Annotated in this window: 45 protein-coding genes; 20 read left to right on the forward strand and 25 right to left on the reverse strand. The window is 71.1% G+C overall.

The genetic code is table 11. The features are described 5' to 3' along the window. Positions 1-474, forward strand: a 474-nt coding sequence (locus tag KF737_RS19375; RefSeq protein WP_296458984.1) for an RcnB family protein, incomplete at its 5' end; no start/stop codon positions are given. 4 nt (positions 475-478) lie between these two features. Here KF737_RS19375 and KF737_RS19380 read toward each other — a convergent pair. Further along, the gene (locus KF737_RS19380) at positions 479-964 is read right to left on the reverse strand and encodes a Fur family transcriptional regulator (RefSeq protein WP_296458987.1); all 486 of its coding nucleotides are present in this window, start codon (positions 962-964) and stop codon (positions 479-481) included. 119 nt (positions 965-1,083) lie between these two features. Here KF737_RS19380 and KF737_RS19385 point away from each other — a divergent pair, with 119 nt between their 5' ends. After that, complete coding sequence (locus KF737_RS19385; RefSeq protein ID WP_296458990.1) at positions 1,084-3,081, forward strand: TonB-dependent receptor; 1,998 nt, start codon at positions 1,084-1,086, stop codon at positions 3,079-3,081. A 90-nt stretch (positions 3,082-3,171) separates the two neighbouring features. On the opposite strand, the gene KF737_RS19390 is transcribed toward KF737_RS19385, so the two are convergent. The 3 genes from KF737_RS19390 to KF737_RS19400 form a co-directional block, all read right to left on the reverse strand. After that, entirely contained in the window at positions 3,172-4,185 is a 1,014-nt protein-coding gene (locus KF737_RS19390) for a DUF4167 domain-containing protein (protein ID WP_296458993.1), read from the reverse strand. A 250-nt stretch (positions 4,186-4,435) separates the two neighbouring features. Then, positions 4,436-5,305: a peptide chain release factor N(5)-glutamine methyltransferase gene (prmC, locus tag KF737_RS19395; RefSeq protein WP_296458996.1), complete on the reverse strand. Its 870-nt coding sequence runs from the start codon at positions 5,303-5,305 to the stop codon at positions 4,436-4,438. After that, complete coding sequence (locus KF737_RS19400) at positions 5,302-6,129, reverse strand: MOSC N-terminal beta barrel domain-containing protein (protein WP_296458999.1); 828 nt, start codon at positions 6,127-6,129, stop codon at positions 5,302-5,304. The genes prmC and KF737_RS19400 overlap by 4 nt, the downstream gene beginning before the upstream one ends. Before the next feature lie 89 nt (positions 6,130-6,218). Here KF737_RS19400 and KF737_RS19405 point away from each other — a divergent pair, with 89 nt between their 5' ends. After that, positions 6,219-7,313: a YihY/virulence factor BrkB family protein gene (locus tag KF737_RS19405; protein ID WP_296459002.1), complete on the forward strand. Its 1,095-nt coding sequence runs from the start codon at positions 6,219-6,221 to the stop codon at positions 7,311-7,313. Between the two features lie 66 nt (positions 7,314-7,379). Here KF737_RS19405 and prfA read toward each other — a convergent pair whose 3' ends face one another. Next, positions 7,380-8,456, reverse strand: a complete 1,077-nt coding sequence (gene prfA / locus KF737_RS19410) for a peptide chain release factor 1 (RefSeq protein WP_296459005.1) — start codon at positions 8,454-8,456, stop codon at positions 7,380-7,382. A 74-nt stretch (positions 8,457-8,530) separates the two neighbouring features. On the opposite strand from prfA, the gene KF737_RS19415 reads away from it, so the two are divergent. Next, the gene (locus KF737_RS19415; RefSeq protein WP_296459008.1) at positions 8,531-9,115 is read left to right on the forward strand and encodes a pyridoxamine 5'-phosphate oxidase family protein; all 585 of its coding nucleotides are present in this window, start codon (positions 8,531-8,533) and stop codon (positions 9,113-9,115) included. 211 nt (positions 9,116-9,326) lie between these two features. Here the strand turns inward: KF737_RS19415 and KF737_RS19420 are convergent, their stop codons facing one another. The 6 genes from KF737_RS19420 to KF737_RS19445 all read right to left on the reverse strand — a co-directional run bounded on the left by KF737_RS19420 (position 9,327) and on the right by KF737_RS19445 (position 16,484). Continuing rightward, the gene (locus tag KF737_RS19420) at positions 9,327-9,620 is read right to left on the reverse strand and encodes a hypothetical protein (RefSeq protein ID WP_296459010.1); all 294 of its coding nucleotides are present in this window, start codon (positions 9,618-9,620) and stop codon (positions 9,327-9,329) included. Between the two features lie 96 nt (positions 9,621-9,716). Next, complete coding sequence (locus KF737_RS19425) at positions 9,717-10,313, reverse strand: PEPxxWA-CTERM sorting domain-containing protein (protein ID WP_296459013.1); 597 nt, start codon at positions 10,311-10,313, stop codon at positions 9,717-9,719. A 144-nt stretch (positions 10,314-10,457) separates the two neighbouring features. Next, positions 10,458-11,600 (reverse strand): flavodoxin-dependent (E)-4-hydroxy-3-methylbut-2-enyl-diphosphate synthase, encoded by a 1,143-nt coding sequence (ispG, locus tag KF737_RS19430; RefSeq protein ID WP_296459016.1) that lies wholly within the window; start codon positions 11,598-11,600, stop codon positions 10,458-10,460. 46 nt (positions 11,601-11,646) lie between these two features. Further along, a complete protein-coding gene (locus tag KF737_RS19435; protein ID WP_296459018.1) occupies positions 11,647-12,798 on the reverse strand; it encodes a helix-turn-helix domain-containing protein in 1,152 nt (383 codons plus the stop codon). 56 nt (positions 12,799-12,854) lie between these two features. Further along, complete coding sequence (gene ptsP / locus KF737_RS19440; protein WP_296459021.1) at positions 12,855-15,116, reverse strand: phosphoenolpyruvate--protein phosphotransferase; 2,262 nt, start codon at positions 15,114-15,116, stop codon at positions 12,855-12,857. Between the two features lie 699 nt (positions 15,117-15,815). Continuing rightward, a complete protein-coding gene (locus KF737_RS19445; protein WP_296459024.1) occupies positions 15,816-16,484 on the reverse strand; it encodes a PEPxxWA-CTERM sorting domain-containing protein in 669 nt (222 codons plus the stop codon). A gap of 520 nt (positions 16,485-17,004) precedes the next feature. Between KF737_RS19445 and KF737_RS19450 the strand changes: the two genes are divergently transcribed. After that, positions 17,005-18,372: a cytochrome P450 gene (locus KF737_RS19450; protein WP_296459028.1), complete on the forward strand. Its 1,368-nt coding sequence runs from the start codon at positions 17,005-17,007 to the stop codon at positions 18,370-18,372. An 11-nt stretch (positions 18,373-18,383) separates the two neighbouring features. Here KF737_RS19450 and KF737_RS19455 read toward each other — a convergent pair whose 3' ends face one another. The 4 genes from KF737_RS19455 to KF737_RS19470 are packed head-to-tail and all read right to left on the reverse strand — an operon-like array spanning position 18,384 to position 20,961. Then, a complete protein-coding gene (locus KF737_RS19455) occupies positions 18,384-18,785 on the reverse strand; it encodes a type II toxin-antitoxin system VapC family toxin (protein WP_296459031.1) in 402 nt (133 codons plus the stop codon). Further along, entirely contained in the window at positions 18,782-19,009 is a 228-nt protein-coding gene (locus KF737_RS19460) for a hypothetical protein (protein ID WP_296459034.1), read from the reverse strand. Before KF737_RS19460 ends, KF737_RS19455 begins: the two co-directional genes overlap by 4 nt. Positions 19,010-19,045: 36 nt before the next feature. Next, complete coding sequence (locus KF737_RS19465; protein ID WP_296459037.1) at positions 19,046-19,732, reverse strand: M24 family metallopeptidase; 687 nt, start codon at positions 19,730-19,732, stop codon at positions 19,046-19,048. 53 nt (positions 19,733-19,785) lie between these two features. Then, positions 19,786-20,961, reverse strand: a complete 1,176-nt coding sequence (locus tag KF737_RS19470) for an amidohydrolase family protein (protein ID WP_296459040.1) — start codon at positions 20,959-20,961, stop codon at positions 19,786-19,788. A 134-nt stretch (positions 20,962-21,095) separates the two neighbouring features. On the opposite strand from KF737_RS19470, the gene KF737_RS19475 reads away from it, so the two are divergent. The 4 genes from KF737_RS19475 to KF737_RS19490 all read left to right on the forward strand — a co-directional run bounded on the left by KF737_RS19475 (position 21,096) and on the right by KF737_RS19490 (position 25,795). Next, the gene (locus KF737_RS19475; protein ID WP_296459043.1) at positions 21,096-22,823 is read left to right on the forward strand and encodes an alpha/beta fold hydrolase; all 1,728 of its coding nucleotides are present in this window, start codon (positions 21,096-21,098) and stop codon (positions 22,821-22,823) included. Between the two features lie 46 nt (positions 22,824-22,869). Next, positions 22,870-23,247, forward strand: coding sequence for a cupin domain-containing protein (locus tag KF737_RS19480; protein ID WP_296459046.1), 378 nt, complete (start codon positions 22,870-22,872; stop codon positions 23,245-23,247). A gap of 164 nt (positions 23,248-23,411) precedes the next feature. Beyond that, a complete protein-coding gene (locus KF737_RS19485; protein WP_296459048.1) occupies positions 23,412-24,830 on the forward strand; it encodes an MFS transporter in 1,419 nt (472 codons plus the stop codon). 56 nt (positions 24,831-24,886) lie between these two features. Continuing rightward, positions 24,887-25,795: a hypothetical protein gene (locus KF737_RS19490; RefSeq protein WP_296459051.1), complete on the forward strand. Its 909-nt coding sequence runs from the start codon at positions 24,887-24,889 to the stop codon at positions 25,793-25,795. Here the strand turns inward: KF737_RS19490 and KF737_RS19495 are convergent. Beyond that, complete coding sequence (locus KF737_RS19495; protein ID WP_296459055.1) at positions 25,792-27,039, reverse strand: aspartate kinase; 1,248 nt, start codon at positions 27,037-27,039, stop codon at positions 25,792-25,794. The two genes, KF737_RS19490 and KF737_RS19495, sit on opposite strands and share 4 nt — an antisense overlap. Positions 27,040-27,204: 165 nt before the next feature. On the opposite strand from KF737_RS19495, the gene KF737_RS19500 reads away from it, so the two are divergent. From KF737_RS19500 to KF737_RS19525, 6 genes are all read left to right on the forward strand, one after another. After that, positions 27,205-27,672: an AbrB/MazE/SpoVT family DNA-binding domain-containing protein gene (locus KF737_RS19500; RefSeq protein WP_296459058.1), complete on the forward strand. Its 468-nt coding sequence runs from the start codon at positions 27,205-27,207 to the stop codon at positions 27,670-27,672. Next, positions 27,665-28,048 carry a type II toxin-antitoxin system VapC family toxin gene (locus KF737_RS19505; RefSeq protein WP_296459061.1) on the forward strand — a complete coding sequence of 128 codons (384 nt, stop codon included), beginning with the start codon at positions 27,665-27,667 and terminating at the stop codon, positions 28,046-28,048. The genes KF737_RS19500 and KF737_RS19505 overlap by 8 nt, the downstream gene beginning before the upstream one ends. 4 nt (positions 28,049-28,052) lie before the next feature. Beyond that, positions 28,053-28,802: a bifunctional 2-polyprenyl-6-hydroxyphenol methylase/3-demethylubiquinol 3-O-methyltransferase UbiG gene (ubiG, locus tag KF737_RS19510; RefSeq protein ID WP_296459064.1), complete on the forward strand. Its 750-nt coding sequence runs from the start codon at positions 28,053-28,055 to the stop codon at positions 28,800-28,802. 42 nt (positions 28,803-28,844) lie between these two features. Next, positions 28,845-29,648: an FkbM family methyltransferase gene (locus tag KF737_RS19515; RefSeq protein WP_296459066.1), complete on the forward strand. Its 804-nt coding sequence runs from the start codon at positions 28,845-28,847 to the stop codon at positions 29,646-29,648. A gap of 82 nt (positions 29,649-29,730) precedes the next feature. Then, positions 29,731-31,602 (forward strand): FG-GAP-like repeat-containing protein, encoded by a 1,872-nt coding sequence (locus KF737_RS19520; protein WP_296459069.1) that lies wholly within the window; start codon positions 29,731-29,733, stop codon positions 31,600-31,602. Positions 31,603-31,711: 109 nt separating this feature from the next. Next, positions 31,712-32,398 (forward strand): nitroreductase, encoded by a 687-nt coding sequence (locus KF737_RS19525; protein WP_296459072.1) that lies wholly within the window; start codon positions 31,712-31,714, stop codon positions 32,396-32,398. 183 nt (positions 32,399-32,581) lie between these two features. On the opposite strand, the gene KF737_RS19530 is transcribed toward KF737_RS19525, so the two are convergent. Continuing rightward, positions 32,582-34,396 (reverse strand): NAD(P)/FAD-dependent oxidoreductase, encoded by a 1,815-nt coding sequence (locus tag KF737_RS19530; protein ID WP_296459075.1) that lies wholly within the window; start codon positions 34,394-34,396, stop codon positions 32,582-32,584. A gap of 305 nt (positions 34,397-34,701) precedes the next feature. Here KF737_RS19530 and KF737_RS19535 point away from each other — a divergent pair, with 305 nt between their 5' ends. Together KF737_RS19535 and KF737_RS19540 are read left to right on the forward strand one after the other, a co-directional pair. Next, positions 34,702-36,321 (forward strand): long-chain fatty acid--CoA ligase, encoded by a 1,620-nt coding sequence (locus KF737_RS19535; RefSeq protein ID WP_296459077.1) that lies wholly within the window; start codon positions 34,702-34,704, stop codon positions 36,319-36,321. 78 nt (positions 36,322-36,399) lie between these two features. Continuing rightward, positions 36,400-37,317 (forward strand): alpha/beta hydrolase, encoded by a 918-nt coding sequence (locus tag KF737_RS19540; protein WP_296459082.1) that lies wholly within the window; start codon positions 36,400-36,402, stop codon positions 37,315-37,317. A gap of 127 nt (positions 37,318-37,444) precedes the next feature. Here KF737_RS19540 and chrA read toward each other — a convergent pair whose 3' ends face one another. After that, positions 37,445-38,629: a chromate efflux transporter gene (gene chrA, locus KF737_RS19545; RefSeq protein WP_296459085.1), complete on the reverse strand. Its 1,185-nt coding sequence runs from the start codon at positions 38,627-38,629 to the stop codon at positions 37,445-37,447. A 145-nt stretch (positions 38,630-38,774) separates the two neighbouring features. Between chrA and KF737_RS19550 the strand changes: the two genes are divergently transcribed. Further along, entirely contained in the window at positions 38,775-39,857 is a 1,083-nt protein-coding gene (locus KF737_RS19550; protein WP_296459087.1) for a Zn-dependent alcohol dehydrogenase, read from the forward strand. Positions 39,858-39,914: 57 nt separating this feature from the next. On the opposite strand, the gene KF737_RS19555 is transcribed toward KF737_RS19550, so the two are convergent. Next, positions 39,915-40,574: a PEPxxWA-CTERM sorting domain-containing protein gene (locus tag KF737_RS19555; RefSeq protein WP_296459090.1), complete on the reverse strand. Its 660-nt coding sequence runs from the start codon at positions 40,572-40,574 to the stop codon at positions 39,915-39,917. A 158-nt stretch (positions 40,575-40,732) separates the two neighbouring features. On the opposite strand from KF737_RS19555, the gene KF737_RS19560 reads away from it, so the two are divergent. Continuing rightward, positions 40,733-41,020: a helix-turn-helix domain-containing protein gene (locus KF737_RS19560; RefSeq protein ID WP_296459093.1), complete on the forward strand. Its 288-nt coding sequence runs from the start codon at positions 40,733-40,735 to the stop codon at positions 41,018-41,020. A gap of 6 nt (positions 41,021-41,026) precedes the next feature. Here KF737_RS19560 and KF737_RS19565 read toward each other — a convergent pair whose 3' ends face one another. From KF737_RS19565 to ctrA, 6 genes are all read right to left on the reverse strand, one after another. Then, complete coding sequence (locus KF737_RS19565; RefSeq protein ID WP_296459097.1) at positions 41,027-41,212, reverse strand: hypothetical protein; 186 nt, start codon at positions 41,210-41,212, stop codon at positions 41,027-41,029. 209 nt (positions 41,213-41,421) lie between these two features. Continuing rightward, positions 41,422-42,234: a hypothetical protein gene (locus tag KF737_RS19570; protein WP_296459100.1), complete on the reverse strand. Its 813-nt coding sequence runs from the start codon at positions 42,232-42,234 to the stop codon at positions 41,422-41,424. 61 nt (positions 42,235-42,295) lie between these two features. After that, complete coding sequence (locus KF737_RS19575) at positions 42,296-43,639, reverse strand: M23 family metallopeptidase (protein WP_296459104.1); 1,344 nt, start codon at positions 43,637-43,639, stop codon at positions 42,296-42,298. A gap of 130 nt (positions 43,640-43,769) precedes the next feature. After that, on the reverse strand, positions 43,770-44,120 hold the full coding sequence (arsC, locus tag KF737_RS19580; protein ID WP_296459107.1) for an arsenate reductase (glutaredoxin): 351 nt from the start codon (positions 44,118-44,120) through the stop codon (positions 43,770-43,772). Between the two features lie 23 nt (positions 44,121-44,143). Further along, positions 44,144-46,534 (reverse strand): M20/M25/M40 family metallo-hydrolase, encoded by a 2,391-nt coding sequence (locus KF737_RS19585; protein ID WP_296459113.1) that lies wholly within the window; start codon positions 46,532-46,534, stop codon positions 44,144-44,146. A 119-nt stretch (positions 46,535-46,653) separates the two neighbouring features. After that, positions 46,654-47,349, reverse strand: a complete 696-nt coding sequence (gene ctrA / locus KF737_RS19590) for a response regulator transcription factor CtrA (protein ID WP_293478482.1) — start codon at positions 47,347-47,349, stop codon at positions 46,654-46,656. Positions 47,350-47,632: 283 nt separating this feature from the next. Between ctrA and KF737_RS19595 the strand changes: the two genes are divergently transcribed. After that, a partial coding sequence (locus KF737_RS19595; RefSeq protein WP_296459118.1) for a hypothetical protein occupies positions 47,633-47,994 on the forward strand: 362 nt, incomplete at its 3' end.

The raw sequence follows: 47,994 nt of genomic DNA on the forward strand, positions 1-47,994 counted from the left end.
CAGGCCGGGGGCGACCGCCGCGACTGGACCGGCGCCCGCGCGGGCGGCCAGCCCCGCGTGCAGGACCGCAACGGCGGCGGCCGTCCGGACGCCCGCCGCGACTGGAACGACCGTCGCGACAACGACCGTCGCGACTGGGACCGTCGGGGCGGAGATCGCCGCGACTGGGATCGCCGCGACGATCGGCAGCGCTGGGAATACGGCCGCTATCCGCGCGCCTACGTCAGCGCGCAGCGCTATCGCTACATCCACACCTGGCGTCCGCCCTCGGGCTTCTACGTCCGCGTCTGGAACTACGGCGACTTCCTGCCGCGCGGCTGGTTCGGCCCGGGTTACTGGCTGATCGACCCGTGGGAATACGACCTGCCGCTGCCGCCGCCCGGCTTCGACTGGGTGCGGGTCGGCGACGACGCCCTGCTGGTCGACCAGTACACCGGCCGCATCGTCCAGGTGGTCCGCAACGTCTTCTGGTAGGGCGCTAGGGCTGGCGACAGCCGGCGCAGAGGCCGCGCGCTTCCAGCGTGACCGCGCGGACCTCGTAGCCGGCGCCGGCCGATGCGGCGGCGAGCTGCGGCGAGAGGTCGGGCTGGAACTCGGCCGCCTCGCCGCAGCAGTCGCAGATCAGGAACGCCGCCACGTGCGCCCCTTCGATGCGGCAGGGGACGTAGGCGTTCAGGCTCTCGATCCGGTGCGCGAAGCCCAGGCGCTCCAGGAACTCCAGCGCACGGTAGACCGTGGGGGGCTTGGCCGGCTCGCCGTGCGCCCCGAAGGCCGCGATCAGGTCGTAGGCCTTCTGCGGCGCGTCCGAGGCCAGCAGCAGTTGCAGCACGCGCCGCCTGGGCGCGGTCAGCCGTTCCTGCGTGACCTCGCAGCGCGCCTCCGCCGCCGACAGGGCCCTGTCCAGCGCCGCGCCCGAAAGGCCGTGGTGCTGATGCTCGTCGTGATGCTCGCAGGCGTGCGCCATGCCTCAGGAATAACCCGCTTCCCGCCCGTGCGCCAACGATCGGCGGAAGGCGCTTGACGACTCGTTATGTTATTTCATAACGCTTCACTCGTTCTTCAAGTCCTTCCAGGCCGTCGCCAATGTCCCGTGTTTCCCTCTTCGCCGCTGTCGGCGCGCTCGCGCTCCTCTCCTCCACCGCCTGCGCGGCCGATGGCGGCGATACCGAGACCAAGGACCTCTCCGAGGTCGTGGTCACCGCCGCGCCCTATGTGGTCTCGCTCGACTCCACGACCACCAGCGTCAACGTGGTGAAGCGCGAGGCGCTCGACCTCGCGCCCTCGGCCGGCCTCGGCGACGTGCTCGCCAACCTGCCGGGCGTCCGCTCATCGTTCTTCGGCCCCGGCGCCAGCCGGCCGGTGATCCGCGGCCTTTCGGGCCCGCGGGTGCAGGTGCTGACCAACGGCATCGGCATGATCGACGCCTCGGGCCTGTCGCCCGACCACCAGGTGGCCAGCGACCCGCAGGAGGCCGAGCGCATCGAGGTGCTGCGCGGCCCCTCGGCGCTGGCCTACGGCGGCTCGGCCATCGGCGGCATCGTCAACATCATCGACGAGCGCATCCCATCGACCTACCGGGACGGCGCCCACGGCCGCGCGCAGGCGGCCTATTCCACGGTGGACCAGGGCCGGCAGGGCTCGGCGGCGCTGACCGCGGGCCTCGGCGGCGGCTGGTCGCTGACGGCCGATGCGCTGCGCCGCGAGACCGACGACTACCACGTGCCGGTCGATCCGCTGTCGCGCCGCCTGGCCGACTCCCTTGGGCTTCCCGCGCCGTCTCGCGACGGCCAGGACGTGCCCAACACCTATTCCAGCCTGAAGGCCTTCGGCCTCGGCGGCTCCTACGTCGGCGACGGCGGCTGGGGCGGCCTGGCCATCAAGCGCACCGAGAGCGACTACGGCAGCGCCGCCGAGGAGGACGTCCACATCGAGCTGAAGCAGACCCGGCTCGATGCGCGCGGCTCGCTCGACATCGACCTGGGGCCGTTCGACAAGGTCCGCTTCTCCGCCGGCTACGCCGACTACAAGCACACCGAGTTCGAGGGGCCCGATCCGGGCACCACCTTCCTCTCCAAGGGCGAGGAGGGGCGTGTCGAGCTGGTCCAGCGCGAGATCGGCGGCTGGCAGGGCGCGCTGGGCTTCCAGGGGCTGCACCGCACCTTCGACGCCATCGGCGACGAGGCGCTGATCCCGGCCACCAAGATCGACGAGTTCGGCGTCTTCACCCTCCAGCGCCTGGACAAGGACGCCTGGGGCCTGGAGGGCGGCCTGCGCCTCGACGGCAAGTCGGTGAAGAACGTCCGCGCCGACCGCGACTTCACCAACGTCTCGGCCTCCGTCGGCGCCTTCGTGCGGCCGGCGGACGGCTGGTTCCTGGGCCTGTCGCTGTCGCGCACCAGCCGCGGCCTGACCGAGGAGGAACTGTCGTCCCTCGGCGCCCACCCGGCCACGGGGGCCTACGAGGTGGGCGATCCCACGCTCTCCAAGGAGGTCTCGTACTCGGCCGACGCCAGCGTCCACTACGGCAAGGACCCGTGGACGATCGACCTCCACGGCTTCTACGTGGACTACGACAACTTCATCGACCTGATCCCGACCGGCGCCGTCGACGCCGACTCCGGCTTCCCGGAGTTCGCCTTCGTGGAGAGCGGGGCGAAGTTCTACGGCTTCGAGAGCGAGGTGGCGTTCAAGGTCTGGCAGGACGGCGAGCGCACGTTCCGCCTGGAGGGCGCCGCGGACTACGTCCATGGGAGCACGGACTTCGGCCCCGCCGCCCGCATTCCGCCGTGGTCGGTCACCGGCCGCGCCGCGTACGCCGCCGCCCGCTGGACGGCGACGGTCGAGGTCCACAAGGTGGGCGGTCAGGACCGTACGGCGAACTTCGAGCTCCCCACCGACGGCTACACGATGCTGAACGCCTCGCTGGTGGTGCGGCCCGTCGCGAGCCAGCCCGACCTGAAGGTCTTCCTCGACGGCCACAACCTGACCAACGTCGAGGCCCGCGAGCACGCCTCGTTCCTCAAGGATGTCGCCCCGCTGCCGGGCCGCAGCTTCCGCCTGGGGGTAGGCTACCGGTTCTGACCGCAGTCCCCCTGAGGGAACGCGTCGCGCACCCGGGATTCGCTCACCGATCCCCGGAGATCACCGCCCGACGCCCGGGCGGCGCGAGCCTCACGCCTCTTCGTTCTCGCTGGGGGGCGCGCCTTCGCCGGCTTCGAAGCTGCGCGGGGCGCGGCGGCGGCGTGTGCGGGGTTTCTCCTCGGCCTCGGCGGCCGCCGCCTTGGGGGCCGGCGCCGGGCGGGCGGCCTGCAGGAAGGCCGGCGCGTGGCTCGCGCCGCCCTCGGCGTCGCGCAGCATCGGACCTTCCGGACGGCTCTCGCCCTGCGGCTCGACGACCGGCAGAGGGTCGCGCTCGGGCCGGTCGCGGTCCCGTTCGAAGCGCGCGGGACGGTCGTCGTCGCTGCGGGGGCGGTCGTCGCGGCGGTCACGGTCGCGGTTGCGGTCCCGGCCGCCGTCGCGGTCGCGCGGCCGGTCGTCGTCGTTCCGCGGGCGTTCGTCCCTCGGGCGTTCGTCTCTCGGGCGGTCGTCGCGGGGGCGGTCGTCGCGGGGACGATCCCGGTCGCGATCCCGATCGCGCGGCTGCCAGTCGCCCCGGTCGCGATCCCGGTCGCGGTTGCGGTCGCGATCCCGGTCGCGGGACTGCCACTCGCCGCGGTCGCGCCCGTCGCGGTCGCGGTTCCGATCCCGGTTCTGGTCGCCGCGGTCGCGGTTCTCGCCGTTGTCCTCGCGGACCTCGGGGGCTTCGGCGGCGGCCTCGTCGGCGGCGGCCGCGGCGGCCTGGCCGCTCTCGTCCTCGAAGTCGATGTCGTAGCCGCTGGCGAACTGGTCGCGGCCGATGATCTCGCTGGCCGGCCGGTTCGGCTGGATGGCGCGGATCAGGCGGAAATAGTGCTCGGCGTGCTGGAGGTAGTTCTCGGCCAGCACCCGGTCGCCCGATGACGTCGCGTCGCGCGCGAGCTGCTGGTACTTCTCGAAGACGTGCTGGGCGTTGCCCCGCACCTTCACCCCGTCGGGACCGTTCGAATCGAACGCCCGGTTGGCGTTCTGCTGGGGCTTGCCGCCACCGCCGCCGCCACCGCCCCGGTTGCGCCCACGCTGGCGCTTCATACCCTTGAAATCTCTCATAATCCTAAGAAACCGTTCGTTCCTTGAGCGCCCCTGCGGCGTCTTGGCCCTCAGCTTGGTCCGACCTCGGCCTGATCAGCGATGTTGAAGGCGTGTGTGTTCCCCGTCTTCCGCCCGGAAGCTCGTCAGCGAGAGGCCTTTCCTTGGAGAGAAGCGTCGCGCCTGTCGGGTCGGGCGGGCGTCCTGCTTGGGGACGCATCTACCGGCAACACCGACGAATTTGGGTGGAGACGTGACCTGATGTAGCGAGTCAGCCGACCGTTTCCAAGGTCTTTTTCTCACCGGCGACCACGCGGTCGCGATCGGCCAGGTCCCTGATCGTCTGCACGAAGACGGCGCCGGCCTCGCGGAACAGGGCTTCGACCGCGTCCTTCTGGTCGTAGCCGATCTCGACGGCGAAGCGGCCGCCGGGCTTCAGCACGCGCAGGATCTCGGGCGCGAGGACGCGGTAGTGGTCCAGGCCGTCGGCCCCGCCTTCCAGCGCGATCCGCGGTTCGTGGTCGCGCACTTCGGGCTCCAGGGTCGCGATGACCTCGGTGGCGATGTAGGGCGGGTTGGCGACGACGAGGTCGAACGCGTCGCCTTCCAGGCCCGCGGTCCAGTCGCCGCGCAGCAGCGCCAGGCGGCCCGCGAGCCCGAGCGAAGCGGCGTTGTCGCGCGCCACGGCGAGCGCCTCCTCGGAGATCTCGATCCCGAGGCCGTTGGCCGCCGGCCGCTCGGCCAGGAGCGCCAGCAGGATCGCGCCCGAGCCCACGCCCAGGTCGAGGATCCGCCAGGGCGCATTCTCGGGGAAGTCGCGCAATGCATATTCGACCACCGTCTCGGTGTCGGGCCTGGGCGTCAGCACGTCGGGCGTGACGTGCAGCATGATCTTCCAGAAGCCTTTGCGCCCCAGGATGTGGCTGACCGGCTCGCGGGCGACGCGGCGGGCCAGGAAGCCGTCGAGCCTGGCCTCCTGGTCGGGCGTCAGCTCGCGATGCGGATCGGTGACGATGTCGGCGCGGGTGGCGTCGGCCGCCGCCTCGACCAGCAGGCGCGCGTCGATCACCGGCCCGGCCAGCCCCGCCGCCTCCAGCCGGGACTTCGCCCGGGTCCAGGCCTGCACCAGCGTCAAGGTCATCCTCCCTCGCTCCCTTCGGGGCTGCGCAGCACTTCGCGCCGGCCGGCGTCCGGGCGAAGCAGGGGTGCGGTGATCGCGTCGCCCAGGGACACGCGGCCCGCCGTCGTCATCCGGATGTAGATTCCGCAGTCCATGTGCCCGTAGTGGTCGAATAGCGCCTTCGGCACTTCGAGGTCGCGCACGGCCGTCGTCGGGTCGACCTCGGTCGCGGCGCAGCGGCGGATGCGGGAGAAGACGCTCGCCTTGGCCCAGCCCAGCATCAGCTCGCGGTCCAGCCAGTCGTTCTCGGCCCAGGGCTCCCAGCCCTCGACGTAGAGGTTGCCGCGGAAGCGCAGCGGATCGAGCTCGACACCCATCTTCCGGGAGAGGTCGCGGACGCTGGCGAGGTTGATCACCGAGACCTGGCCCAGCGGATGGTCGGTGAAGCGGAAGCCGCCGCGGGCGTCCACGACCTTCAGCGGCCCGCGGATGTCGTCGGGATCGAGGAAGTCGGTGAGCCAGGCGGCGAAGCCGTCGCGGGCCTCGGGCTCGGCGAGGCGCCCGGCGAAGGCGGGCCGGCCCTCGGCCGTCGCGGTGAGGAGGCCCGAGGCGTCGTCGTAGCGGGTCCGGGCCGCGGCCACCTTCGGGATGGCGGCCAGCACGGTGAACATCTTCTTCGGCGTCCACTGCGGCGCCTCGGGATCGAAGCCCGACGGGCCGTTCTCCACCGCCCACAGGCGGTCGCCCGGGAAGCCCTCGCCCGGCGCGAGATCGACGTGGCCCAGCGGCTCGGGCGTGAAGCCCTTCACCGGGTGCCGGAAGATCGCTGCGACGTGGCCGCTCATGCCGCCTTCTCGCGCAAGCGCCGCGCGGGCTCAACCCGGAACGCCGCGCCCCCGGCCGAGTTTGATCATGCGCGAAGGGAGGCATCGGCTTGGCGGACGTCGCGGGCAATCCGATCGGCGGGAACCCGGAGAAGCCGGGGATGAGCCGTCGCACGGTGGCCGCGCCGTCGACCTTCGAGGACCAGGAGCCCGGCCGCGGCCGCATCGCCGTGTCACCGCGGCAGATCCCGTGGACGGGTTGGCGCGACATCGTCTGGCGCACCCTCCGGGAGACCAGCGAGGATCGCCTGACCGTCGTGGCCGGCAGCGTCACCTATTACACGCTGCTGGCGATCTTCCCGGGCGTCGGCGTCTTCGTCTCGCTCTACGGCCTCTTCGCCGACGTGGCCGAAGTGGAAAAGCAGCTCGTCGCGCTGTCCTCGGTCTTCCCGCCCGACGTGACGCGCCTGGTCGGCGAACAGATGCTGCGGCTGGCCGGCGCGGGCGGCGGCGGGCTCTCGCTCGCCTTCATCGCCAGCCTCCTGCTGTCGGTCTGGAGCGCCAGCGCGGGCATGCGCTCGCTCTTCGACGGCCTCAACATCGCCTACGACGAGGCCGAGCGGCGGAACTACGTGCTGCGCGCGGCGCTCACCTACGGCTTCACCCTGGCGCTGGTGGTGTTCCTGATCCTCGTCAGCCTGATCCTGGTGGCCGCCCCGATCGCGCTTGCACGGATGGGCCTCGCCGAGGACTGGCTGATCGCCATCCGCTGGCCGCTGATGTTCCTGGTGGCCACGGCGGCCTTCACCATCGCCTATCGCTATGGGCCCAGCCGGGCGCGGGCGCGCTGGCCGTGGCTGACCCCGGGCGCGGCCTTCGCCGCGGCGTTCTGGATCGGCGGCTCGGCCGGCTTCTCCTGGTACCTGAACAACGTCGCGGGACTCGACCGCATCTACGGGTCGCTGGGGGCGATGATCGGCTTCATGCTGTGGATCTGGTTCTCGGTGATGATCGTGCTGATCGGCGCCGAGCTGAACGCCGAGATCGAGCACCAGACCGCCGAGGACTCCACCACCGGTCCGCCGCAGCCGATGGGCGAGCGCGGCGCGGCGATGGCCGACACCGTGGGCGTGCGCTTCGACGGCGTGAAGAACCTCGTGAAGGGCGGCAAGGACAGGGTCCGCAAGGTCCTGAAGCGCCCCTGAGGGCCGCCGCGCGGCGGCGTATTCCGCGGTTCCAAAAGTCTCCGCTGCCGCGGAGGCTCATGAGGATCAGCCGAACTCGTCTTCCAGGGCGGCGAGGCGGGCGGCCTGGTCTTCGGCGATCAGGGGGTCGATGACGTCGTCGAGGGCTTCGCCTTCGATGACCTTGGGCAGGTTGTAGAGCGTCAGGTTGATGCGGTGGTCGGTGACCCGGCCTTGCGGGAAGTTGTAGGTGCGGATGCGTTCCGAGCGGTCGCCGGAGCCGACCTGGCTCTTGCGGGCCTCGGAGCGGGCGTCGTCGAGGGCCTGGCGCTGCTGGTCGTAGAGCTTGACCTTGAGCGCCTTCATGGCGCGGGCGCGGTTCTGGTGCTGCGACTTCTCGGAGCTGGTCACCACGATGCCGCTGGGCAGGTGGGTGATGCGGACGGCGGAGTCGGTCTTGTTCACGTGCTGGCCGCCGGCGCCGCTCGAGCGGTAGGTGTCGATGCGGATGTCCTGGTCGCGGATCTCGATCTCGACGTCCTCGGCCTCGGGCAGCACGGCGACGGTCGCGGCCGAGGTGTGGATGCGCCCCTGCGCCTCGGTGGCCGGCACGCGCTGCACGCGGTGGACGCCGCTCTCGAACTTCAGCCGCCCGAACACGCCGTCGCCGGTGATGGAGGCCACGATCTCCTTGAAGCCGCCGGCGTCGCCCTCGGAGATGGAGTCGACCTCGACGCGCCAGCCGCGGCCCTGGGCGTAGCGCTGGTACATGCGGAAGAGGTCGCCGGCGAAGAGGGCCGCTTCGTCGCCTCCCGTGCCGGCGCGCACTTCGAGGATCGCCGAGGCGTTCTCGTCCTTGTCCTTGGGCGCGAGCAGCAGGGCGACCTCGCGCTCCAGCTCGGGCAGGCGCTCCTTCAGCGCCTCCAGCTCGCCGCGGGCCAGCTCGGCCATCTCGGCGTCGCCGCTGTCGGCCATCTCGCGCAGCTCGGGCTCTTCGGCGCGCGCCTTCTCCAGCGTGGTGACCGCGTCGGCCACCGGCTTCAGCTCGGCGTGCTCCTTGGAGAGCCGGACGATCTCGGCCCCGTCCGTGGCCGCGCCCATGCGCGCCTCGATCTCGCGGAAGCGGTCGAGCACCTGGTCGAGCCTGGCCTGGGGAAGTCTCATGAGGGCGGTGTCTGTAGCGGAGACCGCCGCAGGCGACAATTCCGAGCTATGATCGCGGGCGGGAGGAGCGATCCATGGCGATGTTCCACGACGGCAACCGGGCCTTGCAGGACGCGTTCGGCAGCCGGGCGCTGGCCGACCGGCTGGAAGAGCGGTTGGCGCACGACCGGTTCACCGAGGGCGACGCGGCCTTCATCCAGGCGCAGAGCTTCTTCTTCCTCGCGACGGCCGATGCGGACGGGCGGCCGGACTGCTCGTTCAAGGGCGGGCCGCCGGGGTTCGCGCATGTGGCCGCGCCGGACCTGCTGGTGTTCCCCGACTACGACGGCAACGGCATGTTCAAGAGCCTGGGGAACATCCGCGCCAACCCGCACGTGGGCCTGCTGTTCATCGCCATGGGCGAGAAGGCGGGGCGGCTGCGGGTGAACGGGCGCGCCGAGGTGGTGGGCGACGACCCGCTGATGGCCGGGATCGCGGGCGCGCAGCTCCTGGTGAAGGTGACGCCCACCGACATCTTCCCGAACTGCCCGCGCTACATCCCGCGCATGAGCATCGAGGCGTATTCGGAATACGCGCCGGCGGCCGGCGAGCCGCCGGTCGAGCCCAAGTGGAAGACCTTCCCCGACTTCGCCGACGTGGTGCCGCCGCGGCGGGCGTGAACCATCCCCTTCAAGCTCGTCATCCCGCGGCTTGTCCGCGGGACCCATGCACGCGACCGGCGCCGGAAGAGGCGCGGCGGTGGCCGACAGCGCCGCGGAAGCCGTGACGCCGAAGTAGCGTTCATCCCTCCCCTTCAGGGGAGGGATGCGTCGCGAAAAGGCCCGCCCCATCGCTGGGGCGGGCCTTCGCTTGTCTTGGGGGCCGGTCGGCCTAGGCGCGTTCGCCCGTGAGCGAGGCGTTGCCGAACATGCCGAGCTTCACGTTGCCGCTCATCTTGTCGCCCTCGACCTTGGCCGAGAACTCGAGCTTCATCGGCATCGGGTTCGTGATGTCGGTGTTCCAGGTCAGGGTGTCGCCGTCGACCTTGCCGGTCACTTCCTGCGCGCCCATCTCCGAGTCCACCTTGCCGGTGAAGGTGTCGCCCGACGTGGCGATGGCCACGTCCATGGTGCGCGCGCCCATCGGCGTGTTGATGGTGATCTTCCAGTTGCCGTCCGCAGACATGCATTCCTCCCGAGAATTGGAGCGCCACCTAACCGTAGGCGGAGGGCGGAAGCAAGAGTGACGCTGGCGTCACTTTTGCCTTTTCCCGCCGGTCGTTCAGCCCGCGAGGGCCTGGACGCGCCGCATGCGCCGCGCCGAGACGCCGAGCGCGCCGAATCCGATGAGCATCATCGCCCAGGTCGCGGGCTCCGGAACGCTGGCCTGGACGGCGGAGCCGGTCACGACCACGCTGTTGAGGCCCCAGCCCTCGTCGCCGAGACCCTGGGAGCCGCCGGAGTAGGCGAAACGGAGCGTGTTGGAGCCGTTCACGAAAGTCAGGGGCGCGGTGATCGTCACGGTTCCGCCGACGCCGTTCACCACGTTGACCGTCGATCCCGCGGGCGAGAAGTAGAGCGCGTCGCCGCCGCCCCCGCCCAGGCCCCACGAGCCGCTCAGCAGAGCCACGCTGTTGAGGCTGAGCGTGAAGGTGTCGGTGCAGCAGTTCTCGCCGTCGAGCGTCGCGTAGCCCTGGATCTGGAAGCTGACCGAGCCGGCGCCGGGGCCGGCCAGGAAGACCGCGTCGATGAACCCGGGCGTCGCGAGCGCCCCGGTGGGCGCGGCGAGCGTGTAGAGCGTGTCGGCCTGCGCCGCGCCGCCTGCGAGAACGACGCCGAACGCCAGCGCGGCGCCGGCGGTCATGGCTGAGAACTTCATGATTTACCCCAATTTTCCAACGTCGACGCCGGCCTCGCGGGCCGCGCCAGAAACCGCGCAACGGCGAGTCTATCGGCCGGGGTCAGCCGGCGGCAAACCCACTCTCCCGTTGGGCGAGTCCGGCTCTCCGGCGCGGCGGTCCCGCTATTCCGCGGCCTGCAACGCGGCTTGCGTGGCCGCCTCGATTTCGCGCGCGCGCGCCTCGACCAGTTCGACGATGTGGTCGATCATGCCTTCGTTGTCCTGCTTGTGGTCGGGCTTGCCGGCCACATAGACCATGCCCGCGCCCTTGCCGCCGCCGGTGAAGCCGAGGTCCGTCATCAGGGCCTCGCCGGGGCCGTTCACGACGCAGCCGATGATCGACAGGCTCATGGGCGTGGCGATGTGGGCCAGGCGCTGCTCCAGCGCCTCGACGGTCTGGATCACGTTGAAGCCCTGCCGAGCGCAGGACGGGCAGGCGATGATGTTCACGCCCCGGTGGCGCAGGCCCAGCGACTTCAGGATGTCGAAGCCGACCTTCACCTCCTCGACCGGGTCGGCGGCGAGGGAGACGCGGATGGTGTCGCCGATGCCGGCCCAGAGCAGCGAGCCGATGCCGATGGCGGATTTCACGGTGCCGGTGCGCGTGGCGCCGGCCTCGGTGACGCCCAGGTGCAACGGGCAGTCGATCGCCTCGGCGAGCTGCTGGTAGGCGGCGACGGTCATGAAGGGGTCGGACGCCTTCACGCTGATCTTGAACTCGTGGAAGTCGTGGTCCTGCAGGATGCGGGCGTGGCGCAGCGCGCTGTCGACCATGGCCGCCGGGCACGGCTCGCCGTACTGCTCCAAGAGGTCGCGCTCCAGCGAGCCGGCGTTGACGCCGATGCGCATCGAGCAGCCGTGGTCGCGGGCCGCCTGGATGACCTCCTTCACGCGCGCGGCGTTGCCGATGTTGCCGGGGTTGATGCGCAGGCAGGCGGCGCCCGCCTCGGCCGCCTCGACGCCGCGGCGGTAGTGGAAGTGGATGTCGGCGACGAGCGGGACCTTCGCCGCCCTGGCGATCTGCCGGAAGGCCGCGGTGGAGTCCTCGTCGGGGCAGGAGACGCGGACGATGTCGGCGCCGGCCTCTTCGAGCTGGCGGATCTGCTCGATGGTGGCGGCCGCGTCGGCGGTGACCGTGTTGGTCATCGACTGGACGGTGATGGGCGCGTCGCCGCCCACCTCGACGGCGCCCACGCGGATCTTGCGGCTCTTGCGGCGGTCGATGGCGCGCCAGGGGCGGACGGACGTGTGGGCTTCGGTGCTCATCGCGCGCGGAAAATAGGCCGTCCGGCTTGGAAACCCAAGCCGGGGCTCAGTTCGCCTTGGGCGGCGGGATCTTCAGGACCGGAGCGGCCGGGGCGGGGGCAGGGGCGGCCGGCGCGCTCGGGATCGGCTTGGCGGGCGGGGCGGCGGCGGTCGCGGGCGGGGCGGCGAGCTTGGAGGCCAGCACCTGCTGCGAGGGCAGCACGCCCTTCGACTGGCCCGAGGCGAAGACCTGGAAGTCCTCGGCCTTGGAGACCTCCAGGCTCAGGCCCGGCGTCTGCGGCACCTTGAAGGCCTCGCCCTTGGAGAGCTGGCGGGCGAAATAGACCGAGCCGTCGGCGCCGCGCATGATCAGCGAGCCGGGCTTCAGCGCCTGCAGCACCACCGTCGAGTCCGCGCCCGGCATGCCGGGGTCGTAGATCCGGCCCTGCGGCACGAAGTAGGGCGGCAGCGACGCCAGGTCGACGTGCGGGCCCTCGCTGGCCGGCTTCGGCGCGGTCGAGCCCGGCGCGACCTCGAGGCCCAGCGCCTTGGCGAGGCCGGGCGTCTCGTAGGGCGGCGGGGTGGTCGATTCGACGGGCGCGGGCAGGGGCGCGCCCAGCTCCATCGGCCCGGCCTTCAGTTGCGCCAGCGCCTTCTCGCTCACCGCCTCGGGGGCGAGCGGCGGCGGGGGCGCGTTGGCGGTCATGGCCCGCTGGGCGATGTTCCACAGGACGATGGCGGCGATGATGACCAGCGCGCCCACCAGGAAGGCGGCGACGCGCGGGTCCCTGTCGTCCAGCACGCCGACCGGCGCGCGCAGCGGCTCGTCCAGCACCGGCTCGTCGGCCTTGAAGCGCTCGGTCGCGAGCTCGGGATCGAGGCCCAGCGCCGTGGCGTAGGCGCGGATGTAGCCGATGGTGAAGGGGCGCGAGGGGAGCGCGTCGAGCTGCATCTCCTCGATCGCTTCGAGGTAGGCGCGGCGGACGCGGGTCCTTTCGGCGAGCTCGGGCAGGGTCAGGCCCTGGTCGAGGCGGGCGGCCTTCAGCGCCTCGCCGATGGTCGCCTGCTGGTGGATCGGGTCGACGGGCGGCGGCGGGACGGCCTCGGCCGGTTCGTGCGCGGCGGCGGGCGGGCGGTCGACCTCGGCCACGGCGGCGGCCAGGGCGGCGCGCGCGCGCTCCCGGTCGGTCGGCTTCTTCGTGGCTCGTCTGCGTAGCACGCGGGGTCGGTGGCTCCTGCCGTCCGCCTCACAGTGTCGACGGATTCGGGCGAGGATCAGACGGCGAGGTAGAGTTTGCGCGCGAGGGTTTCAATCTCGTTCCGCACCGAGCCCGCCGACGACTTCAGCAGCGCCGAGACGCCGCGCCGCGCCGCCTCGCGGTCGCAGCTCAGCACCATCTGCTTCACGGGGCCGACGCCGGTGGCCGGCATCGACAGCCGCTCGAAGCCCAGCGCCACCAGGGCGAACGCCTCCAGCGGCCGCCCCGCCATCTCGCCGCACACGGAGACGGGCGTGCCGGTTTCGGCGCAGGCCCGCTGGATCGCCTCCATGGCCCTGAGCGCCGGGGGCGAGAGGAAGTCGTAGCGGTCGGCCACCAGCGGGTTCCCGCGGTCGGCGGCGAACAGGTACTGCATCAGGTCGTTGGTCCCGACGCTGACGAAGTCGGTCATCGGCAGGAGCGCGTCCAGGTGCCAGACCAGCGACGGCGCCTCGATCATGGCGCCCACGTCCAGGCGCGACGGCGCCGGGCGGCCGCGCCGCTGGGCCCAGGCCACCTCGGTCTCGACGAAGGCGCGGGCCGAGCGGAACTCGTCCACGCTGGCCACGAGCGGGAACATGACCCTGAGCGGCCGGCCCTTGGCCGCGGCGATCAGGGCGCGGAGCTGCATGCGCAGCAGGGCCGGGCGGTCGAGGCCCATGCGCACCGCGCGCCAGCCCAGCGCCGGGTTCTCCTCGCGCTCGGCCTCCATGTAGGGCAGCACCTTGTCGCCGCCGAGGTCGAGGGTGCGGAAGGTCACCGGCCGGTCGCCGGCGGCGTCCATGACCCGCGAATAGAGCTGGGTCTGGCCGCCGAGCCTGGGCAGTTCCTCCGAGACCATGAACTGGAACTCGGTGCGGAAGAGGCCGATGCCCTCGGCGCCCGTGTCGGCCAGGCTCTCCAGGTCGACGTCCAGGCCGGCGTTCATCAGCAGCGAGATCTTCACGCCGTCGCGGGTGAAGGCCGGGGTGTCGCGCAGCTTGGCGAACTCGGCCCGCCGCTGGCGGCGCACCTCGATGCGCGCCTGGATCGCCTTGATGACGTCGGCGCGGGGCCGCAGGAACGCCTCGCCGGTCTCGCCGTCGACGATGACCGGGTCGCCTTCGGACACCCGGTCGCGCAGGCCGGTCAGGCGGCCGACGCAGGGGATGTCCAGCGCGCGGGCCACGATGGCGGCGTGGCTGGCCGACGAGCCTTCCTCCAGCAGCAGGCCGCGCAGCTTGGTGCGGTCGTATTCCAGCAGGTCGGCGGGGCCGAGGTTGCGGGCGATCAGGATCGCGTTGTCGGGCAGGTCGCGCGCCACGCTGCCGTCGCCCGCAAGATGGCGCAGCAGGCGGTCGTTGAGGTCTTCGAGGTCGTGCAGCCGCTCGCGCAGGTAGGGGTCGCGGGCCTGGCCCAGGCGGGCGCGGTGCTCGGAGCGCACGCGCTCGACCGCGGCCTCGGCGGTCAGGCCGTTCTTCACCGCGTCCTCGAGGCTGCGGTTCCAGCCCCGGTCGTGGGCGAACATGCGGTAGGTCTCGAGCACGTCGTACGAGGCGTCGACCAGGCCGTGCTGGCCCTCCAGCATCCGGTCGATCTGGTCCTTCAGGCCCGAGAGCGCCGCGGCCAGGCGTTCCTGCTCGGCGGTCACGTCCTCGGACAGGAGCTGCGAGGAGGCGACCGGCGGCTCGTGCAACACGGCCGCGCCATAGGCCAGGCCCTCCGCGAACTTCGAGCCCTTGATCCGCTCGGGCCGGCGCGGCGCCAGCTCGACGCCCTCCAGCTCGCCCACCGTCATCAGCTCGCCGGACGCGACCATCTCGGCCAGGACCATGGCGATGATCTGCAGGTCCTCGACCTCGTCCTCGGAATAGGTCCGCTCGGTGCGGTTCTGGACGACCAGCACGCCGATGGTCCGCCCGCCGCGCAGCAGCGGCACGCCCAGGAACGCGTGGTAGGGGTCCTCGCCCGTCTCCGGGCGGTACGAGAAGGCGGGGTGCTCGGGCGCGTCGGCCAGGTTCAGCGGCCGCCCCAGGCGCATGATCTCGCCCACCAGGCCCTCGCCGGGCTTCATGCGCGTGACGTGGACCGCCTTGGTGTCGAGGCCCTCGGTGGCGAACAGCTCCATCTCGCCGTTGGCGCGCCGCAGGTAGATCGAGCACACCTCGGCGACCATGGAGAGCGCGATGATGCGCACCACCATGTCGAGGCGCTGCTGCGCGGGGCCGCCCCCGGCGAGCGCCTCGCGGATCTGCCGCAGCAGGCTCCGCTGTCCGCGTATGGCGACCGGTGCGGCCATCCCTCGCGCAAACGCCTCCCTGTCCTTGCCCGCGCTTCCTTGCCCGCGCTAGCTAGCAGTTTTGTCTTTCAAATCCGAGAACCAAAGCCGCCCCGCGCCCGTCCCGGCCCCGGCGCCCGATCCGCGGGCGCCATGTTCTCCACGACACGAAACCCGCCGGGGCGGGCGGCCTCGAAGGCAACGGCCGACCGCCCGGCGCGCCTGAAGGTTCGCGCCGACACCGGCCCTTCCCCAAACCGCTCATCCCCGCGCATGCGGGGACCCAGGCTTGCTTCGGGCCACTACCAGCGCGCCGGGCGGTTCCAAAGGAAGTCTGGGTCCCCGCATGCGCGGGGATGAGCGGAGGGGGGGATGGCGTCCCCGAAAGTGCGCCGGCACCGAGGGCGACGGCCGACCGCCCGGCGCGCCGCGGGCGTCCTGCTTTTCGAACCACGAACGAACACGAACCACACGAACGCCTCCGGGATGGACCCGCCGCCGGACGCACCCACGACCCGTTCGTGTGGTTCGTGGTTGAATCCATGCGGCGCCGACGCCCCCGCGCGAGCCTGAAGGTTCGCCCTGACACCGACCCTTCCCCCCCCCCCTCCGCTCATCCCCGCGCATGCGGGGACCCAGGCTTGCTTCTGGCCAGCGCGCCGGGCGGTTCCAAGGGAAGTCTGGGTCCCCGCGTGCGCGGGGATGAGCGGGGGGGGGGCGTCAGGCCCTGGCGGGGCGGCGGCGGAGCATCGCGCCGGCGGCGCCGAAGCCCAGGATCATCAGCGCCCAGGTCGAGGGCTCGGGGACGCCCTGGTTGGGGAGGAATGCGCCGTCGAAGCTGATGCTCGTGATCGAGCCGCGGAAATCAACGTAGCCGCCGCTCGGGCCGCTCAGAGAGCTCGATGAGACCCTCGCTCCGGCGTCCTGCGTCCGTGCGGCGAAGTAGTCGGCGGGATCTGTAGAGGGCGAGCGCGGCCCACCCGTCGGGAGCCGCAGGAAATTTGTGGACAGGTACAAGAGCTCATCGCCCGGGAGCGAAGGCGCGAAGTCCCCCCGCAGGGCTATAAAGTAGCTCGTCTGGATGGAGATGTTGTAGACATTGGCGGAGGAGGCCGTGGTGGTGGTGCTGTCGAACGACAGGTCGCCCAGGGTGAAGGCCCAGGCCGAGGCGTCCCAAATGCCCTGCTGGCCGGGGTCCTCGAAGGTCATGCTCAGCGTCCACGCCATCGGCACGTCGTGAGCGAAGTCGGCGTCCACTTGGGACCCGAGCGCGCCGTCGACGACCTTGGTGTCCAAGGTGCCGCTCATCTGCACGGTGACCGCCGCTGCGGCCGGCCCGGTCATCGTGAGCGCGGCCGCCGCGGCCGCCGCCATCGTGAACCTGCGCATCGAAGCCTCCCCGTGAAGACGATCCGCTAACGAACGCTCCGTTCGCATGCGGGTCAAGTGGGTACACGCGACGGGCGAGTCCGTGCGCCTATAACTGTCGCGTAGGTAGAGATGTGGATCAGGCCTCGTGTCCCCGAATCCTGGACTCCGAGGCCTGGATCCGGATATCTGCCGCGCTGGCGGATGTGCGGGGTCTGGACTTGTATTTGACCTGGAACCCGCCCATTTCGGGCGCGCCGGGACACGCCAGCGCCGCATGGATTCAACCACGAGCCACACGAAAGACGCGAACGGGCCAGGCGGTCGGCCGTTGTTCTCGATGTCGCGCATCGCGGGGGATGGGCCGTGGAGAGGAAGGAAGTCTGGGTCCCCGCATGCGCGGGGATGAGCGGAAGCTGCGGGTCATTGCCGACGTCTGGGTTCACGCTCCGCGCTGCCCCACCCTGGCCGCTTCGCGGCCTGTCCCTCCCGGGGAGGGAAGGGCGTGGCGTGTGTCGCGGGTTTTCCCTACCTTCGGGGGGTGGCGCTGGACGACATCCCCAGGACCCGGCCGACACCGCCCGGCGTGACGCCGCCGGCGCAGCCGCTGCCGTATTTCCACGCGCTGTGGAAGCTGATCGACAACCCCATCGAGGCCTGGCCGAAGGCCGTCTACGAGGAGCCGTTCTTCGAGCGGGGCCGGTTCCTGTATGCGGCCGACCCGGCCATGCTGAAGGACATCCTGCTCGACCGGATGGGCGCCTTCCCGAAGGACTGGATGTTCGACCGGGTGACCAAGCCCGCGCTGGGCGAGGGGCTGCTGACGGCGCAGGGCGAGCACTGGCGCTGGCAGCGGCGGGCCGCCGCGCCCGGCTTCCGGCCCGACAACGTCGCGGCGATGACGCCCGCGATGGTCGCGGCCGCCGAGGCGGCGCTGGGGCGCTGGCGCGAGATGGGCGAGGGCGCGCGGCTCGATATCGCCACGGAGATGACCGCCATCACCTTCGAGGTGATCCTCGACACCATGCTGTCGGGCGGCGAGGGCATCGACGTGCCGCAGGCGGCGCGGAAGATCACCGACTACCTGGAGACGCTGGGCGGCATCAACGTCGCCGACCTGCTGCAATGGCCGACCTGGACCCGCGTGGCGATGGCGCCCCGCGGCCACCGGGCGATGGTCTACCTGAAGGCGATGGTCGACCGGATGGTGGCGCGCCGCCGCAACCAGCCGCCGCGCGGCGACCTCGTGGACCTCCTGATGCAGGCGCAGGACCCGGAGACCGGCCAGCGGATGGATGACGCCCTGCTGCGCGACAACCTGCTGACCTTCATCGGGGCCGGGCACGAGACGACGGCGCTCGCGCTCACCTGGGCGCTCTACCTGCTGTCGGTCGACCCGGGGACGGCGGAGCGGGTGCGCGCCGAGATCGCGGCCGTCGCCGGCGACGAGACGATCGGGAACGGCCACGTCGAGCGCCTGGCCTTCACCCGCCAGGTGGTGCAGGAGGCGATGCGGCTCTACCCCTCGCTGCCGCTGATGAGCCGGATGTGCGCGGAGGACACCGAGGCCGGCGGTCATCCGGTGAAGGCGGGGACCTTCGTCTTCATCCCGATCTACGCGCTGCACCGGCACCGCCGCCTGTGGCGCGACCCGGACGTGTTCGACCCGGACCGCTGGGGGCCGGAGGAGAGCGCCGGCCGCCACCGCTTCGCCTACCTGCCGTTCGGCGGGGGCCCGCGCGTGTGCATCGGCCAGACCTTCGCGATGATCGAGGCGGTGGCGGTCCTGGCGACCCTGGTCCGCGGCGCCCGCCTCGACCACGACCCCGGCCACAGGATCCGGCCGGTGATGCGCGTCTCCATGCGGCCCCAGGGCGGCATGCCGATGACGCTGCGGCTGCGCGAGTGATCCGTTGAGGCCTATTCGAGCCCGATGGTCTCGATCTTGGCGCGATGGCCGTGCGAGCGGGCGAGTCGCGCGTCTGTCGTCAGAAGCGTGGCGTCAAGCGCTTCGGCCAGGGCCACGTAGGCGGCGTCATACGCGGTGATGGAGTCGCGAAGTTCCCAGATGCGCGGCAGCAAGAGGTCATGCACATGGCGCGCAACGGGAAACACGACCCAAGCTTCGAGCGATTGCCGAGCTCTTTCCGAGCTCATCTGGCCTGCCTTCACATGTCTCCGCAGCGCCTGGACGACTTCCAGATCGATCAGGTGCGGGGCATGCAGTTCTTCGCCGACGGCGAATACGCGGAGTTCCAGCGCCTTCGCCGTCGGCTTCTGAAGCAGCAGGTCGAGCGCCGCCGACGCGTCGACGACGATCAACGCGAGTCGCGCTCGGCCCGCACCGCTTCAGCGGACGTTTCGGATATGACGACAGGGGGCAACGCAGCCAATCGCGCCCGCATCTCCTCAAGCGTCGGCCGGTCGGCCACGGCTTTCATTTCTCTGAGCAGCATGTCCGAGAGCGAAAGGCCCACCATGGCTGCCCGCGCCTTCAGGCGTCGATGCAACTCTTCGGGCACGTTGCGAACTTGGATCATCGTCATGTGCTGCACATTATCACATGTGCGGCACATGCGCCACTAAGCCGCCGCCACGCTCTCGCGGATCAGGAGGTCTTCGTAGAAGGCGCCGATGGGGCGGGTGGGGTGCGCGATCTGGATCTCCAGGATCCAGAGGCCTGTGGTGGGCGGGGCGTCGAAGTCGCCCAGGGCGCCGGCCTTGTAGATGGCGTGCGGGAAGTCCGAGACCCGGTGGCCCTTGACCTCCCAGTTGAGCCGCCAGCCCATCGCCTCGGCGCGCTTCACGGCGAAGTCGTAGAGCGCCGCGCCCGACAGGCCCTCGTCGCGCCAGCGGGCCGCGACCTCATGCCAGAGCGTGCGGGCGGCTTCCGCGCAGGCGGCCATCTCCGCGTCGTTCCCGACCGTGAAGGTGTCGCCGGCGTCGCCCTCGTGGCCGTCCCAGACCGCGCCCAGGTCGACGTAGAAGATGTCGTCCGCCTGCAGCACGTAGTCGGGCTGGAACGCGCCGAAGAAGGTCTCCAGCGTGCCGGGGCCGAAGCGCACGACGTTCCTGTGCCACAGGCGCTCCATGCCCATGGCCTCCAGCACCTCCTGGGCGATCTCGCCGCCGCGGCCCTCGGTCATGCCGGGGCGGATGGCGGCGCCGATCCGCCGCACCGCCTCGAACGTCAGGTCGCGCGCCTTCAGCATCTTCTCCACGGAGAAGGCCTCGCCCACGGCTTCGTCCTGGGCGTTCGGATCGGACATGGCGGGGCCTTCTGCGGACGCGGTTCGGATCATACGGTGTCGCGCCGGCCCGCTCAGGCCGCCTCGGGGAAGATGCGCAGGAAGTTCCCGGCGTAGAACTTGTCGCGCACCGCCGCCGGCCGCTCGCCCAGCGCCGCCTCGAACCGTCCGATCGGGTTCCGGCCGCCCTCGATGTGCGGATAGTCCGACGAGAAGAGGTAGAGGTCCGGGTTCGACTGGTCGATGAAGGCGCCCACCTCCTCGAAGACGAAGGGCGTGAAGGCCATCTGCTGGGTGAGCTGTTCGCTGGGCGTGCGGCGCAGCGCCTGCAGGTTGGCGTCGTTGCGGCTCCAGTGCTTCACCACCCAGTCGAGGCGGCGCAGCAGCTCGGGCACCCAGCCGGCGCCCAGCTCGACCGAGGCCCCGCGGAGCGTCGGGTGCCGCTCCAGCACCCCGTCCAGCACCATCATGGTCAGGAACTGCTCGGGGCCTTCGTGCAGCAGGGCGACGTCCTTGGTGCGCAGGTTCTCGCCGCCGCCCAGCCAGTCCTTGGTCGGCGGGCGGCCGTTGTTCATCCAGGCCTTGGCGAGCTGCAGCGGCGCGCCGCCGACGTGCAGCAGGAAGGGCGTGCCGGTCTCGGCCAGCCGCGCCCAGAAGGGGTCGAGGTCCACGTGGCCCGGCGAGCGCTCGCCGCAGGGCCGGTGCGGCACCCAGGCGGCCTTCAGCCCGGCCGAGAGCGCGAACTCCAGCTCGGCCATGGCGAGTTCGGGATCGTCCAGCGGGACGACGGCGACGCCCATCAGCCGCGGGTCGGCCTTGCAGAACTCGGCCATGTGGCGGTTGTGCGCGCGGGCCGCGCCGTAGCGCAGGCGGTGCTCCAGCTTCGACGAGGGCGAGAACGGCATCGCCACGCTGTGGGTGGCGAACACGAGCTGCTTCCTGAAGCCCAGCAGGTCCATGGCCGTCGAGCGGTCGGCGGCGTCGAACGCGCCCAGCGCCTGGATCTCCTTCGACTTCTCGATCAGCCGGTCGCCCAGCGCGATCTGCTCGGCCACGTGCTCGGGGCTGTGCCGGTTGCCCTGGCCCACGATCACCGCCACCTCCTCGTCGGTGACGATGGAGGCCGAGTAGCTGACCTCCGGGATCTCGTCGCGCAGGCCGGGGTCGGCATAGGCCTTCAGGAAGTCGGGCAACTCCATGATGTGGCTGTCGGCATCGTAGAACGCGCGGTCCGCGGGCGCATAAGGCATCGGTATCCTCCCCTCGTCGTTTTCCCGACTATGCGCCCGAGGCGCCGCGGAGTCACACACGCAGCGCGGCTTGAGCTTCACCGCGCAGGCGCGCATCGTCCGCGTCGACGGGAAGAGACGGACGGGGGACGGGCATGCGGAAGTGGCTGGCGTTTGCGCTCGCCTGGCTGGTCGTGCTGGGCGGGGCGTTCCTGGCGGGCCGGGTGCAGACCGACGGCGGGCGGGTCGCGGTGAGCGAGGTGCGCATCCCCGCCGAGGACGGCGTCACGGTCTCGGGCCTGCTCTACCGGCCGCGGGGGGCGACGGCGGCGACGCCGGCGCCGGGCGTGCTGGTCAGCCACGGCTACATCAACACCCGCGAGATGCAGTCGCCGTTCGCCATCGAGCTGTCGCGGCGCGGCTACGTCGTGCTGGCCATGGACATGACCGGCCACGGCTATTCCGGCGGCATCGTGGGCACGGCCGGCTTCGGCGGGCCGGCGGCGCTGCGCTACCTGAAGGGCCTGCCGTTCGTGGACAGGGCCGCCATCGGGCTCGAGGGCCACTCCATGGGCGGCGGGCCGGTGATGGCCGCGGCGCTCTCCGATCCCGACGGCTACCGCGCCATCGTGCTGGAGGGCTCGACGCCGGGCCTGCTGGGCGCGCCGGCGCCCGAGACGCCGAGGAACCTCGCCGTCGTCTTCGGCCAGTACGACGAGTTCGCGGGCCTGATGTGGGGCGTGCCGAAGGGCAGCGACGTCGCCAGGAGCCCCAAGCTCGCCAAGGTGTTCGGCGTGGCCGGGCCGGTCGAGGAGGGGAAGCTCTACGGCTCGATCGCCGACGGCACGGCGCGCATCCTGGCCAACCCGCCGATCACCCACCCGTGGGAGCACTTCTCCAACGCCGGCGTGGGCGACGCGGTCGACTGGTTCCAGCGCACCATCCCGCCGCCGAACGCGATGAGCCCCGCCGATCAGGTGTGGCTGCTGAAGGAGGTTGGGACGCTGATCGCCTTCGTCGGGCTCGTGGGGCTGATCGTGACCACCTTCGACGTGCTGCTGGGCCTGCCGGTCTTCGCGGCGCTGAACCAGCCCGCCCGGCCGGCGACCGGGCGGCGGAACGGGCGGTGGTGGCTGTCGCTCGTGATCACCGCGGCGCTGCCGGCGCTCACCTACTTCCCGCTGATGAAGGTGGGCCAGCTCTTCTTCCCGATGGCTCCGTTCCCGCAGTGGGTGCAGAACCAGCTCCTGGTCTGGGCGCTGGGGACGGCGCTGATCTCGCTCCTGATCGGGCTCGTCCTGCGCAGCCGGCCGGCCTTCACGAACCGCTGGGGGCTGTCGATGCTGGCGGCGCTGGCGACCATGGCGGTCGCCTACGCCTCGATCCTGGTGATCGATGCGGCGTTCAAGGTGGACTACCGCTTCTGGGTGCTGGGCCTGAAGCCGCTCGACGCGGCGCGGTCGCTGCAACTGCCGGGCTACCTGATCCTCTGGAGCCTGTTCTTCCTGGTGGCGATCCGCGGGCTGGCCGCCAACATCGCCGTCGAGGGCGAGGGGATGCTCGCCGCCATCTCCTGGGGCAAGGTCGCCATGGCGGCGGGCTTCGGCGTGCTGGTGATCTGGGAGTACGCGACCCTCTTCTCGACCGGCCTGCTGGGCACGCCGACCGAGCCGCTGAACACGGTGATCGCGATCCAGTTCGTCCCGCTGCTGGGCGTCATCGGGATCATCGGGGCGTGGACCTACCGGCGCACCAACTCCTACGTGCCGGGCGCCCTGATCTGCGCGCTGCTGATAAGCTGGTACGTCACCTCCGGCACCGCCAACCACTGGCAGCCGGGCTTCGAGCCGGCGCTGCCCGGCGCGCCGGCCGCGAAACGCTGATTGCGAACCATTCGCAACTATGATCCCCTCCGCGCGGAGGGGATGCATGGACGCGTCATCGCCGGAAGCCATCGACTTCGCCGCCGCCGTGCTGGCGCTGCGGCGTGACGGCGGCATCGCGGCCCTGCCGAAGGGCGCGCGGCTGCCGCGGCTGGACGGCTTCACCATCGGCGTCTGGGAGACCGACGTCGGCGCGCCGCACGGCGGCGAGCTGCACCCTGACGGCGACGAGTTCCTGTTCCTGATCGAGGGCCGCCTGGATGTCCGCCTGGGCGAGGGCGAGGAGGCCACGCACCTCTCGGTCGAGGCCGGCCAGGGCTGCGTCGTGCCCCGCGGGGTCTGGCACAAGGTCACGCCCGTCGGCCGGTGCCGCATCCTCTTCATGACGCCAGGCCCGGCGATCGAGTTCAGGCCGCCCGCCTGATCCGGTAGGTGCAGCGCCGCGCGCCGGCGCAGGATATGATCCCCGCGCTCGATCGTGACGTCGGGGCCGGGGACGGTGCGGAAGACCTCCAGCCCGGCGCGGCGGAATCCCTGGCAGGCGGCGGCGGAGGTCTGGTCGATTTTGACGTGGTCGAGGTTGTCGGAATGAAGGACGCCCCTGAAGGCGAGATGGGGGAGAACACCTGGGCCGACCTGCTGGCCGAGGGCCGGCTGCCGCGGTTCGCGCTGATCATGCTGGGCGTGTGGCTGAACGCGGCCGACAGCCTCGTGACCTCGACGATCCTGCCCAGCGTGGGCGCCAGCCTCGGCGGCTACGAATACTTCTCCTGGGCCACCGCCGGCTTCTTCGTGGGCGCGATCCTCGCGGGCGCCAGCGCGGGGCGGCTGTCCGAGATCTTCGGCCTGCGCTCGGCCACCGCCATCGTGGGCGTGGTCATGGCTCTGGGCTGCGTGATGAGCGCCATGGCGCCGAACATCGAGACGTTCCTGCTGGGCCGGCTGGTGCAGGGGCTGGGCTCGGGCTGGATCTCGGGCTTCGCGATGGTGGCCATCGCCTTCCTGTTCCCCGAGCGGCACCTGGCGCGGGTCTTCGCCGCCGTCACCTTCGTCTGGGGAATCGCCACGCTGCTGGGGCCGCTGTTCGGCGGCGTCGTGGTGGAGACCGGCGACTGGCGCGACGTCTTCTGGCTCTTCGCCCTGCAGTCGGCCGTGTTCAGCGCCGCCGCGCCCTTCCTGCTGGGCGCGTCCACGAAGGGGCGGGGCGGTCCCGGCATTCCCTGGACCCAGCTCGGCGTGCTGGGCGTCGGCGTCTCGGCCATCGGGTTCGCAGACCTTGCGCCCACGGCTGCCGCCTCCATCGGCCTCGTCCTGGCCGGCCTCGCGATCCTGGGCCTCGTGGTCTGGATCGACAGCCGGGCCCGGGTGCGCCTCCTGCCGCACCGCGCCGGTGACCTCGCGACGGTGGTGGGCTCGGGCTACTTCGCCATGTTCGCCCTGACCGCCGCCTCGATGGGCTTCTCGATCTACGGCCCCCCGATCCTGCAGCAGCTCAGGGGCTTCACGCCGCTCTGGGCGGGCTACGCCATCGCCGCGGAGTCGGCGGCGTGGACGGTCGCGGCCATGGCCGTGGCGCACGCGGGCGCCGTCTGGGACGCGCGCTGGACCCGTTTCGGCGCGCTGCTCCTGGTGGCCAGCCTGGTGATCCTGGCCTGGGTCATGGCCGATGGGCCGCTGGCCTGGGTGCTGGTCGGCGGCGGGCTGATGGGGGCGGCGTTCGGCTTCTCCTGGGCCTTCATGAGCCGCCGCGTGCTGGCCGCCCTCAGCGACGAGGATCGCGCCATAGGCTCGTCCGGCATCACCGCGGTGCGGCAGAGCGGGGCCGCGGCCGGGGCCGCCATCGCCGGCGTCGCCGCCAACCTGGCGGGCTTCTCCGCCGGCCTCACCGACGCCTCGGCGCGCGCGGCGTCGCTCTGGGTCTTCGTCTCGGTGATCCCGCTGGCGGTGGTCGGGACCTGGGCCGCGTTCCGCCTGACCGGAAGCGCCAGGGCCGCCCAGGCCGGATAGGGCGCCAACCTTTGCCGCATTGCCAAGCCGGCAAGCCGCGGGTTTGATCTCCGGCCATGGGTTTGGCGGACCATGGCGTTCCCGAGGGCGCGACGCGCGATGTCGCCCTCGCGCGGCTGTCGTTCGCCTTCCTGCTGGACGAGATGGCCAACGGCGTGGCGGGCCTCGAGCCGTTCGAGGCGCTGCTGGTGCTGGCGGTCAACCAGGCCAACATCGCCCCGCTGACCCGCGATCCGGCCGCCCGCGCGCGCTACGGCCAGCTCGACGCGCCAGCCCCCGACGACGAGCGCCGCCCGGTCAGCATCAACGCCGTCGCCGCTTCGCTGGGCCTGCCGTTCGAGACCGTGCGCCGCCGCATCCGCCGCCTGGCCGCCGCCGGGGTCTGCACGATGGGCGCCGAGGGCGTCGTCGTGCCCGCCGCCTTCCTGGCCTCGCCGACCTATCTGCGTTCGGTGATGACGGGGCATCTGCGCCTGCGGGCGTTCTACTTCGATCTCGCGGCCCGCCGCCTCGTCGACGACCTGCCGGGCTCGGCCTACCCGCCGGAACGGGACGTCCCGATCCGCGCCGCCGCGCGTCTGCTGTCCGACTATGTGCTGCGCACCTGCGAGGGGCTGATGCGCGAGGCGGGCAACGTCATCTCGACGCTGATCCTGACCGCGCTGCTCGTGGCCGCCCTGGGTGACGACCCTGCGCCGGTTCCGGTGAAGGCCATCGCCGCGCAGCTCAGGCTGCCGGCCGAGACGGTCCGCCGCCATGTCCTGCAGATGGCGGAGGACGGCCTCTGCGAGCGGAGCGTCCTGGGCGTCGCCATCACGCCCCGGATCCTCGCCCGGCCGGGCCTGCAGTTGCTTTTCGCCGACAACGGCAAGCACGTGCAGCGCCTCCTCGCCGGCCTCGCCGAGCGCGGCGTCATCCTGAGCTGGGAAGGCGGGGCCGGCCAGGCCGGCCGCGGCGCCGCCTAGAGCTGATCCAGCCCGTAGGCCGCGTGCAGGGCGCGCACGGCGAGTTCGGTGTAGGCGGCGTCGATCAGGACGCTGATCTTGATCTCCGACGTCGAGATCACCTGGATGTTCACGCCCTTGGCCGCCAGCGCCTCGAACATCGCCTTGGCGACGCCGGTGTGGCTGCGCATGCCGACGCCGATGACCGAGACCTTGGCCACGTCGTCGTTCAGGCGCACATCCTCGAAGCCCACCTCGCCCTTCATGCTCTGCACGATGTCGACCGCCCGCTGCGCGTCGCGCTTGCCGACGGTGAACTCCATGTTGGCCGTGTCGGCGACGCGGGCGTGGCTCTGCACGATCATGTCGACGTTGACGTTGGCGTCGGCCAGCGCCCCGAAGATGGTGGACGACACGCCCGGATGGTCGGGCAGGCCGAAGAGGCTGATCTTCGCCTCGTCGCGGCTGTAGGCCACGCCGCTCACGATCCGCTTCTCCACGATCTCCTCCTCGTCGCACACGATGGTTCCCTGGCCCGGCGCTTCGCCGGGCTCCACAAAACTCGACAGCACGCGCACGGGCACGCCGTAGGCCATGGCCAGCTCGACCGAGCGCGTCTGCAGGACCTTGGCGCCCAGGGACGCCATCTCCAGCATCTCCTCGTAGGAGATCTTGGGCAGCTTCCTCGCCCTGGACTCGATGCGCGGGTCGGTCGTGTAGACGCCGTCCACGTCGGTGTAGATGTCGCAGGCCCCGCCCACCGCCGCGGCGATCGCCACGGCCGAGGTGTCGGAGCCGCCACGGCCCAGGGTGGCGATGCGGCCGTCGCGGGTCACCCCCTGGAAGCCGGCGATCACGGCGATCTCGCCCGAGTCCATCGCGGCGCCGAGCTTCTCGGGCGGGATGTCGTCGATGCGCGCCTTGCCGTGGGCGTCGTCGGCGACGATCGGAATCTGCCAGCCCATCCAGGAGCGCGCAGGGAGGCCCATGTTGCGCAGCGTCATGGCCAGGAGGCCGGCGGTCACCTGCTCGCCCGAGGCGACCACCACGTCGTACTCGTCGTCCGAGGCGGGAAGGCCCTGCGCCGCGGGACCCGCGCCGTCGGTCCAGGCGACCAGCTCGTTGGTCTTGCCGGCCATGGCGGAGACCACGACCGCCACCTTGTGGCCCGCCGCCTGCTCGGCCGCCACCAGCCGCGCCACGCGCCGGATCCGCTCCAGGTCGGCCACCGACGTGCCGCCGAATTTCATCACCAGGCGAGACACCGCGCGCCGATCCCTCCGAACGAAAGCGCGCCGTCATAGCGGCGGGGTGGGCGGCGCACAACCGACTTGACGGCGAGTGTCGGAGTGTCTAACTACCTACATACATATCTTCTCTAGATAGGTGTTGCCATGAATTCGGAAACGGCGCGGATAGTAGCGTCCGACATGACCTGGGCGGACAAGATCCGCGCGCTGGACGCCGCCGGCCATTCCAGGGCCGAAATCCAGAAGCTGCTCGGCAAGCGCTACCAGCATGTCCGGAATGTCCTGGAAGGCGACAAGTTCGGACGGCGATCCCGGACGCCGGCCGCGATCCCGGAATATGAGGCGCCCCCAGAACATGGGGGCGTCGCCGAGCCGATGCAGACGTTCGGCGGCGTCCACCGGCTGACGGTCGAAGCCGACGGTTCCATTCGTCTTCCGGCGGCGGCCCAGGCCGTACTCGGCCTGCGGCCGGGCAGCGTGCTGATCGCGGAATTGGGCGAGGATCGCCTGGTGATCCTGAATGCCGGGGCGGCCATGGCGCGTGTGGACGCGCTGATGGCGCCGTTCCGCTGGCAGGGTGGCCCGCTCGCCTCTGACGAGCTCATCGCCGAGCGGCGGGCCGAGGCGGCGCGCGAGTCCGATGCCTGACGCCGTCCTCGATTCGTCCGCGGTCCTGGCGCGCATCTGGCGCGAGCCGGGATTCGAGCGGGTGGACGCGGTGATCGCGGGCGCGCTGATATCCTCCGTGAACGTAGCGGAGGTTATCCAGAAGCTTGTCGAGCGCGGCGCCGACGACGCGACGGCGCGGGATATTCTCGACAGCATGCCCCTGCGGCCCGAGCCGCTGGATGTGGAAGCCGGTATCCGGACGGGCCTGTTGCGCAGGGCGACGCGTCGCGCCGGGCTGTCTCTGGGCGACCGGGCCTGTCTGGAACTCGCCCTGCGAAAGGCGATGCCCGTCTACACCGCCGACCGCGCCTGGGCCGAACTGGACCTCGGCGTGGAAGTCGTGCTCATACGCTGACCGCATGACCGCCGCCCGATCCAGCATCGATCCCGCCGAAGTCGAGACGTTCTCGAAGATCGCGGCCGAGTGGTGGGACCCGCGCGGAAAGTTCGCGCCGCTGCATCGCTTCAACCCCGTCAGGCTGGCCTTCATCCGGGACCAGGCGCTCTACCGCTTCGGCCGCGACGCCAGGGCGCGCCGGCCGTTCGAGGGGCTGCGCCTGCTCGACATCGGCTGCGGCGGCGGGCTGCTGTCCGAGCCTATGACGCGGCTGGGCTTCCAGGTCACCGGCGTCGACGCCTCGGAGAGGAACATCGCGACCGCCTCGGCCCACGCGGCCGAGCAGGGCCTTGCGATCGACTACCGCGCCTCCACGGCCGAGGCGCTGCTGGCGGCCGGCGAGCCGCCGTTCGACGTGATCCTCAACATGGAGGTGATCGAGCACGTGGCCGACCCGGGCGCGTACCTGCGCGACTGCGCCAGGCTCCTGAAACCCGGCGGCCTGATGATCGTCGCCACGCTGAACCGCACCCTGAAGGCGCTGGCGCTGGCCAAGATCGGCGCGGAATACGTGCTGCGCTGGCTGCCCGTGGGCGCGCACGACTGGTCGAGGTTCCTGAAGCCCGGCGAGATCCGCGGCTTCCTGTCCGGAGAGCCGGTCGTTGTGGACGGCCCCTTCGGCGTCGTATTCAACCCGCTCACCGGCCGGTGGACGGAATCGGCCGACACCGACGTGAACTACATGATGACGGTGGTCCGCGACGCAGCCTGAGGGAGGCCGCGCGGGCCGTTGGGGGCGGACAAGGGAGTACCGATGCCATCGCTCCGTGTGCTGGGGCACGCCTTCCGCGCCTGGCGCCGCAACAGGACGTGGGCCAAGCATGAGCCCGAGACGCCGTACCTGGCCGACCTGCTGTCGGGCTCGCCGGTCTGCCTGCACGTGGGCGCCAGCGACGGGCGCCACTCGTACGTGATGACCCAGGTGGCGCCGAAGGCCCGCATCTACGCCTTCGAGCCCTCGGCCTTCGCCTTCCAGGTGCTGAAGACCTGCGTCGCCTGGCACCGCATCGGCAAGCAGGTGACGCCGGTCCACGCGGCGGTGGCCGACAAGCCGGGCGAGCTCCTGCTGGTGACGCCGAAGAAGAGCTCGGGCCGCATGGGCCGCGCCTACGCCTACGTCGCCGAGGCGAAGCCGGAGGGGGCCGCGCGCCCCGACCTCGACGACACCGGCATGGACGTGCAGCCGACGCCCGTGGTGGTGCTGGACGCGTTCTGCGCCGAACATGGCGTGGGCAGGGTCGACTTCATCCGCATGGACATCGAGGGCGCCGAGCTGCGGGCGCTGATGGGCGCGGTGGGCATCCTCGACCGCGACCGCCCGCACGTGCTGCTGGAGATCCACCCGGCCATGCTCGCCGAGCGCTTCGGGGCGTCCGGCGAAGCGGTGCTCGATATCTTCCGCGACCGCGGCTACCGCATGTTCGCCCTGAACGGCGACCGCCTGGAGGAACGCACGACCCTGGTCGAGGGCCTGCCCTGGAAGGACTACTTCTTCATCCACCCGTCGAAGTCCGCCCGCCTCCCCGACGGCGTCTTCAAGGCGCGGATGGCGGCTTAGGGCGTCTTTCCATGCGAAAGGGCTTGCCGTCCGGCGCGGCGCTTCCCTAGCTAGCCGCAGGTGCGCGACCGGGGGGACTGCTGTGCCGAACTACTACGCCTCGACGGATTTCTCGGTCGCTCTGCGGGCCGGCTTCACGGGTGCAGCCGCGACTGAGTTCGTCATCGGCGACTTCAACGGTGACGGCCGGGCCGACGTCATGGTCGGCTACTTCCTGTTCCCGCTGGAGAACCGGGCCGTGCCGATCCGGGTGCTGGGCGGCGACGGGACCGGCGGGTTCACGGACATCACCGCGGCCCTGTTCCCTGGCGGCGCGCCCACCACCATCTTCGCCAGCGAGGCCGTGGCCGGCGACTTCAACCGCGACGGCAAGCTGGACGTCTTCTTCGCCGACATCGGACTGGATGCCGCGCCGTTCCCCGGCGCGCCGAACACACTGGTGCTGTCGTCGGGCAATGGGCTGATCAACGCCTCGAACCGGCTGCCGGCGATCGGCAACAACTTCAGCCACTCGGCCGAAGCCGCCGACATCGACGGGGACGGCGACCTCGACATCTTCATCGGCAACGGCGACCCGCGGCCGTACTTCCTGATCAACGACGGGGCCGGGAACTTCACCCTGAGCCGCGCGGGCCTGCCGGCCATCGCCGGCGCGCCGTTCAACGCAGCGTCCGAGACCTGGAACTCCGAGGCTTTCCTCGATGTCGACAGGGACGGCGACCTCGACATGTTCCTGGGCACTTCCGGCGCCACCGCCACGCCCAACCGGCTGTTCATCAACGACGGCCACGGCAACTTCTCCGTCGCGCCGGTGAACCCGCCGATGCCGGCCATCCCCGACATCCGCAACACCAACAACGTCGACGCCAAGACGTTCGACGTGAACGGCGACGGCCTGCCCGACGTGGTCTCCACCTTCTCGCGTGACGACGGGACCGGCGCCTTCCGGCCCTACGTCCAGGTCCTGATCAACAACGGCGACCTGACCTTCCGCGACGAGACGCTGAGCCGGCTGCCCGCCAGCACGCGCACCGTGGACGGCCAGTTCATCGAGCGCATCGAGGTCGTCGACATCAACGGCGACGGCTACCTCGACATCTTCGCCACCAACCATGTGCGCACGCCGATTTACCTGAACGACGGCACGGGCCGGTTCCTGGAGATGCCCGAGGGCACGCTCGTCACTGACGAGTTCATGCAGCGCACGACCGGCGACCTGAACGGCGACGGCCGCATCGACGTGATCGCCTGGCGGGGCGACTTCGGCGACGTCGAGAACTATCGCGTCTACCTGGCCGTCGACCGGGGACTGACACAGGTCGGAACGTCCGGCGCCGACGGCTTCATGGGCGACGGCGACGGTGAAACCATGAACGGCGGCGCCGGCGACGACGTGATCTTCGGCGGAGGTGGAACGAACTATCTGCGCGGCGACGAGGGGAACGACACGATCATCGGTGGCGCCGGCTTCGACGACATCAACGGCAACATGGGCGACGACAGCTGCGTCTCCGGCGGCGGCAACGACTGGGTGGTGGGCGGCAAGGATAACGACACCCTGGTCGGCTCAGCTGGAGAGAACCTCGTCTACGGCAATCTTGGCAACGACAGCTGCGACGGCGGCGCGGGGAACGACACCGTCCGCGGCGGGCAGGACAACGATGTCTGCTTCGGCGGAGCGGGCGACGATTTCGTCTCGGGCGACAAGGGCGACGACACCATGACCGGCGGCGAGGGGGCCGACCTCTTCCATACGTTCGGCGATGCGGGGATCGACCGGGTGACCGACTTCAGCCTGGCCCAGGGTGACCGCGTGATCCTCGATCCCGGGACGCAATACACGGTGAGCCAGGTGGGCTCCGACACGGTCATCGACATGACGGGCGGCGGGAAGATGATCCTGGTCGGGATCCAGATGAGCACGCTGACGCCGGGCTGGATCTTCGGCGCCTAGCTTGCCGGGCCGACGCGTCGTTCCGGAGCCGACGTCGCCAATCGCGGCAGACCCTGGGAGGTCGCGGTGGACGTAACGTCACTCGGGCGGCCATGCTATCGGAGTCGCCATGACGCAGACCTACGACGACGTTGTGATGGGCCGCCGCAGCATCCGCGGCTACAAGCCCGACCCGGTTCCGCGGGAACTGATCGAGGAGATCATCGCGCTCGCGATGCGCTCGCCGTCGTCGATGAACGTGCAGCCCTGGAACTTCTACGTGATCACCGGCGAGCCGCTGGACCGGATCCGCGCCGGCAACACCGAGCGCAACGTCTCGGGCGTGCCGCAGTCGCGCGAATTCCGCATCGGGACCAAGGGCTTCGAGGGCAAGCACCGCGAGCGGCAGGTCGGCGTGGCCAAGCAACTGTTCGGCGCCATGGGCATCGCGCGCGACGACAAGGCGGCGCGGCAGGACTGGGTGTTGCGCGGCTTCCGCCAGTTCGACGCCCCGGTCTGCATCATCGTGACCTTCGACAGGGAGCTGGAGGGCATGGACGACGCGCCCTTCGACTGCGGCGCGGTGGCGACCGCGCTCGTCAACGCCGCCTGGTCACGCGGCCTGGGCGCGGTGATCAACAGCCAGGGCATAATGCAGTCGCCCGTGGTGCGCGAGCACGCCGGCGTCGCGGACGACCAGGTGATCATGAAGAGCATCGCGCTGGGCTGGCCGGACGACACCTTCCCGGCCAACGCGGTGGTGTCGGAGCGCAAGTCCGTGAAGGACGCGACGGTGTTCGTCGGCTTCGACGAGTAGTTCCCCAACACCTGTCATCCCGGTTTCGCCGCAGGCGAAGACCGGGACCCAACCGTCAGGCGTATCGATGGCGGGAGCGCGGCCCTGACGGTCGGGGCCAGATCACCAGCTCAGAGCACCGGACGGTTGGGTCCCGGTCTTTGGCCTGCGGCCAAAACCGGGATGACAACCGTTGATCCGCGCCTACCGCAGCTCCAGGCCCTTCAGCTCGCCTTCGTCGCGCCATTTCCGGGCCAGGGCGAAGAAGGCGTCGGAGCCGGGGCCGTAGAGGTTGTCGAACAGGCCCTTGCCCTCCCCCGCGTGGCCCTCGCCGTTGTAGTAGCCGGGCGTGCAGTCCTGGCGGAACGCCAGGTTATTGAGCGCGGTGTCGCGGATGGTCTGCAGCCAGCCCGCCTCGCCCTCGGCCGTCACTTCCACGACCTGCGCCTGCCGCAGGTCCGTCTCGCGGACCACGTGGGCCACGTGCGTCGCCTGCTCGTCCAGCATGTGCGGGAAGTTCGGGGTCAGGGTGTTCTGCGTGATGCCCAGGTGGAAGCAGTTCGGGAACCCGGCGGCCGACAGCCCGTGCAGGGTGCGCATCCCGTCGCGCCAGTGGTCGGACAGCTTCCGACCGCCCTTGCCCACGATCTCGAAGCCGGCGCGCCGCGTGTAGGCGGTGCCCACCTCGAAGCCGGTCGCGAAGATGATGCAGTCGACCTCGTACTCGACGCCGTCGAACACCAGGCCCTTCTCGGTGACGCGATCCACGCCGCGGCCCAGCGTGTCCACGAGGGTCACGTTCGGGCGGTTGAAGGTGGGCAGGTAGTCGTCGTTGAAGGTCGGCCGCTTGCAGAACTGGCGGTACCAGGGCTTCAGCGCCTCGGCGGTCGCCGCGTCGGTCACCGTCTCGTCCACCCGCGCCCGGATCTGGTTCATCTTCCTGAAGTCCGACAGCTCCATCTGCCTGGCCAGCTCGTGCGGGTCGAGCGCGCTGGCGTCGCCGGCGGCCAGGCGCGCGGCGACGCCGGCGCCCAGGTTGCGGATGATGTCGGTCCAGCCGTCCTGCACCAGGTCCTCGTCCTGCGGCAGGCCGCTGACGAGGGTGTTGAAGTTGCGCATCCGGCGCTTCTGCCAGCCCGGCGTCAGCGTCTTCACCCACTCGGGATCGGTCGGCCGGTTGCCGCGCAGGTCGACCGAGCTGGGCGTCCTTTGGAAGACGTAGAGGTGCTTCGCGTGCTGGCCGAGGTGCGGCACGCACTGGATGGCCGTGGCTCCGGTGCCGATGATCGCCACGCGCTTGTCGGCGAGGTTCGTGAGGCCGCCTTCGGACGAGCCGCCCGTGTAGGCGTAGTCCCAGCGGCTGGTGTGGAAGCTGTGGCCCTTGAACTCGGCGATGCCCGGGAGGCCCGGCAGCTTCGGCCGGTTGAGCGGGCCGCTCGACATCACCACGTAGCGGGCCTTCATGGCGTCGTCGCGGTTGGTGGTGATCAGCCAGCGGTTCTCGTCCTCCAGCCAGCGGATCTCGCGGATCTCGGTCTGGAAGCAGGCCTTGGAATAGAGGTCGTAGTGCTCGCCGATCCGGGCGGCGTGCTCGCGGATCTCCTTGGCGTAGCTGTACTTCTCCTTCGGGACGAAGTTCGTCTCCTCGAGGAGCGGCAGGTAGATGTAGGCCTCGATGTCGCACTGGGCGCCCGGATAGCGGTTCCAGTACCAGGTGCCGCCGAAGTCGCCGCCCTTCTCGATGATGCGGATGTCCTGCACCCCGGCCTCGCGCAGGCGCGCCGCCGCGATCAGGCCGCCGAACCCGCCGCCCACCACGACCACGTCCACGCTGTCGGTCAGGGGGCTGCGCGTGAAGCCCGGGTCCACGTAGGGATCGTCGATGTAGCGGGCGAAGTCGGCGGCCACCTCGACGTACTGGTCGTTGCCGTCGGCCCGCAGGCGCCGGTCGCGTTCGGCGCGGTACCTGGCGCGCAGGGCGTCGGGGTCGAAGTCGAGGCTGTCCAGGACCGCGTTCATGGTGGCTCCTCCCGATGGTCTTTCCCGGAACCAGACACCCGGGCGGGCCGGAACTCAAGGCATTCGCTGATCGGCGTTCACCTGAGCTCACACTCATCATCGTCATCCCGCGACTTGTTCGCGGGACCCATGAACACGGAGGGTGGGTGGTGATGTGCGGCCTCACCGCTGCGGGCCGACTTCAGGCGCCAGAGATCATGGGTCCCGCGGACAAGCCGCGGGATGACGTAAGGGGAAGATGGGCGCTGGCTTTCCCGAACGTGCAGCGGCGTCGTAGCCTCACCGCGAAACGCCCCGGAGGACCGATGCTTGCGCTCATGATGGACCGGCCGCTGACGCTGCCCTCGATCCTGGAGCACGCCGCGCTCTACCACGGCGGCCGCGAGGTGGTGACGCGCACGGTCGAAGGGCCGATCCACCGCTACGGCTACGCCGACGCGCTCGCCCGCGCCAAGCAGATGGCCAAGGCGCTCAAGGCGCTGGGCGTGCAGCCGGGCGACCGGGTGGCGACCCTGGCCTGGAGCACGCACCGCCACTTCGAGCTCTATTTCGCGGTCACCGGGATCGGGGCGATCCTGCACACGATCAACCCGCGCCTGCACGACGACCAGATCGTCTGGGTGGCCGACCACGCGGAGGACTCGGTCCTCCTCTTCGACATCACCTTCTCGGAGCAGGTCGCCAGGCTCGCGCCGCAGATGAAGACGGTGAAGACGGTCGTCGCCATGACCGACGCGGCGCACGCGCCGCCGGGCGTGCTCGCCTACGAGGACCTGCTGGCCGCCCAGACGCCGGACTTCACCTGGCCCGACCTCGACGAGAAGAGCGCGTCGGGCCTCTGCTATACCTCGGGCACCACGGGCAATCCGAAGGGCGTGCTCTACGGCCATCGCTCGACGGTGCTGCACGCGCTGGCGCTGGCGCTGCCCGACGCCTTCGACCTGTCGGCCCGCGACGTGGTGATGCCGTGCGCCCAGATGTACCACGCCAACGCCTGGTGTACGCCCTACGCCGCGCCGCTGGTGGGCGCGAAGCTGGTGCTGCCGGGCCGCGCGCTGGACGGGCCCAGCATCGCCGAGCTGATCGCCGGCGAGGAAGTCACCTTCCTGCTGGGCGTGCCGACCATCTGGGTGGGCGTGGCCGACCACCTGGACCAGACCGGCGGCCAGCTCACCAGCGTGCGCACCATCGCCATCGGCGGCTCGGCGCCCACCGCGGCGCTGATCGGCCGCGTCGAGCAGCGGCTGGGCGGCAAGGTGCGCCAGATCTGGGGCATGACCGAGACCTCGCCGCTGGGCGTGATCAACACCGCGCTCCCGACCCACGCCGGCGAGAGCGCCGAGGCCACGATGCAGCGCAAGCTGAAGCAGGGGCGCGGCCTGTGGGGCGTCGAACTCCGCATCGTGGGCGAGGACGGCGCCGAGCTGCCGCGCGACGGCAGGTCGACCGGGGCGCTGCAGGTGCGCGGGCCGTGGGTCTCGTCGGCCTACTTCAAGCAGGACGGCGCGGCGGCCTTCACCGCCGACGGCTGGTTCGACACCGGCGACATCGCCACCCTCGATCCCGAGGGCTACCTGCGCCTCACCGACCGCGCCAAGGACGTGATCAAGTCGGGCGGCGAGTGGATCTCGACCCTCGATCTCGAGGACGCCGCCTGCTCGCACCCGGCCGTCGCCATGGCCGCCGCCGTCGGCGTGCCGCACCCCAAGTGGGACGAGCGCCCGCTGCTCCTGATCACGCTGCGGCCCGGCCAGTCCGTCGACCCGGAGGAGGTGAAGGCCCACGTCGGCGCGCGGGTCGCCAAGTGGTGGACGCCGGACGAGGTCCGCATCGTCGACGCGCTGCCGCTGGGGCCGACGGGCAAGGTGCTGAAGCGCGAGCTGCGTGACCGGTGGAACACGCCGGCCGGGGCATCCGGCGCCTGACATGAACCTGACCGAACCACCTTATGAACCGTGCGTTCAGCCTCCACAGGTCATGGTGGACGCCAGGAGGTGAGTGTGTTGCGCAAACGGCCCAAGGGACTGCTGCAGATGGGATGGGCGGTGATCGACGCCGCCGCCAAGGGCCGGACCGAGCACGCGCCGACGTCTGCCGACTATCCCGAGGACGTCGTGCGCCGCACCAGCTTCATGTCGGGCGGCGGCCACGGCTGGCGCATCTCGGCCCTCGAGACGCCGCGCGACCACGCCCCGCCGTGGAAGATCGTGGTGATCACCGGCGCGCCCTCGTGGGCGGAATACTGGTCCGAGACCCTGGCCGACCTGCCGCAGGACCGCGAGATGATCGTGGTCGACCGGCCGGGCTATGCGAACTCCGAGCCGCTGACCCCCGTCACCGACATCCGCGTCCAGGCCGAGGCGCTGGCGCCCGTGCTGCGCGCGGCGCGGGGGCAGAAGGTGCTACTGGTGGGCCAGAGCTACGGCGCCGCCATCGCCTCGATCATGGCCGACCAGAACCCCGGCAAGGTCGCGGGCCTGGTCCTGCTCTCGGGCTTCTTCGGCGAAGCGGGGCCGACCGCGCGCTGGCTGCTCGACCTGGGCGGCAAGGCGCTGAAGATGATCCCGCGCGACCTGCGCAACGCCGTCATCGAGGTGACCGGCCAGAAGCCGCAGTTGCGCCACGCCCGGCGGGCGCTCAGCCGCGTGAACGTGCCGATCCACGTCATCCACGGCGACAAGGACGACTTCGCCCCCGTCGAGGTCGCCGAGAAGCTCGCGGCCGAGACCGTGACGCGCCGGCCGATCCGCGTGGTGCGCACCGAGGGCGCCAACCACTTCCTGAACGACGGGCCGTCCGAGATCCTGCTGGCCGCCATCGAGGCCTGCATCCCGACGCGGCCCAGCCTCTGGACCTTCCGCTGGCCGAAGCTGCCGCAACTCTTCCCCGCCAAGCTCCCGAAGACGGCCCCGATCGCCTGATCCCTCAAGTACGTCATGGCCCGGCTTGTCCGGGCCACCCATTGGGCTGTGACGCAGCGGGTTCGCACTGAGCTCACAGCCCAGTGGGTCCCCCGGACAAGCCGGGGGATGACGAGTTGGGAGGACGTTAGAGCAAGACCCCCGTCGCCACCGCGAAGCCGATGACCACCAGCCAGGGCGGCAGCTTCGCCACCTGCAGGAAGACGAACGCGGCGCCCACCAGCGCCCAGTCGGCGGGCACGCGGACGGTGGTGACGATCACCGGGTCCCATAGCGCCGCGGCCAGCAGGCCGACCACGGTCGCGCAGACCCCGGCCATCATCCCGCGCGCCCAGCCCTCGCGCTTCAGCCGGTCCCAGAACGGCAGCACGCCGGTGATCAGGAGCAGGCTCGGCAGGTAGATGGCGAACAGCGCGATCAGGCCGCCCGTCAGGCCGGTGGGGCCGTAGTTCTGCCGCGCGCCGACGTAGGCGGCGAAGCTGAAGAGCGGGCCGGGCAGGGCCTGGGCGGCGCCATAGCCGGCCAGGAACGTCTCCTGGTCGAGCCAGCGCCGGTCGACGATCTCGCGCTCCAGCAGCGGCAGCACCACATGCCCGCCGCCGAACACGAGCGATCCGGTGCGGTAGAACACGCTGGCCAGCCCCAGGCCCGTGTTCGACAGCAGGCCCGCCAGCAGCGGCAGGCCCACGAGGAGCAGCGCGAAGAGGCCGAGTGCGACCAGGGCGCTCTGCGGGTCGACGGCCTCGCCGGCCGCGTCGGGCGCCGCCTCGCCGGCCTCGCCGCGCAGCAGGGCCATGCCGAAGAGGCCGCCGCCCACCAGCGTGGCGATCTGCGCCGCCGGGCCGTGGACGAGGACGAGGCCGACCGCCGCGCCGATCGCCATGCCCGCGCGGACCGGCCCGATCGCCAGCGTGCGGGCCATCTGCGCCACGGCCTGCAGCACCACGGCCGCGGCGGCGACCTTCAGCCCGTGGATCCAGGCGTCGCCGAACCGCGCCGAGATCTCCGGCGCGTAGGCCGCGAAGGCCAGCATCAGCGCCGCCGAGGGCAGGGCGAAGCCCGCGAAGGCCGCCAGCGCGCCCGCGAGGCCGGCTTGCCTGAGGCCGATGGCCATCCCCATCTGGCTCGACGCCGGGCCGGGCAGGAAGTGGCAGAGCGCCAGCAGGTCGGCGTAGGCGGCCTCGGACAGCCAGCCCCGCTTCTCCACGAACTCGCGGCGGAAATAGCCCAGGTGCGCCACTGGCCCGCCGAACGCGGTGAGGCCCTGGCGCAGGAACGCCAGGAACACGTCGAGCGCGTTTACGGCCCTCATCGGCGGCGCGGCGTCCATCGCCTTCTAGATGGAAGGGTCCTGTGGCGTTGTCGAGGCGCAGTTGTTACCGCGATAGGGGCTTCCCACCGCCATCTGAACGGCGATAAGGCTGTGCCCAACAACTGTTCGAGAGGAAGGGAACGCCATGAAGGCCGCCGTGCTGCGCGAAGTGGGCAAGCCGCTTCAGATCGAGGACGTGCAGATCTCCAAGCCCGGCCCGCGCGAGGTGCTGATCCGCACCGCCGCCGCCGGCGTCTGCCACTCGGACCTCCACTTCATCGAGGGCAAGTATCCGCACCCGATGCCGGCCGTGCTGGGCCACGAGAGCTCGGGCGTCGTCGAGGCGGTGGGCTCGGAGGTCCGCAGCGTGAAGCCGGGCGACCACGTCATCACCTGCCTCTCGGCCTTCTGCGGCCACTGCGACCATTGCGTCACCGGCCATATGAGCCGCTGCGTGTCGCCCGAGACCAAGCGCCGCGAGGAAGATGAGCCGCGCCTGTCTTCCGCCAACGGCCCGATGCTGCAGTACCTGAACCTGTCGTCGTTCGCCGAGCAGATGCTGATCCACGAGAACGCCTGCGTCGCGATCCGCAAGGACATGCCGCTGGACCGCGCCGCCCTGATCGGCTGTGGCGTGATGACCGGCGTGGGCGCGGTGATCCACACCTCGAACGTCCGCCCGGGCGACACCGTGGCCGTCATCGGCTGCGGCGGCGTGGGCCTGGCGGCGGTCAACGGCGCGGCCCTGGCCGGCGCGGGCCGGATCATCGCCATCGACATGGCGCCGGGCAAGGAGAACCTGGCCAAGTCGATGGGCGCCACCGACTTCGTGCAGGGCGGCCCCGACGCGGTGAAGACGGTCATCGAGATGACCCGCGGCGGCGTGCAGCACAGCTTCGAGGCCATCGGCCTGGCGGCCACCGCCGAGCAGGCGTTCAACATGCTGGCCCGCGGCGGCACCGCCAATGTGATCGGCATGATCCCGGTCGGCCAGAGCATCAGCCTGATGGGCGCGGCCTTCCTGGCCGAGAAGCGCATCCAGGGCTCGCTGATGGGCTCCAACCGCTTCCCGGTCGACATGCCCCGCCTGGTCGACGCCTACATGGCCGGCAAGCTGCACCTGGACGACATGATCAGCCGCCGCATCCGCCTCGACCAGGTCAACGAGGCCTTCGAGGAGATGAAGACCGGCGCGGTCGCCCGTTCGGTCATCACCTTCGACGCCTGATCGCCGGCCGCCCGGCGGCGGACGCCGGCCCACGCCTCGGCGCGGGCCGGCTCGCCTTCAGACCTGCGGCGCGGGCCGCGACCGCCGGCGCATCGCGGCGCCCGCGGTCCCGAAGCCCAGGATCATCAGCGCCCAGGCCGAGGGCTCGGGAACACCGCCCGTCACGGCCTCGCCCACCACGATGTTGTCGAGCTGGGCTGGGCGTCCATGGAAGGCGCCGTCGGGTATCCAGTACCAGGCCACCGACAGGACATTCGCGAAGCTGGAGTCGAAGACGAAGGTCGTCAGGCCGGGCACGGGATCGACCGTGAAGCTCTGGGTGGTGACGCCACCGCCGGCCTTCGTCGCCGTAAAATATGTCGTCGTCGGCAGGCCACCGGTCCGACCGTTGTAGATGTCGGCGATGTCGATGGAGACCAGCGCGAAGGCGCCGCCGCCGACGGGCGCGAATGAAGGATCGAGACCCCCATTGTCGAAGAGCGTCGCCCCGTCCGGATCGGCGTTATACGGTGCGAACTCACCCTCGACGCCCCAGCTTCGGAAGCCCACGCCGTTATCGATGGCGTAGGAAAACAGAAAGCCGCCGCTCTCGAAATTGCCGGTGGCGACGCCGCCGGCCGACGTGCGCTCGTCAAAGGTGATGGTCGTGCCGGCCGCGGCCGGGAGAGCCGCGACTGCAAGCATCGCACCGGCGACAAGTCCAATTCCAATCTTCATCTGAACCCCCCACGGATCGCTTGGCGAAGACCCGCGTCGGGCCTTCCATTGCTGGATTACACGCAGTCTCATCGGATAATTCAATATCGACTTTTTCGTTATTGGATCATCCGTTCCCACGATGCACGCGGATTCTCGCCTCAAGGGAAAATCGCGGCGTGTGGATTGGGCCCGACGACCACAAGATCGTGGGCCGGCAACTTCGCCGTTACCGGTTGCTGAGGGGCGTCACCCAGGACGAGCTGGCCCTGCGCCTGCGGAAGCCGCAGTCGTTCGTGTCGAGCTATGAGCGCGGGCAGCGCCGGGTGGATTTCGTCGAGTTCGTCACCATCATGCGCGCGCTTCGGATGGACCCCGTCGAGGTCGGGACCATGCTGCTCGATCACATCGACAAGGAACTCGACCCCCCGAAGCCGCAGAGCCGCGGCCGCAAGCCGGCAGGCTAGAGGCTGTCAGGGGTCCTTCAGACGGCGCTCGCCGCCGGCGGCTTCGCCGAGGAACGCGCCGCGTCCCGCCGGGCCGCCGAGCCCGACGAAGAAGAGCGCGACGAGCGGCCGGAGCGTCCCGAGCGCGCCGACTGGAACGAATACGAACGTCCAGACTGGGACACGCCCGTCCGCCTGCACGCCGACCTTCACCTTCTCCCTTCCGAACGTCATGGCCGGCCTTGTGCCGGCCACCCATGAACACCGGCCCCGAAAAGCTCGCAGCGGCCCCCGCCGCGGGCCGCTTCGGCGCGCCGGCGTGTAGGGGTGGCCGGCACAAGGCCGGCCATGGCGTTCGGAAGGGGGAGGCCCGGCGCGACCTCGCCGGCGTTCCGCGGCCCGCGCCGCCCTCGGAATGCGGATCAGGCCGGCCCCTTCGCCTTCGGCCGCATCACCAGCCAGGGCGTCGGCTGCTGGCGCCATTCCCAGACCGCCAGCAACTGGTCGAGGTGGGTCATGGGCTTCAGGAACGGCGGCATCTCGAAGATCTTCGGCTGCTGGTCCAGGCGCACGATGTCGTGGGTGGCGGCGAACCGCTGCATCATCGTGGCCAGCGCGCCGGGCTTGTAGACGTCGTGCGTCTCGACGATCAGGCTCATGCCCGCCAGCGCCGGGCTGAGGTGCGGCTGCAGGATGTCGACCTCGGCGCCCTCGGTGTCGACCAGCACCAGCGTCCGCTTGCCGGCGAAGGCCTCGAAGCCGTCGGGCCTGAACTCGCCGCCGACGATCACGCGGTCCGAGACGCCGTTGCGCACCGCCAGCTCGGCGCAGGCCGCCCGCGCCTTCGCGTCGATGTCGTAGGCGTGGACGGTGACGCCCGGCATCATCCGCGCCAGGCCGACCGCGTAGTAGCCCTCGGCGCAGCCCACGTCGATCACGCAGTCCAGCCCCTCGGCGGCGAGGGCGGCGAGGTGCGGGTGCAACTCGGACTCGTAGGTGCCGATCAGCCGCGGGGCCAGCGCGCCCTCGGTGGCGTGGTCGACATAGTCCATGCCCGCGAACGGCCCGCTCCAGATCCGGCGGCCCTGGAGCTGGATGTAGGTGTTGGCCAGCATCTGCGACCGCCAGCGGCCGAGCAGGCGCAACAACTCGTAGACGGCCGCCTGGTTCGGGTTGGCAGGCCACCTGGCGACCATGCCGCGCACCATCCCGACGACCACGGTCGTGACGCTCATCCCAACTCTCTTCGATGCCCCGATGGAGACGGGTTAGGCGCGATGCGGCCCCGCCGCAAGCTCAACGGGCCGACGCACCGGTCTCGGCCTGCGCCAGGGTGCGGGGCGCGGGCGCCGCCGCGCCGGCCAGCAGCCGCTCGATGCGCGCCTTCTCGGCCTTGAACCGGGCGAGCTCGGCGCCGGCCAGCACCGTGCCCTGCGGGACCTTCGCGCCCACGGGGTTCACGCGATGGCCCTTCTGCCAGACCTCGTAGTGCAGGTGCGGGCCGGTCGCGAGCCCGGTGGAGCCGACGTAGGCCACCACCTGGCCCTGCCGCACCCGCGTCCCCGGCCGCATGCCCTTGGCGTAGCGCGAGATGTGGGCGTAGCCGGTGTCCCAGCCGCCCGCGTGGCGGATCTGCAGCCAGTTGCCATAGCCGCCCCAGCGCCCGGCCTTCACGATCACGCCGTCGCCCGCCGCCAGGATCGGCGTGCCGGGGCCTGCGCCGAAGTCGACGCCCTGGTGGGCGCGGGCGTAGCCCAGGATCGGGTGCTTGCGGCGGCCGAAGCCCGACGTCAGCCGCGCCCCGTCGACCGGCGTGCGCAGCAGGAAGCCGCGCACGTTCTTGCCGTGCTCGTCGAAGTACTCGGCCTCGCCGTGGTCGCGCTCGAAGCGGAAGAACTTCACGCCGTGCAGTTCGGCGTAGTCCAGCTCGCCGGTCTCGACGGTGCGGCCGCTCTCGGTGACCTTGCGGGTGAAGACGAGGCGGAAGTCGTCGCCGGGCTGGATGTCGCGCTGGAAGTCGAGCTTGTGGGCGAACAGCTTGGCCGTCTGGGCGATGAGGGCGGGCGTGGCGCCCAGCCGCGCGGCGCTCTCGTAGAGCGAGCCCGAGATCTCGCCGTCGGCGACGCGGACCTCGTCGGTGACCTTCTCCTCCAGCGACCGCAGGCGCAGCGCGCCGTCGAAGGTGCGCGAGACGGTGACGGACGTCGCGGGGCCGGTGCGCAGCGACAGCCCGATCAGCCGCGCCGGGCGGTCCTCGGCCTGCGGCTTCGCCACGGCGGCGTCGAACGACAGGCCGGCCTTGATGCGCACGGTGTCCATGGCGCCGCCCAGCGCCGCGACCGCCTGGCGGGCCTCGGCCTCGGGGACGCCGGCGCGCAGCACGGCCGCCTCCAGCGTCTCGCCCGGGCGGACCTTCAGCTCCACGTTCTGCGGCCGGGCGTAGCCGGGCTGGGCCTCGGCCTGGGTGAAGGCGGCGTGCTGCAGGGCGGCCATGGCGCCGGCCGTCAGCCGCGGCGCCTCGGGCCCGTCCAGCCGTGAAGCGACCTGCCAGCCGACCAGGCCCGCGGCCACGGCGACGGCGCCGGCGACAAGGCCGGCCTTCAGGCGAAAGGAGAATTTGCGCGGATCGGGATCCTGCATGGCGCCCCCGGTGCTCGACTGTGCGGGTCCGGACGCCGCCGGAGCCTGCTGAAGCGCCCCCGCGCCCGCAGTTGAGTGGAAGATGGCCGCGAACGGCGCTCGGCGCGCCCCGGCCGATTGTCTCAGGTCGTCAGAGGAGGCCGAGCGCCAGCTCGGCGGGCCGGCACAGCGCCGCGCCCTTCGGGGTTACCACGATAGGGCGATTCACCAGGATCGGCTCGATGATCATGGCCGCGATGATCGCTTCGTCCGACACGTTCGGGTCGGTCAGGCCCAGCGCCTCGGCGTTGGTGCCGCGCACGCGCAGGATGTCGTGGGCGCCCACCTGCATGCGCTTCAGGAGGTCCTGGAGCTGCTCCCGGGTCCAGCCGGCCTTCACGTACTCGACCACCGCGGGCTCGACGCCCTTCTCGCGCAGGAGCGCGAGCGTGTTCCGCGAGGTCCCGCACGCGGGGTTGTGATAGATCGTGACGTCGCTCATGCTCCCGAGATAGCGCCAGCCGGCTACCAAGTGAAGGCGCGCGTGCCGGTCAGGAAGGTCGAGTCGGAATCGTCCCACGGCATCAGGTCGGCCGGGCGGGCCGGCAGCGGCGTGGCCGTGCCGGGCCAGCCGTCGATTCCGGCGACGTAGGCGATGTCGAGGCGTCCGGGCCCGGTGGGCTTCACGCTGAGCTCCAGCGGCGGGCCGGAGGTCGTCCAGCTCACGCGCACCCACTTGCCGGCCGCCATCTCCTGGCCGACAGGGCCGCCGCCCAGGGTCATCACCCGGGCCGGGACGGTGGAGCGCAGGCGCAGCTCCAGCGTCCGCGCCTCGGGCGGCAGGGTCACCGAGAGCTTCAGGCGCTTGTCCGGCTCGCGGACCATCGCGAACGTGGGCGCGGTCGAGGCGATGGGTGTCGCGGGCGCCATGTCGTGCGGCCGCCACCACCACCATTGCTTGAGCCGTTGCGGCTCGGCCTGGCTGTCGGCCTTCAGCACCTGGTCGGTCCAGGCGCGGCCCGCGCCGGGCAGGGCGAAGCGCCAGGCGCGGCCGGTGTCCTGGTCCTGCTGGAAGCCGACGTAGGTGATCTGCGGGCGCCGCGGACTCCACGGGTCGGCCGAGCGGACGATGAGCGTGAGGCCGAGGCCGCCCAGCAGCAGCGCCGCCCCGATGATCCGCGCCGGCGAGCGGCCCCAGTCGGGCTGCGCCAGGGGCCAGAGCACCATGGCCGCGGTGATCATCTGGATCGCGAACAGCGGCACGAAGTCCATGCTCTCGAAGGCGGTGTGCGAGACCCCGCCTTCCCAGCCCAGCGCCGCGGCGGCGAGCACCGCCAGCAGCAGCAGGTCCAGCGCGTTGCGCTTGGCGCCGAACGAGGTGGCCGCCGCGGCGACCGCGGCCGCCAGCAGCGGCCAGGCCAGGACGAAGGCGGCGGCCGGGGCGAGGGCCTGGAGGGCGATGGTGAGCAGCAGGCAGAAGACGAGCCCGCCCGCCCAGGCGCCCTTGCGGCTGACCGGGCGGCCGAAGGTGAACCAGCCGATGAGCGCGGCGAGCGCGCCGGTGACGCCGCCGATCCAGTCGACCTCCATCGCCAGCGCCGAGCAGGCGAGGCCCGCGGCCAGGGGCAGGAACGCCACCCAGCGGCGGCTGCGCGACAGCTCGGCGGCGGCCAGCATCATGAAGCCCAGGGAGACCAGCATGATCGCCCACTCCCAGCGCTGCGCCTGGGCCAGCAGGAACCGCTGCTCCAGATAGCCGAACTCGGCGCCCGTGAGCCGCCGCGCGAACTGGAGGATCGCCGCGGCGCCGACGCCCGCGAAGGCGAAGGCGCCCGCGCCGCGCAGCAGGTCGGCGGCCGGGAACTCGCCCGACTGCCGCGCCCAGCGGACCGAGACGGCGATCAGGCCGCCGATGACCAGGATCAGCACCCATCCCACCCAGGCGGGGTAGGCGACCAGCACGTCGCCGAACAGGTTCGCGTAGACCGGCGAGGGCGCGTGGCCGGGCAGGGCGTCGGCGAACGCCAGCTCGCGCGAGACCGCCAGCACCTGGTCGCCCATGTCCTGCAGCGAGCCGCGCTCGAGGTTCTGCGCGGTCGAGGTGGGGCTGTGGTAGTCGAACTGGCGGCCGATGATGGCGAAGTTCATCCCGTCCACGCCGGCCCGCAGGCTCTCGGTGAGGTCGGTGTCGTTCGGCATCACCTCGTAGAGCATCACCGCCAGCGACGAGGACGCCGGCCGCCGGGCGTTGGCCTGGAAGAGCCCGATCAGTTCGCCGTTCCGCGGATGGGTCTGGAACATCTGCGCCCGGCCGGCCGAGCCGCGCGCCTCCAGGTTGACGACGAAGCCCACCCGCCTGGCCATCGGGTCGCGGTGGAAGAAGTGGTTGGCGCCGAGGAGGCCCGCCTCCTCGCCGTCGGTGATGACCACGATGACGTCGCGGGCCGGGACGCCGTGGGCCGCGATGGCGCGGACGGTCTCCAGCGCCGCGGCCACGCCCATCAGGTCGTCGGCGGCGCCGGGCGAGCCGGGCACGCTGTCGTAGTGGGCCAGCAGGGCCAGCGCCGGGGCGTTGCGGTCGCGGCCCGGCAGCACGCCCACGATGTTCTCGACGTAGGCGCCGCCGAAGAAGCCCGGCCGGTCGGCGCGGCTGAAGACGCCCACGCCCGGGCGCACCTCGGGCGAGAGCCCGTACTTCAGCATCTTGCCCACGATGGCGTCGCGCACGTTGGCGTTGGCGACCGAGCCGACGGGATGCGGCACGGCCGCCAGGAACCGCACGTCCTGGAACGCCCGCTCGCCCGAGAACTCCAGCGGCGACGTCGAGAGCGGCGCCGATTCGGGCAGCACCTGGTCGAGGTAGGCGAGGTACGAGCCGGCGATCAGCGCGAGCAGCAGCGCAAGCAGGCGGCCCATGGTCCCTAGTCCTCCCCCGGGGCTGGTCGGCGCAAGGCTAGACCGACCCGATGCAAACGAAAACGCCCGGACATGCGTCCGGGCGTCTCACTATCGTTGGATATGGTCGCGCCCGGCGTTCAGGCGGCGATCACGCCTTCCTGCGGGTCGCGCAGCACGTAGCCGCGGCCCCAGACGGTCTCGATGTGGTGCTTGCCGTCGGCGGCCGCCGCGAGCTTCTTCCGGAGCTTGCAGATGAAGACGTCGATGATCTTCAGCTCGGGCTCGTCCATGCCGCCGTAGAGGTGGTTCAGGAACATTTCCTTGGTGAGGGTCGTGCCCTTCCGGAGCGAGAGCAGCTCCAGCATCTGGTATTCCTTGCCGGTCAGGTGGACGCGGATGCCGCCCACTTCGACCGTCTTGGCGTCCAGGTTCACGATGATGTCGCCGGTCTTGATGACAGATTGCGCGTGGCCCTTCGAACGGCGGACCACGGCGTGGATGCGGGCGACCAGCTCGTCCTTGTGGAACGGCTTGGTCATGTAGTCGTCGGCGCCGCCCGAGAAGGTCTTCACCTTCGTCTCGATCTCGGCGGTGCCCGACAGGATCATGATCGGGGTGTTGATCTTGCCGACGCGCAGCGTGCGCAGGACGTCCATGCCGCTCATGTCGGGCAGGTTGAGGTCCAGCAGGATGAGGTCGTAGTCGTAGATCTTGCCGAGATCGACGCCTTCCTCGCCCAGGTCGGTCGTATAGACGTTGAAACCTTCGGACTTCAGCATCAGCTCGATGCTCTGCGCGGTCGCGCTGTCGTCCTCGATCAACAAAACCCGCATCGGCCTCTCCTGCCCGCGTCCCCGCATTCCCCCACGGACCCAGCGGACCCGCGCATGCCTCGCCGTTAACCTGCCCTACCGTTCTTTAAGACCGGTTAATGGTCTGGCCCCTCGGCGAGAATCGTTAATCTGATTTCGGAATCCGACTCAAGCTGGGCCGCCGGGCCGGTGAGTCGCACCTCCGTTGAATCTTTTGTGATTGGACGCCGGTTCCGAAGCGGGGAGCGGGAACGGCTTGGCCGCAAAGGGGTTTCTGTCCGCAAGCCAAGCCCGGAGACCCGTGATGACCGACATGCCCGACGTTCTTGAGAAGTATCGCCTGCCGCTCGACCGCGATCGGATGAAGCAGGCCGCGAAACTGGCCGGACCGGCGCTGGCGTTCGCCCGCAGGAATCCGTTCATCCTTATCGGCGCGGCCGTCCTGGGCGCGGCCGGCGTGGTGGCCTGGAAGAACCGGGAGCGCATCGCCGAGCGCGCCCAGCCGCTGATCGACGACGCCAAGCTGAAGGGCGAGGCGCTCATCGAGGACGCCAAGGCCAGGGGCGAGGACCTGATCGAACAGGCGAAGACCGCCGGCGAAGCGGTGGCCGCCAAGGTCGGCCGCACCCGCAAGGCCCCCGCCACCCCCGAGGCGACCGAGCTGCA

This window comes from Phenylobacterium sp., from assembly GCF_019636135.1.
GTDB lineage: Bacteria > Pseudomonadota > Alphaproteobacteria > Caulobacterales > Caulobacteraceae > Phenylobacterium.

Coding starts and splice junctions, on each gene's coding strand:
- KF737_RS19465 (WP_296459037.1), bottom strand. CDS start 19,732: ATGTCCGATCCGAACGCCCAGGACGAAGCCGTGGGCGAGGCCTTCTCC.
- KF737_RS19380 (WP_296458987.1), bottom strand. CDS start 964: ATGGCGCACGCCTGCGAGCATCACGACGAGCATCAGCACCACGGCCTT.
- KF737_RS19530 (WP_296459075.1), bottom strand. CDS start 34,396: ATGAACGCGGTCCTGGACAGCCTCGACTTCGACCCCGACGCCCTGCGC.
- chrA (WP_296459085.1), bottom strand. CDS start 38,629: ATGAGGGCCGTAAACGCGCTCGACGTGTTCCTGGCGTTCCTGCGCCAG.
- KF737_RS19575 (WP_296459104.1), bottom strand. CDS start 43,639: ATGCAGGATCCCGATCCGCGCAAATTCTCCTTTCGCCTGAAGGCCGGC.
- KF737_RS19505 (WP_296459061.1), top strand. CDS start 27,665: ATGCCTGACGCCGTCCTCGATTCGTCCGCGGTCCTGGCGCGCATCTGG.
- KF737_RS19570 (WP_296459100.1), bottom strand. CDS start 42,234: ATGAGCGTCACGACCGTGGTCGTCGGGATGGTGCGCGGCATGGTCGCC.
- KF737_RS19475 (WP_296459043.1), top strand. CDS start 21,096: ATGCGGAAGTGGCTGGCGTTTGCGCTCGCCTGGCTGGTCGTGCTGGGC.
- KF737_RS19535 (WP_296459077.1), top strand. CDS start 34,702: ATGCTTGCGCTCATGATGGACCGGCCGCTGACGCTGCCCTCGATCCTG.
- KF737_RS19420 (WP_296459010.1), bottom strand. CDS start 9,620: ATGTCTGCGGACGGCAACTGGAAGATCACCATCAACACGCCGATGGGC.
- KF737_RS19500 (WP_296459058.1), top strand. CDS start 27,205: ATGACCTGGGCGGACAAGATCCGCGCGCTGGACGCCGCCGGCCATTCC.
- KF737_RS19390 (WP_296458993.1), bottom strand. CDS start 4,185: ATGAGAGATTTCAAGGGTATGAAGCGCCAGCGTGGGCGCAACCGGGGC.
- prmC (WP_296458996.1), bottom strand. CDS start 5,305: ATGACCTTGACGCTGGTGCAGGCCTGGACCCGGGCGAAGTCCCGGCTG.
- ubiG (WP_296459064.1), top strand. CDS start 28,053: ATGACCGCCGCCCGATCCAGCATCGATCCCGCCGAAGTCGAGACGTTC.
- KF737_RS19525 (WP_296459072.1), top strand. CDS start 31,712: ATGACGCAGACCTACGACGACGTTGTGATGGGCCGCCGCAGCATCCGC.
- KF737_RS19385 (WP_296458990.1), top strand. CDS start 1,084: ATGTCCCGTGTTTCCCTCTTCGCCGCTGTCGGCGCGCTCGCGCTCCTC.
- KF737_RS19445 (WP_296459024.1), bottom strand. CDS start 16,484: ATGCGCAGGTTCACGATGGCGGCGGCCGCGGCGGCCGCGCTCACGATG.
- KF737_RS19470 (WP_296459040.1), bottom strand. CDS start 20,961: ATGCCTTATGCGCCCGCGGACCGCGCGTTCTACGATGCCGACAGCCAC.
- KF737_RS19400 (WP_296458999.1), bottom strand. CDS start 6,129: ATGAGCGGCCACGTCGCAGCGATCTTCCGGCACCCGGTGAAGGGCTTC.
- KF737_RS19485 (WP_296459048.1), top strand. CDS start 23,412: ATGAAGGACGCCCCTGAAGGCGAGATGGGGGAGAACACCTGGGCCGAC.
- KF737_RS19490 (WP_296459051.1), top strand. CDS start 24,887: ATGGGTTTGGCGGACCATGGCGTTCCCGAGGGCGCGACGCGCGATGTC.
- ispG (WP_296459016.1), bottom strand. CDS start 11,600: ATGAGCACCGAAGCCCACACGTCCGTCCGCCCCTGGCGCGCCATCGAC.
- ptsP (WP_296459021.1), bottom strand. CDS start 15,116: ATGGCCGCACCGGTCGCCATACGCGGACAGCGGAGCCTGCTGCGGCAG.
- KF737_RS19460 (WP_296459034.1), bottom strand. CDS start 19,009: ATGACGATGATCCAAGTTCGCAACGTGCCCGAAGAGTTGCATCGACGC.
- arsC (WP_296459107.1), bottom strand. CDS start 44,120: ATGAGCGACGTCACGATCTATCACAACCCCGCGTGCGGGACCTCGCGG.
- ctrA (WP_293478482.1), bottom strand. CDS start 47,349: ATGCGGGTTTTGTTGATCGAGGACGACAGCGCGACCGCGCAGAGCATC.
- KF737_RS19555 (WP_296459090.1), bottom strand. CDS start 40,574: ATGAAGATTGGAATTGGACTTGTCGCCGGTGCGATGCTTGCAGTCGCG.
- KF737_RS19585 (WP_296459113.1), bottom strand. CDS start 46,534: ATGGGCCGCCTGCTTGCGCTGCTGCTCGCGCTGATCGCCGGCTCGTAC.
- KF737_RS19415 (WP_296459008.1), top strand. CDS start 8,531: ATGGCGATGTTCCACGACGGCAACCGGGCCTTGCAGGACGCGTTCGGC.
- KF737_RS19515 (WP_296459066.1), top strand. CDS start 28,845: ATGCCATCGCTCCGTGTGCTGGGGCACGCCTTCCGCGCCTGGCGCCGC.
- KF737_RS19480 (WP_296459046.1), top strand. CDS start 22,870: ATGGACGCGTCATCGCCGGAAGCCATCGACTTCGCCGCCGCCGTGCTG.
- KF737_RS19550 (WP_296459087.1), top strand. CDS start 38,775: ATGAAGGCCGCCGTGCTGCGCGAAGTGGGCAAGCCGCTTCAGATCGAG.
- KF737_RS19425 (WP_296459013.1), bottom strand. CDS start 10,313: ATGAAGTTCTCAGCCATGACCGCCGGCGCCGCGCTGGCGTTCGGCGTC.
- prfA (WP_296459005.1), bottom strand. CDS start 8,456: ATGAGACTTCCCCAGGCCAGGCTCGACCAGGTGCTCGACCGCTTCCGC.